52 protein-coding genes (2 of these 52 cut by a window edge) are annotated in these 56,271 nt (G+C 69.0%); 24 read left to right on the top strand and 28 right to left on the bottom strand.

Annotated features, from left to right (window positions below; genetic code table 11):
* The 16 genes from T336_RS0112120 to T336_RS0112045 form a co-directional block, all read right to left on the bottom strand.
* Positions 1-140, bottom strand: partial view of an acyclic terpene utilization AtuA family protein gene (locus T336_RS0112120; protein ID WP_026432736.1) — the beginning only. Its footprint begins 1,747 nt before the window's first position; only the first 140 of its 1,887 coding nucleotides appear in the window; its start codon is at positions 138-140; its stop codon lies off the left edge, out of view.
* A gap of 3 nt (positions 141-143) precedes the next feature.
* A complete protein-coding gene (locus T336_RS0112115; RefSeq protein WP_026432735.1) occupies positions 144-965 on the bottom strand; it encodes an SDR family oxidoreductase in 822 nt (273 codons plus the stop codon).
* An 88-nt stretch (positions 966-1,053) separates the two neighbouring features.
* Entirely contained in the window at positions 1,054-1,845 is a 792-nt protein-coding gene (locus tag T336_RS0112110) for an enoyl-CoA hydratase/isomerase family protein (protein WP_026432734.1), read from the bottom strand.
* Complete coding sequence (locus T336_RS25100) at positions 1,842-3,833, bottom strand: acetyl-CoA carboxylase biotin carboxylase subunit (RefSeq protein ID WP_035225850.1); 1,992 nt, start codon at positions 3,831-3,833, stop codon at positions 1,842-1,844. The genes T336_RS0112110 and T336_RS25100 overlap by 4 nt, the downstream gene beginning before the upstream one ends.
* A gap of 47 nt (positions 3,834-3,880) precedes the next feature.
* Positions 3,881-5,500 (bottom strand): acyl-CoA carboxylase subunit beta, encoded by a 1,620-nt coding sequence (locus T336_RS0112100; protein WP_026432733.1) that lies wholly within the window; start codon positions 5,498-5,500, stop codon positions 3,881-3,883.
* A 119-nt stretch (positions 5,501-5,619) separates the two neighbouring features.
* A complete protein-coding gene (locus T336_RS0112095) occupies positions 5,620-6,525 on the bottom strand; it encodes a phosphatidylglycerol lysyltransferase domain-containing protein (RefSeq protein WP_026432732.1) in 906 nt (301 codons plus the stop codon).
* Positions 6,509-7,399 (bottom strand): TIGR03084 family metal-binding protein, encoded by an 891-nt coding sequence (locus T336_RS0112090; RefSeq protein ID WP_244883925.1) that lies wholly within the window; start codon positions 7,397-7,399, stop codon positions 6,509-6,511. Before T336_RS0112090 ends, T336_RS0112095 begins: the two co-directional genes overlap by 17 nt.
* 61 nt (positions 7,400-7,460) lie before the next feature.
* Complete coding sequence (locus T336_RS25095; RefSeq protein ID WP_051647138.1) at positions 7,461-8,291, bottom strand: helix-turn-helix transcriptional regulator; 831 nt, start codon at positions 8,289-8,291, stop codon at positions 7,461-7,463.
* Positions 8,292-8,499: 208 nt separating this feature from the next.
* Positions 8,500-9,453, bottom strand: coding sequence for a lysylphosphatidylglycerol synthase transmembrane domain-containing protein (locus tag T336_RS0112080; protein WP_026432730.1), 954 nt, complete (start codon positions 9,451-9,453; stop codon positions 8,500-8,502).
* Between the two features lie 12 nt (positions 9,454-9,465).
* Positions 9,466-9,897 carry a GtrA family protein gene (locus tag T336_RS0112075; RefSeq protein ID WP_026432729.1) on the bottom strand — a complete coding sequence of 144 codons (432 nt, stop codon included), beginning with the start codon at positions 9,895-9,897 and terminating at the stop codon, positions 9,466-9,468.
* Positions 9,894-11,255, bottom strand: a complete 1,362-nt coding sequence (locus T336_RS0112070) for an NAD(P)/FAD-dependent oxidoreductase (RefSeq protein WP_026432728.1) — start codon at positions 11,253-11,255, stop codon at positions 9,894-9,896. Before T336_RS0112070 ends, T336_RS0112075 begins: the two co-directional genes overlap by 4 nt.
* The gene (locus T336_RS0112065; RefSeq protein ID WP_026432727.1) at positions 11,255-12,199 is read right to left on the bottom strand and encodes an NAD-dependent epimerase/dehydratase family protein; all 945 of its coding nucleotides are present in this window, start codon (positions 12,197-12,199) and stop codon (positions 11,255-11,257) included. The genes T336_RS0112070 and T336_RS0112065 overlap by 1 nt, the downstream gene beginning before the upstream one ends.
* A gap of 52 nt (positions 12,200-12,251) precedes the next feature.
* Positions 12,252-14,018, bottom strand: coding sequence for a hypothetical protein (locus T336_RS0112060; RefSeq protein WP_026432726.1), 1,767 nt, complete (start codon positions 14,016-14,018; stop codon positions 12,252-12,254).
* Positions 14,019-14,029: 11 nt separating this feature from the next.
* Positions 14,030-14,794 carry an SDR family NAD(P)-dependent oxidoreductase gene (locus T336_RS0112055; protein WP_026432725.1) on the bottom strand — a complete coding sequence of 255 codons (765 nt, stop codon included), beginning with the start codon at positions 14,792-14,794 and terminating at the stop codon, positions 14,030-14,032.
* 72 nt (positions 14,795-14,866) lie between these two features.
* Complete coding sequence (locus T336_RS0112050) at positions 14,867-16,174, bottom strand: FAD-binding oxidoreductase (protein WP_026432724.1); 1,308 nt, start codon at positions 16,172-16,174, stop codon at positions 14,867-14,869.
* Positions 16,168-17,601 carry a UbiA family prenyltransferase gene (locus T336_RS0112045; protein ID WP_051647137.1) on the bottom strand — a complete coding sequence of 478 codons (1,434 nt, stop codon included), beginning with the start codon at positions 17,599-17,601 and terminating at the stop codon, positions 16,168-16,170. Before T336_RS0112045 ends, T336_RS0112050 begins: the two co-directional genes overlap by 7 nt.
* A gap of 224 nt (positions 17,602-17,825) precedes the next feature.
* On the opposite strand from T336_RS0112045, the gene T336_RS0112040 reads away from it, so the two are divergent.
* The 5 genes from T336_RS0112040 (at position 17,826) to T336_RS0112020 (ending at position 22,303) form a co-directional block, all read left to right on the top strand.
* A complete protein-coding gene (locus T336_RS0112040) occupies positions 17,826-18,593 on the top strand; it encodes a class I SAM-dependent methyltransferase (protein ID WP_026432722.1) in 768 nt (255 codons plus the stop codon).
* A gap of 78 nt (positions 18,594-18,671) precedes the next feature.
* Entirely contained in the window at positions 18,672-19,712 is a 1,041-nt protein-coding gene (locus T336_RS0112035; RefSeq protein ID WP_026432721.1) for a peptidoglycan-binding protein, read from the top strand.
* A gap of 76 nt (positions 19,713-19,788) precedes the next feature.
* The gene (locus T336_RS0112030) at positions 19,789-20,331 is read left to right on the top strand and encodes a hypothetical protein (protein WP_026432720.1); all 543 of its coding nucleotides are present in this window, start codon (positions 19,789-19,791) and stop codon (positions 20,329-20,331) included.
* A 64-nt stretch (positions 20,332-20,395) separates the two neighbouring features.
* Positions 20,396-20,665, top strand: a complete 270-nt coding sequence (locus tag T336_RS0112025) for a hypothetical protein (protein ID WP_026432719.1) — start codon at positions 20,396-20,398, stop codon at positions 20,663-20,665.
* 81 nt (positions 20,666-20,746) lie between these two features.
* Entirely contained in the window at positions 20,747-22,303 is a 1,557-nt protein-coding gene (locus T336_RS0112020) for a methyl-accepting chemotaxis protein (RefSeq protein WP_026432718.1), read from the top strand.
* A 26-nt stretch (positions 22,304-22,329) separates the two neighbouring features.
* On the opposite strand, the gene T336_RS0112015 is transcribed toward T336_RS0112020, so the two are convergent.
* The 6 genes from T336_RS0112015 to metK all read right to left on the bottom strand — a co-directional run bounded on the left by T336_RS0112015 (position 22,330) and on the right by metK (position 29,257).
* On the bottom strand, positions 22,330-23,376 hold the full coding sequence (locus T336_RS0112015; RefSeq protein ID WP_026432717.1) for a bifunctional nicotinamide-nucleotide adenylyltransferase/Nudix hydroxylase: 1,047 nt from the start codon (positions 23,374-23,376) through the stop codon (positions 22,330-22,332).
* A gap of 89 nt (positions 23,377-23,465) precedes the next feature.
* The gene (locus T336_RS0112010; protein ID WP_026432716.1) at positions 23,466-25,166 is read right to left on the bottom strand and encodes an NAD+ synthase; all 1,701 of its coding nucleotides are present in this window, start codon (positions 25,164-25,166) and stop codon (positions 23,466-23,468) included.
* A 48-nt stretch (positions 25,167-25,214) separates the two neighbouring features.
* Positions 25,215-26,411 (bottom strand): nicotinate phosphoribosyltransferase, encoded by a 1,197-nt coding sequence (gene pncB, locus T336_RS0112005; RefSeq protein ID WP_026432715.1) that lies wholly within the window; start codon positions 26,409-26,411, stop codon positions 25,215-25,217.
* A gap of 56 nt (positions 26,412-26,467) precedes the next feature.
* The gene (locus T336_RS0112000) at positions 26,468-27,334 is read right to left on the bottom strand and encodes a cysteine hydrolase family protein (protein ID WP_026432714.1); all 867 of its coding nucleotides are present in this window, start codon (positions 27,332-27,334) and stop codon (positions 26,468-26,470) included.
* A 258-nt stretch (positions 27,335-27,592) separates the two neighbouring features.
* Positions 27,593-27,778, bottom strand: a complete 186-nt coding sequence (locus T336_RS0111995; RefSeq protein WP_011794134.1) for a DUF1328 domain-containing protein — start codon at positions 27,776-27,778, stop codon at positions 27,593-27,595.
* A gap of 297 nt (positions 27,779-28,075) precedes the next feature.
* The gene (gene metK / locus T336_RS0111990) at positions 28,076-29,257 is read right to left on the bottom strand and encodes a methionine adenosyltransferase (RefSeq protein ID WP_026432713.1); all 1,182 of its coding nucleotides are present in this window, start codon (positions 29,255-29,257) and stop codon (positions 28,076-28,078) included.
* A 155-nt stretch (positions 29,258-29,412) separates the two neighbouring features.
* On the opposite strand from metK, the gene T336_RS0111985 reads away from it, so the two are divergent.
* Positions 29,413-30,276 (top strand): lysophospholipid acyltransferase family protein, encoded by an 864-nt coding sequence (locus T336_RS0111985; protein ID WP_026432712.1) that lies wholly within the window; start codon positions 29,413-29,415, stop codon positions 30,274-30,276.
* Entirely contained in the window at positions 30,273-31,145 is an 873-nt protein-coding gene (locus T336_RS0111980; protein ID WP_026432711.1) for a lysophospholipid acyltransferase family protein, read from the top strand. The genes T336_RS0111985 and T336_RS0111980 overlap by 4 nt, the downstream gene beginning before the upstream one ends.
* Positions 31,146-31,187: 42 nt before the next feature.
* Here T336_RS0111980 and T336_RS0111975 read toward each other — a convergent pair whose 3' ends face one another.
* Both T336_RS0111975 and yihA read right to left on the bottom strand, forming a co-directional pair.
* Positions 31,188-32,108: an alpha/beta fold hydrolase gene (locus T336_RS0111975; protein WP_026432710.1), complete on the bottom strand. Its 921-nt coding sequence runs from the start codon at positions 32,106-32,108 to the stop codon at positions 31,188-31,190.
* Positions 32,109-32,157: 49 nt separating this feature from the next.
* Entirely contained in the window at positions 32,158-32,919 is a 762-nt protein-coding gene (yihA, locus tag T336_RS0111970) for a ribosome biogenesis GTP-binding protein YihA/YsxC (protein WP_019702598.1), read from the bottom strand.
* Between the two features lie 91 nt (positions 32,920-33,010).
* On the opposite strand from yihA, the gene T336_RS0111965 reads away from it, so the two are divergent.
* The 5 genes from T336_RS0111965 to msrQ all read left to right on the top strand — a co-directional run bounded on the left by T336_RS0111965 (position 33,011) and on the right by msrQ (position 39,147).
* The gene (locus T336_RS0111965; RefSeq protein WP_019702599.1) at positions 33,011-33,649 is read left to right on the top strand and encodes a c-type cytochrome; all 639 of its coding nucleotides are present in this window, start codon (positions 33,011-33,013) and stop codon (positions 33,647-33,649) included.
* Between the two features lie 224 nt (positions 33,650-33,873).
* On the top strand, positions 33,874-36,066 hold the full coding sequence (locus T336_RS0111960) for a cytochrome c biogenesis protein ResB (RefSeq protein WP_026432709.1): 2,193 nt from the start codon (positions 33,874-33,876) through the stop codon (positions 36,064-36,066).
* The gene (gene ccsB, locus T336_RS0111955) at positions 36,063-37,397 is read left to right on the top strand and encodes a c-type cytochrome biogenesis protein CcsB (RefSeq protein WP_026432708.1); all 1,335 of its coding nucleotides are present in this window, start codon (positions 36,063-36,065) and stop codon (positions 37,395-37,397) included. The genes T336_RS0111960 and ccsB overlap by 4 nt, the downstream gene beginning before the upstream one ends.
* Before the next feature lie 77 nt (positions 37,398-37,474).
* Positions 37,475-38,470, top strand: coding sequence for a protein-methionine-sulfoxide reductase catalytic subunit MsrP (gene msrP / locus T336_RS0111950; RefSeq protein WP_019702602.1), 996 nt, complete (start codon positions 37,475-37,477; stop codon positions 38,468-38,470).
* A 53-nt stretch (positions 38,471-38,523) separates the two neighbouring features.
* Entirely contained in the window at positions 38,524-39,147 is a 624-nt protein-coding gene (gene msrQ / locus T336_RS0111945) for a protein-methionine-sulfoxide reductase heme-binding subunit MsrQ (protein ID WP_026432707.1), read from the top strand.
* 36 nt (positions 39,148-39,183) lie between these two features.
* Here the strand turns inward: msrQ and T336_RS0111940 are convergent, their stop codons facing one another.
* The 3 genes from T336_RS0111940 to lptM all read right to left on the bottom strand — a co-directional run bounded on the left by T336_RS0111940 (position 39,184) and on the right by lptM (position 41,655).
* Positions 39,184-40,020, bottom strand: a complete 837-nt coding sequence (locus T336_RS0111940; protein WP_026432706.1) for an oxygen-binding di-iron domain-containing protein — start codon at positions 40,018-40,020, stop codon at positions 39,184-39,186.
* Positions 40,021-40,096: 76 nt separating this feature from the next.
* The gene (gene lysA, locus T336_RS0111935) at positions 40,097-41,380 is read right to left on the bottom strand and encodes a diaminopimelate decarboxylase (protein ID WP_026432705.1); all 1,284 of its coding nucleotides are present in this window, start codon (positions 41,378-41,380) and stop codon (positions 40,097-40,099) included.
* On the bottom strand, positions 41,377-41,655 hold the full coding sequence (gene lptM / locus T336_RS26060) for an LPS translocon maturation chaperone LptM (protein ID WP_235492095.1): 279 nt from the start codon (positions 41,653-41,655) through the stop codon (positions 41,377-41,379). Before lptM ends, lysA begins: the two co-directional genes overlap by 4 nt.
* A 48-nt stretch (positions 41,656-41,703) precedes the next feature.
* Between lptM and cyaY the strand changes: the two genes are divergently transcribed.
* Entirely contained in the window at positions 41,704-42,036 is a 333-nt protein-coding gene (gene cyaY, locus T336_RS0111925; RefSeq protein WP_013593430.1) for an iron donor protein CyaY, read from the top strand.
* Between the two features lie 99 nt (positions 42,037-42,135).
* Here the strand turns inward: cyaY and T336_RS0111920 are convergent, their stop codons facing one another.
* The gene (locus tag T336_RS0111920; RefSeq protein ID WP_013593431.1) at positions 42,136-44,529 is read right to left on the bottom strand and encodes a penicillin-binding protein 1A; all 2,394 of its coding nucleotides are present in this window, start codon (positions 44,527-44,529) and stop codon (positions 42,136-42,138) included.
* Between the two features lie 274 nt (positions 44,530-44,803).
* On the opposite strand from T336_RS0111920, the gene T336_RS0111915 reads away from it, so the two are divergent.
* The 11 genes from T336_RS0111915 to T336_RS0111865 all read left to right on the top strand — a co-directional run.
* Positions 44,804-45,883, top strand: a complete 1,080-nt coding sequence (locus tag T336_RS0111915; protein ID WP_019702607.1) for a pilus assembly protein PilM — start codon at positions 44,804-44,806, stop codon at positions 45,881-45,883.
* Entirely contained in the window at positions 45,880-46,494 is a 615-nt protein-coding gene (locus T336_RS0111910) for a PilN domain-containing protein (RefSeq protein ID WP_013593433.1), read from the top strand. Before T336_RS0111915 ends, T336_RS0111910 begins: the two co-directional genes overlap by 4 nt.
* Complete coding sequence (locus T336_RS0111905) at positions 46,491-47,177, top strand: type IV pilus inner membrane component PilO (protein WP_035225841.1); 687 nt, start codon at positions 46,491-46,493, stop codon at positions 47,175-47,177. The genes T336_RS0111910 and T336_RS0111905 overlap by 4 nt, the downstream gene beginning before the upstream one ends.
* A complete protein-coding gene (locus T336_RS0111900; RefSeq protein ID WP_019702609.1) occupies positions 47,174-47,719 on the top strand; it encodes a pilus assembly protein PilP in 546 nt (181 codons plus the stop codon). The genes T336_RS0111905 and T336_RS0111900 overlap by 4 nt, the downstream gene beginning before the upstream one ends.
* A complete protein-coding gene (locus T336_RS0111895; protein ID WP_019702610.1) occupies positions 47,716-49,863 on the top strand; it encodes a type IV pilus secretin PilQ in 2,148 nt (715 codons plus the stop codon). The genes T336_RS0111900 and T336_RS0111895 overlap by 4 nt, the downstream gene beginning before the upstream one ends.
* A gap of 33 nt (positions 49,864-49,896) precedes the next feature.
* Positions 49,897-51,732, top strand: coding sequence for an Ig-like domain-containing protein (locus tag T336_RS0111890; RefSeq protein ID WP_019702611.1), 1,836 nt, complete (start codon positions 49,897-49,899; stop codon positions 51,730-51,732).
* Positions 51,714-52,265 carry a shikimate kinase gene (locus T336_RS0111885; protein WP_019702612.1) on the top strand — a complete coding sequence of 184 codons (552 nt, stop codon included), beginning with the start codon at positions 51,714-51,716 and terminating at the stop codon, positions 52,263-52,265. The genes T336_RS0111890 and T336_RS0111885 overlap by 19 nt, the downstream gene beginning before the upstream one ends.
* Positions 52,266-52,377: 112 nt before the next feature.
* Positions 52,378-53,508: a 3-dehydroquinate synthase gene (aroB, locus tag T336_RS0111880; protein ID WP_209435960.1), complete on the top strand. Its 1,131-nt coding sequence runs from the start codon at positions 52,378-52,380 to the stop codon at positions 53,506-53,508.
* 22 nt (positions 53,509-53,530) lie between these two features.
* A complete protein-coding gene (locus T336_RS0111875) occupies positions 53,531-54,790 on the top strand; it encodes a deoxyguanosinetriphosphate triphosphohydrolase (protein WP_035225837.1) in 1,260 nt (419 codons plus the stop codon).
* Between the two features lie 91 nt (positions 54,791-54,881).
* On the top strand, positions 54,882-55,517 hold the full coding sequence (locus tag T336_RS0111870) for a DUF1415 domain-containing protein (protein ID WP_026432700.1): 636 nt from the start codon (positions 54,882-54,884) through the stop codon (positions 55,515-55,517).
* On the top strand, positions 55,514-56,271 hold the 5' portion of the coding sequence (locus tag T336_RS0111865; RefSeq protein ID WP_026432699.1) for a class I SAM-dependent methyltransferase. 205 nt of this gene lie beyond the right edge of the window; 758 of the gene's 963 nt are visible here — the first part of the coding sequence; its start codon is at positions 55,514-55,516; its stop codon lies beyond the right edge, outside the window. The genes T336_RS0111870 and T336_RS0111865 overlap by 4 nt, the downstream gene beginning before the upstream one ends.

Below are 56,271 nucleotides of genomic sequence, written 5' to 3'. Positions count from 1 at the left end.
GTTTCGGCCAGGAAGTCGAACACCAGGTAGTCGATCAGGCCCGAGGCCACCAATTGCGGCGCCCCGGTGCGGCTGTCGCCCCAGAAGCCCGAGGCCCCCCCGATCCGCACCACCTTGTTGGCCGGCTTGTGCTCCGCCATGGCTCAGGCCTCCACGAAGTAGTCGAGTTCCGGCTCGGTGCCCGGGTGGGCGAGGTAGCCGCTGAAATCGGTGTGGCCCATGCCGCGCAGCACCTCTTCGTCGAGGAAGCTGCGGCCGCTCACCTGCCGGCTGTCCTGCGTGAGGATCCAGTGGGCGGCGTCGGCCATGATCTCGGGCCGGCGCGCGCGCCCGGCCTGGCCCGGCGCGGCGATGTGCAGCGCGGCGGTGGCGATGAGGGTGCGCGGCCAGAGCGTGTTGGCCGCGACGCCCGCGGCGCGGAATTCCTCCGCCACGCCCAGCGCGAGCAGGCTCATGCCGTATTTGGAGAGCGTGTACGCGGGATGGATGCCGAGCCAGTGCGGGCGCAGGTTGATGGGCGGCGACAGGCTGAGGATGTGCGGGTTGCGCGCCTTCAGCAGATGGGGCAGGCAGGCCTGGGTACAGGCGAAGCTGCCGCGCACGTTCACGTCCATCATCAGGTCGTAGCGCTTGAGCGGCGTGCCGAGTACGCCCTGCGGATGGATCGCGCTGGCGTTGTTGACGAGGATGTCGATGCCGCCGAAGCGATCGACCGCCTGTTCCACGGCGGCTTGCACCTGCCCGTCGTCGCGGACATCCACTGCCAGGGGCAGCACCTGCCCGCCTGCAGCTTCGATCTCCGCGGCTGCGCTGTGGATGGTGCCCGGCAGCCGGGGATCGGGCTCGGTGGTCTTGGCCGCGATCACCACGCGGGCGCCGTCGCGCGCGGCGCGCAGGGCGATGGCCTTGCCGATGCCCCGGCTGGCGCCGGTGATGAAGAGGGTTTTGTCTCGGAGTGTGTTCATGGCGATGGTGCGTCTGCGGGGATGGTGGTCTCTGCCGCGCGTGCCGTCTTGCGCCGAATGGCTGCACGGCGCGGCGGATGCACGCCGGTCAGCGCCCGGTCCACCGGGGCTTGCGTTTCGCGTTGAAGGCGGCCATGCCCTCGCGCGCGTCTTCGGTCATCGGCATGAGCGCGATCTGGCCCTCCGCATAGGCGATCGCCTGGTCGAAGGGCATGGCGGCCATCGCGCGCATCGCGTACTTGCCGCGCCGGATCGCCGTGGGGGATTTGTCGGCCAGTCGATCGACCAGCCATCGGGTCTTGGCATCCAGGTCGGCCGCGGCCACCACGTGGTTGACCAGGCCGGCCTGACGGGCCTCTTCGGCGGTGAAGGGCTCGCCGGTGAGCGCCCATTCGCGCACCGTGCGGGGGGCCACCAGCTCCTGCAGCAGGCTGAGCACCTGCACCGGGAACAGGCCGATCTTCACCTCGGGCAGGCCGAACACCGCATGGTCCGCGGCCACGGCCATGTCGGCCATGCACAGCAGGCCCATGCCGCCGGCCATGCAGGCGCCGTTCACGCGGGCGACGATCGGCAGCGTGGCGCCGCGGGCTTCGCGCAGCAGGTCCGCATAGTCGCCGTTGGGGCGCGAGAGATCGAATGCGAAGCCCTGGCCGGGCTGCAGGTCGCCCCCTGCGCAGAAGGCCCTCTCGCCCGCCGCCGTGAGTACGATCGCACGCACCGCGGGCAGGGTGTGCGCCTGCCGCAGCCCTTCGCGCAGGCCGGCGATCACGCCCGCATTCAGGGCATTGCGCTTGTCCTCGCGGTGGATGGTGATCCAGAACACTGCGTCCCGCTGCTCGAACAGGACGTCGCCGCCGGTGCCTGCCACTGCGTTCATGCTGCGGCCCCTTCTTCCTGCACCTCGGGCTGGATCTCGATCACGACCCGGCGCGATTCGATCTGCTCGCCCAGGCCCACCAGCACGGCGGTGACCGTGCCCCGGACGGGCGCGTGGTGCACGTGCTCCATCTTCATGGCCTCCAGCGTCAGCAGGGGCTGGCCTGGCGATACCGCGTCGCCCACGGCCGCCAGCAGGGCCACGACGCGGCCGTTCATCGAGGCGCGCACGCGGCCGTCGCCACCGGCCTGGCCGCGCTGTGCGTGTGCAACGCGCGTGCGGTCCTCCAGCACGTGGGTGCGCCCGGCATGGTGGAACCACAGGCTGGCGCCGTCGCGGTCGAAGGCCACGCTGTCCATGACGCCGCCCAGGATGAAACGCGCGCTGTGCCCATCGAGCGCGACCTGTTCCAGTTCCTGCACGGTGCCCTGGACGTCCAGCGCGAACACATGCGGCCCCCGTTGCGACACGCTGACGGCGTGTCCGGCGCCATCGAGCGTGAAGCGCAGGCCCAGCGGCAGGCCGTGCGCCAGTTTCCCGCCCGCAGCGCCCTGCCCACCGAGCCTGTCCGTGGCATGCAGCAGCCAGGCGCCGATCAGCGCCGCGCGCGCCGTGGCCTGGGCGTCCTCGGGAATCAGCGTGGCTTCGTGCTGCGCGATGAAGGCGGTCGTGGCGCCACCCTCGGCGAACACCGGATGGGCCAGGCAGCGCGCGAGAAAGGCCTGGTTGGTGCGCACGCCCAGCGCCACCGTGTCCTGCACGCCCTGCAGCAGGCGCCTGCGGGCCTCCTCGCGGGTGCGGCCGTGCGCGATCAGCTTGGCCACCATGGAGTCGTAATAGGGCGGCACCTCGGCCCCCGAACGCAGGCCGTGCTCCACGCGCAGGCCTTCGGGTACCTGCCAGCGCCGCAGCAGGCCGCTTTGCGGCATGAAGCCCGCGGGAACATCCTCGGCACACAGGCGCACTTCGATGGCGTGGCCCGAAAAGCCGATCGCCTCCTGCGCCAGCGGCAGCGGCTCCCCGGCGGCCACGCGCAGTTGCCATTCCACCAGGTCCAGACCGGTGATGGCCTCGGTGACCGGGTGCTCGACCTGCAGCCGCGTGTTCATCTCCATGAAGTAGTAATGGCCCTCGCGGTCGAGCAGGAACTCCAGCGTGCCGGCGCCCTCGTAGCCGATCGCCCGTGCGGCCTGCACCGCGGTGGCGCCCATGCGCGCGCGCAACCCGGGCGTTACCGCAGGCGAGGGCGCTTCCTCGATCACCTTCTGGTGGCGGCGCTGCACCGAGCAGTCGCGCTCGCCCAGGTGCACGGCCTGTCCGTGGCGGTCGGCGAAGACCTGGATCTCGACATGGCGGGGCTCGACGATCGCGCGCTCGAGGATCACGGTGTCATCCCCGAACGCGTTCCTGGCTTCCGACCGGGCGCTGCGCAGCAGATCGGGGAATTCCTCCGCCGACCGCACCAGGCGCATGCCACGGCCGCCCCCGCCGGCCGTGGCCTTGATCATCACGGGGTAGCCGATGCGGGTGGCTTCGTCGGCGAGGCGCCCGCTGTCCTGGTCGCTGCCCTGGTAGCCCGGAATGCAGGGAACGCCGGCATCCATCATGAGCCGCTTGGCGCCGGCCTTGTCGCCCATGGCGCGGATCGCCTCGGGGGAGGGGCCGACGAAGACCAGGCCCGCGGCGCGGCAGGCTTCGGCGAAATCCGCGTTCTCGGCGAGGAAGCCGTAGCCCGGGTGCACGGCGTCGGCGCCGCTGGCGCGGGCGGCCTCGATGAGGGCGGGGATGCGCAGGTAGGACTGCGCGGGCAGCGGCCCGCCGATGCACACGGCCTGATCGGCGGCGCGCACATGTTCGGACCGGGCGTCGGCGGTGGAATACACGGCCACCGTGCGGTAGCCCAGCGCCCGTGCGCTGCGCATCACGCGCAGGGCGATTTCACCGCGGTTGGCGACCAGGATTCTGGAAAAGGGTGTCATCGGTTGCATGGCGGACGAAAGAGGTAGTGGATGCATCGGTCGCTGCGCAGAACGCCTCAGGGGCGCGCCACGGAGAACTGCATGGGCCGGGGGCTGCGCGCTTCGGCCTCGCGGCAGACCGCCAGCACTTCGGCCAGCACGGCGCGGGTGTCCCGCGGATCGATGACCCCGTCGTCGAGCAGGTGCGCGCTCGTGGTGAACACGCTCATCTGGCTGTCGAAGCGGTCCACGATGCGCCGGGACATGTCGTCCAGCTTTGCTTCGTCGATCGCGCCTTTGCGGCGCATGCCGGCCTCCGCGACGATGCGCATGGTCCCGGCGGCCTGCTCGCCGCCCATCACGGCGGTCCGGGCGTTCGGCCAGCTGAAGCAGAACCGCGGATGGAAGCCGCGGCCGCACATGGCGTAGTTGCCTGCGCCATAGGAGGCGCCGCAGTAGAGGGTGATCTGCGGCACGGTGGCGCCCGCCACGGCCTGGATCATCTTGGAGCCGTGCTTGATGATGCCGGCTTCCTCGTACGCACGGCCCACCATGAAGCCCGTCGTGTTGTGCAGGTAGAGGATGGGCGTGCGCGACTGGCAGCAGGCCTGGATGAAGTGCGTGGCCTTCGCGGCGCCGGCCGGGTCGATCGGGCCGTTGTTGGTGATGACTCCCACGGGCCGGCCTTCGATCCGGAAGTGGCCGCAGACCGTGGCGCTGCCGTAGTTCTCGCTGAACTCCAGGAACTCGGAGCCATCGGCGATGCGGGCGATGACCTGCTTCATGTCCACCGGCCGCTTGGCGTCGGCAGGCATGATGCCCAGCAGTTCCTCGGCGTCGTAGCGCGGCGGCTGGAAGCTGCGCGCGGCTTCGGGGGCCGTGCCGTGGTGCCAGTCGATCTGGCCCAGGATCTCGCGCGCGATGCGCAGGGCGTCCCGGTCGTCTTCGGCGAGGTAGTCGCCCAGCCCGGAGACCGACGTGTGCATGAGCGCGCCGCCGAGTTCTTCCTCGGTGGCCACCTCGCCGGTGGCGGCCTTCAGCAGCGGCGGGCCGGCGAGGAAGGCGCGGGAGCGGTCGCGCACCAGGATGATGTAGTCGGCCAGGCCGGTCTGGTAGGCGCCGCCCGCGGTGGAGGATCCGTGCGTCACCGTCAGCACCGGCAGGCCGGCGGCGGACAGGCGCGCCAGGTTGCGGAACAGGTTGCCGCCCCGCACGAACTCCTCCACGCGGTACTGCATGAGGTTGGCGCCCGCGCTTTCGACCAGCTGCACATAGGGCAGCTTGTTGTCGAGGGCGATCTCCTGGATACGCAACTGCTTGTCCAGCCCCATGGGCTGCAGCGCGCCGGCATCGATACCGGAGTCGGAGGCGACCACCATGCAGCGTATCCTGTTGATGAAGCCGATGCCGCCGATCACCCCACCGCCGGGCACGCTCGTGTCGAGGTCGGGCGTGTCCAGGCCCAGGCCCGCGAGCGTGGCGAGTTCCAGGAACGGCGCACCCGGGTCCAGCAGTAGCGAAAGGCGTTCGCGCGGCAACAGCTGCCGGCGCTTGTCGAAGCGTTCGCGCGAGGCGGCCGACCGGGCCTGCGTGCGCTGCTCGAAGGCGCGCAGGCGCCCGATGAGCCCGAGCATGTGCTCGCGGTTGGCGGCATGGTCCGCGCTGGTGGGGGAAAGGGTGGATTCGATCTGTGGCATGGCGACCTGTGCTCGGGTGTCGCAACTGCATGCGACGGTGCCTGCAGCGTAGGCATGGCGGCTTTCGGGGTCTTGCGCCGAGTGGCTGTGCCGCTGCGGCATCGCACCCTGCCGGAGGATCAGGCCAGAGTGTCGGGCAGCAGCCGCCACTTGGGCAGCAGCAGGGCCGGCCGGTAGCTCAGCTTGGTCTGGCGGAAATTGGCCAGGCCCAGGTCCTGTTCGAAGTTGAGCCAGTCCACGCGCGCGTCCGGGCGCTCGGCGAAGTGGCGGAACATGTGCTGCGTGATGCCCTTGAAGCGCACCAGGCCCTTGGCGAAGCGCACCACCCAGACGCCGGGCTGCAGCGGTTCCGCGAGCAGGAAGCCCGCGGGCTCGCCATCGGCCCAGTGCATGAAGCCTTCGAGCCGCAGTTCCGGCCCGCCGGCCAGGGCCTCGCGGCAGGGTGCGTCGTCGGCGTCGCCCGCGGCCTTGCCCTTGTCGTGCAGCCATCCCTGCAGCACGGCCAGCGCGTGCGGCTGCAGCGCTGGCCGGTAGGGTTCCGCATGCAGCGTGTGCGCGGCGTGCAGCTGTGCCACCAGGTTGGCTTTGTTGTGCAGGGCGGGGCCGCGGTAGCCACGGAACTGCCCGGCCGGATAGAGGTAGTCGGCGTCGGCGCGCTCGGCCGACAGTTTCCATCCAGACCGGCCGAGCACCTCGGCCTCGTGCCTGCACAGGGGAAACAGCCCGCCATGGCGCAGCGCCAGGTCGTGCAGCACGCCGCGCGGTGCCTTGCGTACATCGAACAGCGGCACGGCCAGACGCTGCCCATCGTAGGCGCGGCCGGCGACGCAGGGCCAGGCGCCGCCGTGCCACCGCCATTGGTGCGCATGCCGGAAGAGCCACAGGTTGCCGAACGACAGATCGGCCGGCGCATGCTCGCCCAGGCCTGCGATGCGGCGTTCGAGCAGGGGAGCGATGCGCGGCGCCAGGTCCAGCGTGAGCGCGAGGCCTTCGGCGCCGCCGGGTGTGTCAGCGTCGGGAGACACGCTCGCCGGGGGAGGGGCCGTCTGCGGGCTCGCCCGCGAAACACTGGGCCAGCCGGGTCCACTGCTCTGCCGGGTCGCCGGCCCATTGCAGCCGGGTATCCGCGCGGTGGCGCCGCTGGGTCACGAGCAGCACGAAATCGTGGGCGGTACCGCGCACCCAGTGTTCGCTGGAAGGTTCGCCCCAGGTCCAGCGTTCTCCGCCGGGCGCGGTGAGGTCCACGAACGGGACGGGATGCGGCACGGCCAGGCCGCGATTGGCGAAGCTCCAGCCGAACGTGGATACGCCGAGGTGGGCGATGTGGCGCAGGCCCGGCCCGGCGGGATGCTCGCCGCCCACCAGGTCGCGGATGTCCTGGCCGTGGGCCCAGGTCTCCATCAGCCGGGCGGTGGCGAAGGAGCGGGCGCTCATGGCGGGCCCGTACCAGGGCAGCCGCGCCCTGGCGTCCATGGCGGCCAGCGCGGCCACCAGCGCTCCGTGGCGCTGCCGCCAGCGGGCGAGGAGGGCCGCGCCATCGAGCGCTCCATGGCGCTCCCGGGCGATGGCGCTGATGGCTTCCCCGCGGCCCAGCCGCTCCGTGAGCGCTGCCTTGTCGGCTTCGAAGGCGGCGCCATCCTCCAACGCCAGCAGCGCGGCCTCGTCGAAGAACAGCAGATGCGCCACTTCGTCCCAGGGCGTCCAGCCGTGGAAATCGGTTGCGGTGTGCCATTGCTGCGGCGACAGGGTCTGGCAGAGGCCGGCCAGTGCGTGGTACTCGGCCAGCAGGTCGGCGCACAGCCCGCCCATGGGGGCGGCCTGGGCCGCTCGGCCTGCGGGAGCGCTGCCCTGGACCGCAGGTGGGGACGCCGCGGGTTGGCCATGGATTTCATCGTTCATGCGCACATGCTCGCCGGTGCGTGGGCGCCGGTCTTGCGCGGACTGGCTGGCCGCGGCGCGCTCAGCCGGCGGCGAGCGACGGATGCATGACCGGCTGGGCGATCACGCGCAGCTTGCGCGAGCCGGCGAAGATGTCCCTGGGCTTGAGCCCGTAGGTCCTGCGGATCGAGTGGCTGAAGTGCGTGGAATCCGGATAGCCGATGTTCAGCGCCACGTACACCAGGTTGCTGTCGCTGTTCACGTGCTGCAGCAGGGCCCGGGCGCGCTTCCACGTGCGCACGGACCGGAACGGGCCCCCCGCCTGTTCCTTGAACAGGTGCAGGAAGCGCGAGAAGGACAGGCCTGCCTGCGCTGCGCACTGTTCGGCCGCATCCATGGTGGACGGATCGCTGCGCAGCCCGTCGAACACGCCGGCGATGCGCATGTCCAGCATGCGCCCGGGCAGGGTTTGGCCGAAGAAGACGGCGTCGAAGTCGGCCGGCTGCAGGGGCTGTGTGCCGACGCCCGCAGCCAGCCGTTGGTGCGTGGCGCGCACGTGGGCGGCGAACCCGGGGACATGCACGGCGCCGCAGGCCCGCAGCCAGGGTGGCAGGCGGGAGGCATCCACGGTTTCTGGCTCGATCAGCAGGTCGATCACATGGCGGCCTTCGCTGGCGATCTCGTGCGGGACATAGGGCTGCACGACGACGACCTCGGCGGCCTGCCATTCCCCACCCTGGAAGCGCACGCGCAGGCGACCCTCGATGGCGACGTACACGGTGATGGCGCCCTTGTCGTGCATGACCGGAGCGCCCAGCAGTCCCGCGTAGAAGATGCGTTCGTGCGTGAGCCACATGATGCGATCGCCGCTGCTGCAGGGGCGGGGCACGGACGGGTCGTTCACGGTGGTCATCGGTGTCTCCTGGGCGAAGGCGGACGTTGCGCCACTCTGCCGTATGTTCCTTGTGCCGTCCAGGGTGGGGGCGGCCGGTGCCCCGGCCCCCAGGCGACGCGCAGGGCCAGCATAGAGGGGCCTGCCGCCGGATTCTTGCGTCAGCTGGCTATCGGCCGAGCCGTCCGGTACGGGTTTCCCCGGGGTACCGGTGCCATCCTGCGGCTGCTCAGGGGCGCTGCGCCCGCGGGCTGCCGCCCGGCGCGTGCCGCTCCAGCCAGCCGATGGCGGCGAAGCCGCAGGCCACGGCTATCCACAGCGTGGCGAAGCGGATGCCCACGGCCGCGAGCGTGGCGGTGCCCAGCGGCACGGCGTGCAGCGCCAGCAGGGCGACGATGGTGGCCTCGGTGGTGCCGATGCCGCCCGGCAGCATCGATGCCGCGCCGGCCAGCATGGCCGTGGGGTAGGTGGACAGCGCCGCGCGCAGTGGCACCGTAATGTCCAGGCCCTGCAGCAGCCAGGCGAACGATGCCGCGGTGAGCGTCCAGGCGGCCAGGCCCAGTCCGAACGAGACAGCCATGTCGCGGGGAGTGAGCCAGAGGCGGCAGCCTGCCAGGCCGAGCGCGAGCATGCGGCCGGTGCGCGCCGTGCGGCGCCATCCCATGGCCCGCATGCGTGCGGCCAGGCGCAGCAGCCAGCGGGGCCGGGCCGCCACCGCGGCGACCGCGCCGATCAGCCCGGCCACGAAGGCCAGCACGATGCCGAACAGGCGGCCGGAGGGCACGGCCAGCGCGGCCAGCAACGCCACCGTGAGCAGGTCGAGCGCCCGCTCATAGACGAAAGCCGAGAGGGTGCGGGACGCCGGCACGCCCCAGCGCGTGAAGTAGCGGGCGCGCACCAGTTCGCCCACCTTGCCCGGCGTGGCGGTGAAGGCGAAGCCTGCCAGGTAGCCCGCGAACCCCGCCATGGCCGGCACGCCATGCCCCGCGCGGCGCAGGAGCCAGTGCCAGCGCGCATAGCGCAGCCCGTAGGAGGCGAACGCCATCGCCGCCAGGCCGGGCATCCACGCCGCCACGCGCGGCAGCTGCGCGAAGACCTGGTTGCGGGCGTCGGCCCAGGCCAGGGCCGCCACGTAGGCGGCCGTGCAGGCCAGGGCAGCGGTGACGGCGGCACGCGGGTTCATGGCGCCGGTGGGTCAGTCCGGAGTGCCGGGCCGGGCCGGCGTTTCGGCGAAGGACCAGCGCTTGTGGCCCAGGTAGCTCGTGAACACCGGCACCACCACGCCCACGGCGTGCGCGATCTCGGGCGCGAAGGCCGTGATGCCGAGCGCAGGCAGCACCCACTTCAGCAGGGCCATGCTCACGGCCCAGGTCTGCGCCACGGCCAGCAGGTTCACCAGCACGAAGAACATCGCCGACTTGTGCGTGGACTGCGTGCTCGCCTTGAAGACGAAGGCGCGCGCCAGCACGAAGGCCGTGCACATGCCCACGCAGTACGCTGCGATCACGGCGGCGGAGAATGGCATCCAGTGGCTGAACGCGATGCGCGAGCCGAAATTGGCGAGCGCCGCCACCCCGCCCGTCACCAGGAAGGCCAGGAACTGCCTGGAGCGGAAGGCTTCGATCACGGGCGGGAGCCTGCGGCAGCCTGGGCTGCGTCGCGCGCCATGCGGCGGCCGAAACCGATGCTCTCGGAAATGCCGCGGTCCTCGGGGTAGTAGTAGGACGTATCGGCCACCCACAGGCCCTGCACTGGCAATTGCACGGGCGGCAGGCTTTCCAGGTAGTTGGGCGGGCAGATCGGTTGCGCGTAGCGGTAGCGGCTCGCGCGCATCGCCAGAAAGTCATCGTCCTGCAGTGCGGGGTTGATGGTGCGCAGATAGCGGCGCACCTTGTCCAGGAAGGCCTGGTCGGGCTCGGCGTACTTGGGGTGCTCGCCGGGCATGTAGAACGGCACATAGACGATGGATTCCGGCAGCGGGCGCAGGTTGCTGTATTCCACCAGGCCCGGAATGTCCATGTTCGGGTCGTTCACGTTGAGCCAGAAGTTTTCGGTGAGGGGCTTGCGCAGCTTGGCGATCACGCAGACCACGGCGATGTTCTTCAGCGCCGCGAAGCGCGAGAGCACGTCCTGCGGCAGGTCCGGCATGAGGCGCGGCACGAAGGGAAGGGGCACGGTGCTCACCACCTTGTCGAAGGCCTCGAAGCCCTGCGCAGTCTCCACGCCCTGCACGCGGCCCGCTTCCATGCGCACCCGGGTCACGGGCGTGGACAGGCGGATCTCGCCGCCGTGCGCGCGGATGTCGGCGGCCATGCCGTCCAGCAGCGTGGCGGAGCCGCCCTCCAGGTGGCCCAGCTTTTCCTGCATGAGGCTGTAGCGCGAACGGCCGATGCGGCGGATGCGGCTCCAGATCCAGGCGGCCGAGAGGTTGCCCGTGTGCTCGTAAAACTTGTACTCGAAGAGGCGGCGCCAGAGCACTTCGTAGGCCTCCGCGCCCACCCAGCGGCGGATCCAGCCTGTGGCCTCGACGCCGTCGAGCGGCTTCCAGTCGTCGCGCTTGGTGGAGAGGAACGCATGCAGGCCGTAGCGGAATTTAGCCACCAGCCCCAGGCCCTGGAAGCGCAGCAGCGCCACCGGGTTGCCCCAGGCCTGCAGGCGCTTCTGGAACCAGTAGCCCATGCGCGTGGCGCGCCAGCGCATTTTGTCGGCCAGGCCCAGCTCGTCCAGCACCTGGAGGAAGTCGTGGTCGGAGGTGCAGTGGAAGTGGTAGTAGCGCTCGATCGGCAGGCCGTCGAAATCGAACATCGCGGTCATGCCGCCCACGCGGTCGTCGGCCTCGAACACCACGGGCCGGTGGCCGTCGCGCGCGAGCTGGTAGGCCACGGCCAGGCCCATGGGGCCGGCGCCGAGCACGGCGATGCGCTGGCCGCGGGCCATGGCGGAGCCGGCCGCGGACGTGGGGGAAGGGGAAGCGGCGGCGTTCATCAGAACTCCAGCACCACGCGGCTGTACTCCGGGTGGTGGAAGGTTTCGTGGATGGCCTCGGCGAAGGGCGTGGCGCGCACGCCGAAGATGCCCGGCCAGTCGATCACCTCGAACTCGTCGTGCGCCACGAGGGCCTTGAGCTGGTCGGCGGTGAAGGGCGGGTCGCGGTCGAAGAGCGCCCAGACTTTCAGCAGCAGGTAGAAGAGGCCGTAGGGGATCTTCACGATGGCCGCCTTCGCGCCCGTGGCGGCCTTGATGGTGCGGATGATGTCGATGTAGTCGACCTTCTCCAGCCCCGTGATGTTGAACACGCCGCCCACGCGCCGCTCCTCGATGCAGCGCACGATGATGCGGCAGAAGTCGGCCGCGTAGAGCGGCTGCCGCATGTAGCGGCCATTGCCCGGGATCGGGAACACCGGCACCTTGCGCATGAAGCGCGAAAGCCAGCCCAGGTGCTTGCGGTCGAACCAGCCGAACATCAGCGTGGGCCGCAGCACCACGCAGGGAATGCCGCTGGCCAGCACCATCTCTTCCTGCGCGCGCTTGGTGTCGGTGTAGTGGTCCTTGGCGACCGACTCCACCACCGAGGAGCTGATGTGCACCGTGTGGGGAATGCGGTGCTGCTGGATGAGCGCCAGGATGCGTTGCGTCGAGGTGAGGTTGTTGCGCACGAAGGGCTCGGCCTGCGGCGCTCCGATCTGCGCCTGCAGCATCACCACCGCGTCGGCGCCTTCGAAGTGCCGTTCCCAGTCGCCGGGCTCGGCGAGGTCCGCCAGCTCGGCGACGATGTCCGGGTGCATGCGGCGCAGGATCTCCAGGTTGGCGGCGTGCTTGTCGAGCACGACGAGGTTGGCATAGCCATGGAGCTTGAGGTGCGCGACGAGGTTCTGGCCGACGAGGCCGGCGCCGCCGGGCAGGACGATCTTGGTGGTGTGCTGCTGCATGGAAGAGGGGAGATGCATCGGGATCGGAAAAGCGTGGAAAGGCGGCGCCGTGTCAGGAGGCCGGCACGGGGGGCGTCAGCACCAGGGCGGCCGAGCAGGGCGTACCGGGCGCCTGCAGCGTGACGGCGGGGGGCAGTTGCCCCGATGCCGGCACCTGAAGGTAGGCCGTGAACATGAGGTAGCGCCCGAACGGGCCCGGCGCGTGCGCGGGCGGCGTGCGCTTGCGCCAGCGGTCGGGCACGCCGTAGCCGACCACCGTGCCGTCGGCGCCGACGAGGCGCACGGCCTCGAAGGGCTTGCGCTCGGGCTCGGGCAGCAGCCCGCCCTGCACGCGCACGAAGCGGGGCTCGCCGGGCAGGGTCTCCACCTGGTCCACGAAGGCATGGCAGCGCGGGGGCAGGGCCTCGGCATGCTCGCCCACCGCGTGGGTGGCCTCCACCATGACGGGGCGGCCGAAAATGCCTGCGCGGATGGCCGTGGCCCCGCGGGCGAGCCGTGCACCGTACTCTTCGTGCCAGATCAGCATGCCGATGCGCCGCTTGTCGTGCACGCCCATCTGCAGTGCCAGCGCCCCGGTCATGCGCATGTGCTGCTCTTCCTTGCGTTCCGCGTCGCGCGTCTGCACCACGAGCATCTGCGCCAGGCATGCGACGAGCAGCACCTGCATGGCCACGCGTGCCGCGCCGCGCAGCGCGACCAGGCGCGGTGCGTACAGGATCGCCAGGGCCGCCCATGCCATCACGGTCGGCGTTGTGTAGCGGCTCGACAGCGCGCTTTCGAGGCCGAACTGCACGCGCCCGCCGCTGGTCGCGAAGGCGAGGCCGCCGATGTAGATGACGAAGGTCAGCAGGGCCAGGTCCAGCCGGTGTGCGCGGGGATCGCGCAGCACGCGCGGCAGCGGCGCCAGGGTCAGCAGCACGAAAAGCACCCCGAAGGCCTGGCTCAGCGGAGTCCACGACAGCGAATGCTGCTTCAGCACGAAATGCTGGAAGGGTGCGCCGAGGTAGACCAGGGTGTAGGAGAGCATGTCCAGCGGACGGTCCCGCAGCTTGGAGAACACGCCGCCGTGGTCGGAAGGGGAGGTATAGCCCACCGCATAGGCGCCCGCGCAGATGGCGGTGAGCACTGCCAGGATGAGCGTGCGCCGGCGGCCGAGCCGTGCGACGGCAGCGTAGAGCACCATCATGGGCAGGGCCATGACGCCGTTGGCCATGGTTCCCACGCTGAGCACCCCGATCAGGCTGGCGGCAGGAAACCAGCCGCGCGCCGTTGGCGCGCAAGCGGCGCGGTAGAGGCAGTAGAAGCCCACCAGCGGCAGCACCTGCGCCATGAAGAACTGGCCCTGGTTGGCCCAGGCCAGGTTTTCCTTCTGCACCCAGGAAAACAGCCCTATGGCCAGCAGCGTCACGCCGAAGAACCACGACCTGCCGGACAGGGCGGGCAGGCGGTCCCGCAGGAAGGCCGCGAACACCGCCAGGCCGCAGCCGACGAGCACGTAGTTCATGATGATCAGGAAGACCTGCTGGCCGCCGAACCAGGTGTATTCCATCCAGAACAGTGCCTTGGGAAGCACCAGCCGGTGCTCGTTGGCCTGGCGCCACCAGGCCTCCCAGCCGACACCATGGCGCACATCGATATAGAACTCCAGCGCTGCGCCCCACGTGTCCCAGATCGGGACCGGCGTGAAGGTGCGCCAGGCGGATACCGCCGTGGCAATCGCGTAGATGGTGGCGAACGCCATCAGCAGTGCGAACGGTAAGCGCTGCCGCCAGGTCTGCCGGGAGGGGACGGGGGAGAGATGGGTCTCGTCGTGGGTCATCTGTGGCAATGTCAGATCTTCATGCGGTGGAACACGGCGCGGGGCAGGTGGCGGATCACGAGCATGATGAGCGCCCACTTCGCCGGGGCATAGACCACCGGCGCACCGCGCGCCATGCCGCGCACGATGGCGCCGGCCACTTCCTCGGGTGTGGCCAGGCGTGCGCCCTGGGCCTTGAGGTGTGCGGTCATCGGGGTGTCGGTGGGGCCGGGCTTGACCAGGGTCACGCGCACCCCCGTTCCCGCGAGGCGGTGCTGCAGGCCCTGGGCGTAGCGCTCCACCAGGCCCTTCGCCGCGCCATAGACGTAGTTGGACTGGCGGCCGCGGTCGCCGGCCACCGAGCCGATGATGCCGATGCGCCCGCGCCCGCGGGATTGCTGCGCTCCGGCGAAAGCCTCGGCCCAGAGCGCGGGGGAAATACCGTTCACTTCCAGCGCCTGCCGGGCCGCCGCGAGGTCGGCCTCGCAGGCCGGCTGGTCGGGCAGGTTGCCGTGCGCGATGAGCACGAGGTCGGGCACCCCGTCCGCGCAGATGCCGCGCACCGTGCCGGCGATCGCCTCGGGCTGCAGCATGTCGGTGGCGATGGTCTCGATGCGCGTGCCGGGCTGGCGCACCTGCAGGTCCGCCGCCACGGAGGGCAGGCGGGCGCCGTCGCGCCCGATGAGCACCAGCCGGTCCACCCCGCCGGCGGCCAGCCAGAGCCGGGCGCACTGGTGCGCGATGGCCGAGGTGGCGCCCACGATGGCGATGGTGCGGGGAGAGGATGTATCGGACATGGCGGGCTGTGGGTTGGTACCGTTGGCAGAGCGGGCGGAAAAAGGAGGAAAGGGCGTGGAATGCCCCGGCGGTCAGTCGCCGAGCAGCCGCAGCGACATGGCGGAGCGGATGCGGGGATCGCGGTAAGGCAGGAATTCAGCCAGCCGGGGATAGCCGGCCTCGAACAGCGTGCGCGGCATGCGTGCGTCCTTGGCCGCATAGAGCCGGCCGCCCGCCGAGGCCACCACGGCATCGAGGCGGTCGAAGAGCCGCAGCGTCGGATCGCCCAGGTTGGGGAAATCGAGGGCCAGGGTGACGCCCGGCATGGGAAAGCTCAGCATGCCCAGGGGCATGCGCTGCCCGAAGGTCTTGAGCACTCCCAGGAACGAGCCCTGTCCCGATGCGGCGATCTCGCGCAGCAGTGCGGCCACGGCATCCTCGCCGCCCTCGCGGGGCACCGCGCACTGGTACTGGTAGAAGCCCCGGCGGCCGTAGATGCGATTCCACTCCAGCAGGTTGTCCAGCGGGTAGAAAAAGGGTTCGTAGTGCTGCAGCGCCCGGCCCGCCCGCCGCTTGTGCAGGTGGTAGTAGGCGGTGTTGAAGGGTCGCAGGCTCCAGCGGTTGACCAGCGAGACGGGTGGGACGAACGGCACGGTGCGCCTGCCGCCACGGGGCTCGGCGGGCGGCTGCGCCACCGGGCCGGGCACGTGGTTGCCGCGCATGAAGATGCCCCGCGCATCGGCGCCGGCGAGGCAGTCGATCCACGAGACCGTGTATTCCCATGCCGCTTCCGAGGCGTCCGCGAGGGCGAAGAACTCCCGCAGGCTGCCGTAGGGCAGCGTTTCGGTATCGAGCCACGGCCCGGCCACCCTGCGCAACCGCAGCGTGGCCTGCGTGACCACGCCCGTCAGGCCCAGCCCGCCGACCGTGGCGCAGAACCAGTCGGGCCGCAGGTCGGGCCCGCAGCGCACCAGCAGGCCGTCGGTGCGCAGCAGGTGCAGCGACAGCACGTGGTCGCCGAAGCTGCCATGGACGTGGTGGTTCTTGCCGTGGATATCGTTGGCGATGGCGCCGCCCACGGTGGCGAACTGCGTGCCGGGCGTGACGGGCAGCATCCAGCCGCGCGGGATGAAGGTGCGCTGGATGTCGCGCAGCAGCACGCCGGCTTCGCAGGTCAGCTCGCCCGTGGCCTCGTCCCAGGCGATGAAGCGGTCCTGCCCGCGCGTCGCCCAGAGCGTGCCGCCCGGGTTCAGGCACACGTCGCCGTAGCTGCGGCCCATGCCATGGGCCAGGCCGTGCTGGCCGGCCGAAAGCGGCAGCCGCGCAGGGGGATGCTCCGCCAGCGGGCGCAGCGCATGCTCGGCCGCCCGCAGCCGGCCCCAGGAGTGCACCGCTACCACGGCCACCCCAGTCCCGCGGCGGCGGCGGCCAGTGCCGCCACGAACACCGCGCCGGCCACCAGGCTGGCGCGGTCCTTGAACGCGAAGACGAGCGGATCGTCGTGCATCTGGCCGCGGGCGGCCTGCAGCCACATCCAGCTCACCCAGAAGGCCAGCACCGGCACCGCGATCCAGATCAGGCCGGGCGCACGGTACATGGTGAGCACCGTGTCGCTGTTGAGGTAGAGCGCCAGCACCACCACGGCCGTGTAGCCGGACGCCACGCCCAGGCTCTGCACGGTGGGTGCATCGGACGTGAGGTAGCCGCGCCCGTGCGCCTGGGTCTTGCCGGCGGCCTGCTGCACCAGCAGCTCCGCATAGCGCTTCACGAAGGCGAGCGACAGGAAGAGGAACCCCGAGGAGGCGATCAGCCAGAACGAGAGCGGCTGCGCGACGGCCGCCGCCCCTGCCACGACGCGCAGGGTGTAGAGCACGGCGAGCGCCACGCAGTCCACCAGCGCCCAGCGCTTGAGCACCAGCGAGTACGCCCAGGTGGTCACGAAATACACCAGCAGCCAGCCGAGGAAGGCCGGCCCCGTGGCCCACGCCAGCCACAGGCTCGCGCCGGCGAGCACGGGGACGAGCGCCACGCCCTGCCATGCCGGCAGCGTGCCCGCGGCGAACGGACGCAGCCGCTTGCGGGGATGCTGGCGGTCGCTTTCGAGGTCGAGCAGGTCGTTGGCCAGATAGACCGAGGAGGCGCACAGTCCGAACGCCAGGAAGGCCACGAAGAGCTGCACCCAGGCCGCACCGTCGCCCACGCGGTGGGCCGCCATCAGGGGAACGAACAGCAGCAGGTTCTTCATCCACTGGTGCAGGCGCAGCGCCTTGCGCCATGCGGACGCGCCGGCCGCGGCCGGGGGGAAGCTGCGCTGCACGTTGCCCTGGGCTTCTGCCCGGCGCGCCACGGAGGCCGGCGCGTTGACCACGATGGCCGCGCGGGCGGCCTGCCATACGGGAAGGTCGGCGCGCGAATTGCCCGCGTAGTCGAAGCCGCGCTCGCCGAAGGCCCGCACCAGGGCCGCGGCCTTCGCCGGGCCCGCGAGATTGGTGGCGCCGTCGCTGGCCATGACCGCATCGAAGCAGTCCAGGTGGGCGGCGATCGCGTCGGCCAGCGCCTGGTCGGATGCCGTGCACAGCACGATGCGCCGCCCCGCGGCATGCTGCTCGCGCAGCCAGGCAACCAGCGGCTGGTTGTAGGGCAGGTGGGCTACCGCGACATCGACCTGGCCGGCGATGCGGCGCTTGAGCGCCGCCTTGCCCGCGGCCAGCCACAGCGGCAGCACCGCCGCCTTCCAGGGGGCGTCGCGCACCAGCTGGAGCGAGGTCTCGTGCAGCATGTCGGTGAGCAGCAGCGTGCCGTCGAGATCCACCACGAGGGGTGGCATGTCGGCGGATGGCGATGGATCGAAAGGCGAACGCACTGGTGAGGGGCCCGGTCGGATGGAGGTTCTTCGGGAGAGCCGGGCGAAGGCCCCGGATCGCGGCTGATACGAAAAAATGGAACGGAGGATTGTAGGAGGGGCTGCCCGGACAGCCGGTGGCCGGTCCCGCGCCTCTCTACACTGCAGGGCTGCGGGCTGTCCGCAGGCTTTCGCTGTCAGAACACGTCATGCGCTTCCCGCTGCTGCCCTGGCCCCTTCCCGCCCTCCTGGCCTGGGCCGCCGCATGGCTGGCCTTCCTGCTGCTGCGCGGGGCGGCCGGCGCACCGTGGTGGGCGGCCTGGCTGGCAGGCTGCGCCATCGGGGCGGCGGCCAGCTTCCAGGGCCGCACCCGCTGGCGGCAGTGCCTGATCGCGCTGGGGTTCCCGCTCTCCTTCCTGGCTGCGGGGGCCAGCTCCCTGCCTGCCTGGGCCTGGCTCGCGCCGCTGGCGTTGCTGCTGCTGGTCTATCCGCTGCATGCCTGGCGCGACGCGCCGCTCTTTCCCACGCCGGCGCGCGCCCTCGACGGGCTGACCCGGGCCGTGCCGCTCCCCGGCAACGCGGCCGTGCTGGATGCCGGCTGCGGGCTGGGCCACGGCTTGCGCGCCCTGCGCAGGTCCTATCCCGATGCCCGCCTGGAGGGGCTGGAATGGAGCTGGCCGCTGCGCTGGCTGTGCGCGCTGCGCTGCCCGTGGGCCCGGGTGCGGCGCGGAGACATCTGGCGCGCCGGGTGGGGGGGCTACCGCATGGTCTACCTGTTCCAGCGCCCCGAAAGCATGGCCCGGGCCGCTGCCAAGGCCCGCGCCGAGATGGCGGCGGACGCATGGCTGGTCAGCCTGGCTTTCGAGGTGCCCGGGGCCGTGCCGGAGGCCGTGCTGCGGCCCGAGGCCGGGCACCCGGTATGGATCTACCGGGTGGGCCGCCTCCCCCCTGTCCGCCCGCAGGCCGCGGCGCTATGATCCGGCGCGGCCGCCCCGGGGCGGCGCCAAAAACCCCCTTCCATTCCCCTGTAGCCATTCCATAAAGGAATTCCTCCCATGTCTCAGAAGACCATCACCCTGCTGGCTGCGGCGCTGTCCGCCGCCCTGCTGGCGGGCTGCGAAACCACGAACATGCGCATGGGCAGCGCGGAATCCAAGACGGTGGCCACGGGCGCTGCCGCCGGCGAGTCGTCGGCGAACGCGAACACCCAGCTCGAGCGCTGCGCCTCGCCGCTGGGCACGGTGTCGCTGGTGGAGAACCAGGACGCGGGCTGGTACACCATCCTGCGCAACGAATACCGCCTGCCGCCGACGTCGAACCTGCTGCGCCTGATGATCCAGCAATCGAACTGCTTCGTGGTGGTCGAGCGCAGCGTGACCGGCATGGGCGCCATGAACCGTGAGCGCGCGCTGATGCAGTCGGGCGAGATGCGCGGCGGCAGCAGTTTCGGCCAGGGGCAGATGGTGGCTTCGGACTATGGCCTGTCGCCGGAGATCGTCTTCTCCAACAATGACGCGGGTGGCATCGGCGGTGCGCTGGGTGCGCTCATCGGCGGCGGGCGCGGCCAGGCGCTGGGCCAGCTGGGCGGATCGCTGAAGACGCGCGAGGCCAGCGCGATGCTGACGCTGGTGGACAACCGCTCGGGCGTGCAGGTGTCGGTGTCGGAAGGCAGTGCCTCCAAGAGCGACTTCGCGGGCTTCGGCAGCATCTTCGGCAGCACGGCGGGCGGCAACCTGGGCGGCTACCAGAACACCTCGCAGGGCAAGGTGCTGACGGCCGCGTTCATGGACGCATACAACCAGATGGTCATGGCGCTGCGCAACTACAAGGCGCAGAAGGTCCAGGGCCAGGGCCTGGGCGGCGGCGGCCGGCTGGGCGTGGACGGCGGCGCGGCGCCGTCGCAGACGAAGGCGGGCGCATCGATGTCGGTGCGCGAGGCGCAGGCACGGCTCAATGCGCTGGGCTACGACGTGGGCGCGCCGGACGGCGGCATGGGCGCGAAGACGGCGAACGGGCTGCGGGCCTTCCAGAAGGACAAGGGCCTGCCGGTGACGGGCCGCCTGGACTCGGCCACCACCGACGCGCTCTCGCGCTGAATCGGCGAGGGGCATCACGGCTCCTCGGTCTCCCCGGGCGTGGCGCTACACTCCGCGCCCGGGGAGCTTTCGAACAATGCGACACACCATCACGCGCGTCTCCCGCACGTTGCGCGGGGCACTGGCACTGGCCGGTACGCTCGCCGCCATCCCTGGCCTTGCAGCGCCGCAGTCAGGAGATCCTGCGTTCACGCGGCCCGATCCCGTCCGCCTGCCCGACCGGCCCATGTTGCAGGCTTTTCTCGAGGAGCTGGGGCAGACGCGCCGCGCGAACACCTTCTGCTTCGTGCAGCAACGCCTGTCCCCTCCGGAAACGGCCGAAGACGGCACCAGTGTGCTGTCGATGCTCTGGCATGAAGGCGAGCGCATTTACCTCGTCAATATCGTCCGGCCGGGCCAGCGCTATCAGCCGGTGGAAGACTCCGTGGGGGAAGGCCGTGCGCTGGCGTCCTCCGGCGGCAGCGTGGATCTCAAGACCGACGTTGTCCCGACCGACGCCGACGTCGGATCCAGCACGACCCTGGTGAGCCGTGCCTGGGTCGAGCACCTGAAAGCCCAGTGCCGCCGCGTGGGCACGACGATCCGCGTGCCTGCCTTCACGCCGCGGCGCACGCCGTAAGCCTGCGCACTCCAGTCTGCCTGCCGTCCGGCAGCGCTCCCTTCTTCCAGAGGCGCTGGAAATCATGCGCATGATGCGCCGCGTGATCGCCAACCGGCTGCAGTCCGGGAAAACGCAGGAGTTCATGGCGGCGGGTGCGCGCGACATCCGCGGCATCGTCACCGCGAGCGATGGCGGCAGCGTGCAGTTCGCGGGCTTCGACAGCTATCCGAACATCGCCGGCGCCAGGCAGAAGAGGGCGCAACACCTTCTTCACGCACCAACGGTACCGCGCCAGCGGCCGCTGAGGTGGGTGAACTTCAGCAGCCCGACCGTCGGGCCCAGCCCACAGTGACGCCGTTGTTGCAGTTTCGGCGAAGGATCGGCCGTGAAATTGACGTATTGTTACGCGTCAAAACCAATACACGAGGGTGCCATGAAATTGCGGACACGGATCCTGCTGCTGTGCGGGGCCACTCTGCTGGGGATGCTGCTTCTTTCCGCGGTGACGCTGGCCACGCAGTACCAGACCATGCTGCGAGAGCGAACCAGCCAGCTCTCCACCCTGGTAACGCTCGCGCACGCGGCGGCGCAGAAGGCCTACGACGAGGAAAAGGCGGGACGCATGTCGCGCGAGGACGCCATGAAGGCGGCCAAGCAGGCGATCGGCAGCTTCCACAAGGGCGACCTGTATTTCTTCGTCCGCGGTTACACCGATGACGTGAATCTCGTCCACCCGAATCCCAAGCGCATCGGGATCGTCGATCCCAATGTCGGCAAGGCGGCGGGCGAGCGCTACCGCGCGGCGCTGCAGGGCAGGACCATCGGCACCGTGGTGGCCAGGGGCACGCGCCCGGGCGCCAGGCAGGAGGTGGAAAAGCTCTATGCCATCATCAAGTTCGAGCCCTGGGACTGGACCATCGGCTTCGGTGACTACATCGACGACATCGACCACGCGTTCTGGCGCCAGGCGGCCATCCTGCTCGGCATCTGCGGAGTGCTGATGGCTGTCATCGTGGCTCTCGCCTGGGACATGCTGCGCACGCTGGTGCGCCAGCTGGGCGGTGAGCCCCAGTACGCTGCCGAAGTGGTGCAGCAGATCGCCGAGGGCAACCTGGCCGTGGATGTGCAGACCCGTCCTGGCGACCAGACCAGCATCCTGCATGCCATCCGCACCATGCGGGACAACCTGTCCGCCCTGGTGCTGCAGGTGCGGGAGAGCACGGGCTCCATCACCACGGCCTCCGCGGAGATCGCCTCGGGCAACAGCGACCTGTCGTCGCGCACCGAGTCGCAGGCGAGTGCCCTGGAGCAGACCGCAGCCTCGATGGAGGAGCTGACTTCCACCGTGCAGCAGAACGCACAGAACGCCCGGGTCGCGAGCGATCTGGCCGTGGCGGCTTCGGGCGTGGCCGTCCGTGGCGGTGCCATGGTGGGGCAGGTCGTGGAAACGATGGGGTCCATCGACGCGTCCTCGCGCAAGATCGTGGACATCATCAGCGTCATCGACGGCATCGCGTTCCAGACCAACATCCTGGCGCTGAACGCCGCCGTGGAGGCGGCCCGCGCGGGTGAGCAGGGCCGCGGCTTCGCCGTGGTGGCGAGCGAGGTGCGCAGCCTCGCCGGCCGGTCGGCGGCGGCCGCCAAGGAGATCAAGGGCCTGATCGACGACTCAGTGGCCAAGGTTGGCGAAGGAACGCGCCTGGTGCAGCAGGCGGGCGCCACCATGCAGGAAATCGTCGATGGCGTGCAGCGTGTCACCGCGATGGTGGCCGAGATCAGCGCCGCCAGCGCGGAGCAGAGCGCCGGGATCGCTCAGGTGAACCAGGCCGTTTCGCAAATGGACCAGGGCACGCAGCAGAACGCGGCGCTGGTGGAGCAGGCCCTGGCCGCGGCCCAGTCGCTGAGCCAGCAGGCCCAGGCGCTCTCCCACACGGTGGACAAGTTCCGCGTGGACGCATCGGCGCGGGGCCTGCCGGCGCTGGCGCACTGAGGCTGCGGGCCCTGCTGCGTGGCCGTTCAGTCGGCCGTGGGCTCGCGCGTCAGCCCCAGGAAATGGTCCAGCATGTGGAAGTGGTCCTCGAAGAAGGCCTCTTCCAGCGCAGCCAGCGCCGTGATGGGAAACCACTCCACCTGCGCCGCGTCGTCGTCCGCGCGCACGTCGGGAAAGGGCTCGCCTTCCAGGTCGAAGTAGTGCGCGTGCGTGATGGTGCGTCCGCGCTGGCTGCGGTCCGGGTGGTCGAACACGGCTACCTCCCGCAATGCGGCGCGCATGCGCGCCTCGGGCAGCGTGCAGTGGGTCTCCTCGGCCAGTTCGCGCAGGCAGGACTGCCAGACGGTCTCGCGCTGCTCGATGAAGCCGCCCGGCGCGGCCAGCTGCCCCTTGCCCGGCGCATGTGCACGGCGGATGAGCAGCACGTGGTCCTGGCAGCGCAGTACGGCATCGACGGTCACGAACACCGGCGGATAGGGCGCCTTCGCCCAGGCTTCGCGGTAGCCGCGGAGCATGCGCCATTCCTCCTGAAGGGCCGCGTAATGCGGGGCCTGGGCGAAGGCGCGCAGGAAGTCGATGGTGCTGTCCGGTACCTGCTCGGCGAGCGGGCCCAGCGCGGCGAGCAGCGTGTCCGGCGTGGCGCCGAAGTACGCATCGCGGATGGCGGTGGCGTCGATGCTGCCCTGCCGCTCCACGGCGATGAGCTGCCAGCCCGGAAAGCGCCGCAGGTAGCTGCTGGTGGCGTCCTTGAAGTGGCCTACCAGCCCGATGCGCGCATCGGGCCGCACATGCCGCGCCACCGCCTGCAGCACGGCGGCCACCCAGGCGAGTTCGTTGTAGTGGTCACGCACGGGCAGCACGGTGAGGCGCGCGCGGTCGGCCACGGGCAAAGCATTGCGCAGCATGGCTTCGCGCTCCTGCCAGGTGAACGGGTTCTTGGGCGAGCGCGCCTGCCAGGCCGAGCCCATGATGACGATGGCATGGTGGGCGCTGTCGAGCGCGCAGCGCAGCAGGGCCAGGTGGCCGTTGTGGACGGGCTCGAAGCGTCCGATGAGGATGGCGTTGTCGTACATGGATGCGGATGCGATGAGGGAGCCCGCGGGCGGAAGGTGCCCGGCGGGGCTGCGGGGCCACTGCGGCAAATGTAGCCGCGCCGGCGCGGTCAGGCGTACTTCGCCGCGATCGGCATCTGCCGGCCGTTGCCGAACGCCTTGGCACGCACGCGCAGGATGGGCGGCGCCTGCCGGCGCTTGTACTCGTTGCGCGCGATCATCCGGCGCACCCGGTGTACCAGCGCGCGGCCGGCCTCGTCATGCTGCAGGCGGGCGGCGAAGTCGCGCGCGTCGGCATACTCTGCATGCGAGAGGCCTTCGCCTTCGATCAGGAGCTTGAGCACCTGGTCCAGCACCGGATAGGGCGGCAGGCTGTCCACGTCCCGCTGGCCGGGAGCCAGTTCGGCCGACGGCTCCTTGTCGATGATGGCCTGGGGAATCAGTTCGCGGCCGGCGTGCGCGTTGACGTGGCGGGACAGCTCGAACACTTCGGTCTTGTAGAGGTCGCCCAGCAGTCCCAGGCCGCCGTTCGTGTCGCCATAGAGCGTGCAGTAGCCCACCGAAATCTCCGACTTGTTGCCCGTGGTGAGCAGCAGATGCCCGAAGGCGTTCGAGTATTCCATCAGGATGGTGCCGCGGATGCGCGCCTGCAGGTTCTCCAGCGGCAGCCCTTCGAGCGGCTGGCCGAAGCTGGCCTCGAACTGCGCGGCATAGCCCGCCACGAGGTCCGCGATGGGATGGGTGTGCAGCCGGATGCCGAGGTTGCGGCAGAGGGCCACCGAATCGTCCACCGACCCGCTGGATGAAAAGCGCGAGGGCATGGTCACCGCCACCACGTTCTCCGGGCCCATCGCTTCGGCGGCGAGCGCCAGGGTCAGGGCGCTGTCGATGCCGCCCGAACTGCCGACCACCACCTGCCCGAAGCCGCAGCGCCGCGCGTAGTCGCGCAGGCCGAGCACGATCTGCTGGCGGTAGAAATCCATCGTGGGCAGGCCCTCCCGCGGAACGTGCGGCAGGGCGCCCCCATCCACGGAGCGGAAGCGCCCGTCCTCCAGGCACAGGGTGCGCACGTCCTCGGCGAACCGCGGCGCCTCGAAGACCACGCCCGCCTCCGGCTCCGCCGCGAACGATGCCCCGTCATAGACGATCTGGTCCTGGCCGCCGACCTGGTTCACATAGACCACGGGCAGGCCGTGGCGCCGCGCGGCGTCGCCGAAGACCTGGTGCCGGACCTCGCGCTTGCCGATATGGCTGGGGCTGGCATTGATGCTCACCACCAGGTCCGGCGCGGCATCGGCCAGGCGCTGGAAGGGGTTGGTGGCGTAGTCGGCCACGGTGTCGTTCCAGCCGTCCTCGCAGACCAGGAAGCCGATCTGCGCGTGGCCGATGCGCAGCACCCGCGCGACGTCGGGGCCGGGCTCGAAGTGGCGGCGTTCGTCGAAGATGTTGTAGGTGGGCAGCAGCTGCTTGGCGTAGGTGAGGCGGACCTCGCCGTCCCGCAGCACCAGCAGGCTGTTGTGCAGGCGCTTGCCGGGGCCCTGCGCACGCGTGGGGGTGCCCACCACCCAGTGGAGCCCCGGCGTGGCGCGAGAGGCGTCCTGCAGCGCGGCGATCCCGGCATCCACGCGTTCCATGAAGCCGGCCTCTTCCAGCATGTCGCCGGGGTAGTACCCGCACAGCGCCAGTTCGGTGAACACCACCAGGTCGGCGCTGGCCTGCGCCGCCTGCCGGGCCGCGTCGGTCATCCGCTGCACGTTGCCTTCGATGTCGCCCACGGTGAGGTTGAGCTGGGCAAGGGTGATACGGAGCATGTCGTTTCCTTGGACGTTGTTGGGGGAAAAGCGAAAGGGCGGAAGTGGTCAGGGCTCGCGCGGCAGGCTGAACACCTGCCGCAGGTAGGCGAGGTAGGTTTCATCGTCGCACAGCGTCTTGCCCGGGCTGTCGGACAGTTTCGCGACCGGCTGGCCATTGGCACGCACGATCTTCATGACGATGTTGAGCGGGCGCGGCCCCAGGTCATTGCTGAGCTGCGTGCCGATGCCGAAGCCCAGTTGCACGCGGTCGCCGAAGTGGCGATGGAGCGCCAGGGCGCGCTCCACGTCGAGCCCGTCGGAAAACACCAGCCGCTTGCCGTGAGGGTCGATGCGCAGCCGCGCATAGTGCGCCAGGGCCTTCTCGCCCCAGGCGACCGGATCGCCCGAGTCGTGCCGCAGGCCGTCGAAAAGCTTGGCGAAGTACAGGTCGAAATCCGCGAGGAAGGCGTCCATGCCGACCGTGTCGGTGAGCGCGATGCCGAGGTCGCCGCGGTATTCCTGCACCCAGTCCTCCAGCGCCGCCTTCTGGAAATCGCGCAGCCGCACGCCCAGGGCCTGGTAGCTCTGCAGGTACTCATGGGCCATGGTGCCGATAGGCACCAGCTGCAGGTCGCGGGCCAGCAGCACGTTCGACGTGCCCTTGAACCATTGCGGGGCCTGCATGGCGAACGTCTGCACCACCTCGCGCTGCCAGGTGGCGCTGTAGCGCCGGCGCAGGCCGAAGTCGAACATCTCGAACGGATGGGCACGCGGCGCCTCTGCAGCCAGCGCCTGCACCCGCGCGATTTTCGCGGCCAGCCGGCGGCGGCCTTCCTGCAGCACATCCGTGCCACCGCCGAGCCGGCGGAAATACAGCTCGTTCACGATGGCCAGCACGAAAATCTCGAAGCCCATCACATGGACCTGCGGCCCGCGCGCCACGATCGACAGCTGCTCCCCTTCCGCCCGCGCCTCGATGAAGGCGCGCTGGAACTGGAAGATGCGCAGGAAATCCACGAAGTCGCTCTTGATGTAGCGCAGCCCGCCGAGGTAGGCCAGTTCGTCCGGGGAAAAGCGCAGGGCGCACAGGGCGTCGAGTTCCGCGTTGACCTGCGGCAGCAGCTCCGCGAGCGGAAATGCCGGTGCGTTGCGGCAGACGAAGCGGTATTCGGCCTGCGTCTGCGGGTGGCGGTGCAGCAGCGCCTGCCACATGGTGAACTTGTAGAGGTCGGTGTCCAGCAGGCTCTGGATGATCGGTGCCATGCGTGCGTGCTCCCTGGAAGGCGGTGGGTGATGGAAAGAAGGCCGGGCAGCCCGCGTCAGGCCGCGATGTCGTCCGCAGCCGCGAGCCGCACGCCCTGCGCGCGCATCGCTTCCAGGAAGGCGCCATGCTGGCTTTCGAAGCCGCGCACCGGGCTCATGCAGTCGGTCAGCAGCACGACGCGCTCCGGCGTCCAGCCCGGCTGCAGGCGCGGCAGGTGCCGCACGATGTGCTCGGTGGTGGCGCGCACGCAGTGGCTGCTGGCCTCGCCGGCGATCACCAGGCACTCCGCTGCACCCAGGCGCTCCAGCAGCGGGACGTTGAGCGCGGTCGCCGGGTCCTGCGGGTCGGGCACCTCGGCCTCGATCGCGCTGTAGTGTTCGGTCCAGGGGTTCATGCCCTTGAACACGGCCTGCACGGCCTCTCCGCGCACGGCCTGCCACTGTGCGCAGGCCGCCAGAACCTCGGCATGCACGCCGTGGCCCCAGCTTCCGATCTCGCAGTGCACAGGCCACACCATGAGGGTGTAGCGGCCCTGGGCCTCCAGCGCGTCCAGGTATGCCAGCACGCGGGGCAACGCTCCGGCATCGCGCGGAAGGAAGGTGCCGTCGCGCACCTGTGCGGCGGTGATCGGCGTGAAGGGCTGCACCTCCCCGCCTGCGGGCGCCGTCCAGAAGAGCGGATGGGCCACGTCGTAGCGCTGGTGCGAATCCAGCGTGACGGTCACCGCGTCCAGGCGGCTGGCCACACGCCGCACGAATGCCGCCAGCCTCTGCATGTCGGCGTGCGCGCCGGCCACGGGCAGCGAAGGCGCCAGGCGCGTACCGCTGGCAGGATCGGCGGGACACCAGTCCGCGGGCAGGTCGCAGAAATCGTTCTGGGGATCGATGGCCAGCAGGTGCAGCGGGGTGGAGAAGCGGGTCATGGCTGTGTCCTGGGAAGAAGGTGCGATGAGGTCATTCTAGTTTGTTAGTTTATTTACGCAACTAACTGACGCGGATTGGTAATCAGGTGCAACGGGCGCCCGCCTTCTGAGCCTTTGTCCCGGCGGGACGCTGTGCCATAAACACGCATGCCCGGTCCGCGTTGTCCCCCGAATGTGGCGAGGGACAACGCGGACCGGGCATGCCGGGCTGGCTGGACCTGGGGCCGCCGTGTTGCGGCCGCAGGAGCGCCAGGGCGGTTACTTCATCACACTGCGCGCCGCGCCCACGCCGAGCACGGCCAGCACGATGAAGATGACCGCGACCACGAGGAACAGAAAGAACAGGATCTTGGCGATGCCTGCCGCGCCCGCGGCCACGCCGCTGAAGCCGAGCGCGCCGGCGATGAGGGAGATGATGGCGAAAATGATGGCGTACTTCAGCATGGTGTCGCTCCGTTGACGATGAAGCCGCCGCCGGGCCGGTGAGGGCGCTTTCGGCGTCGGGTGCATCGATCATCGCCAGCGGCCGTGCGTGGCGCCGTCGGCATGCCGTGATTGCGGGTGTAGGAGCGCGCGCAACGAAAAAGCCGCCGGACCTGGCGGGGCGGCGGCTTTGCGGAGTGCGGTGAATGGCGGGGAGGCCTTGTGGCTTCGGCACGGCCCTGCGTGCCTTCACATCGCTTCGCGATATGAGCCTGCGCCGCAAAGCCCAAGGCTTGGCCTGAGGCCAAGCGCCGGGCTTTACAGCCCGGCCGCTGCTCGCAGCGCTTGGGCTTTGTCCGTCTTTTCCCAGGTGAACTCGGGTTCCTCGCGGCCGAAGTGGCCGTAGGCGGCGGTCTTTTCGTAGATCGGGCGCAGCAGGTCGAGCATCTGGATGATGCCCTTGGGGCGCAGGTCGAAATGCTCCTGCACCAGTGCGGCGATCTTGTCGTCGGGGATCACGCCCGTGCCTTCGGTGTACACCGTGACGTTGATCGGGCGGGCCACGCCGATGGCGTAGCTCACCTGGATCTGGCACTGGCGCGCCAGGCCCGCGGCCACGATGTTCTTGGCCACGTAGCGCGCGGCGTAGGCGGCCGAGCGGTCGACCTTCGTCGGATCCTTGCCGCTGAAAGCGCCGCCACCGTGCGGGCAGGCGCCGCCGTAGGTGTCCACGATGATCTTGCGGCCCGTGAGGCCGCAATCGCCTTGCGGGCCGCCGATGACGAAACGGCCCGTGGGGTTGATCAGGTATTTCGTGTCCTGCAGCCACTCCTTGGGGAGCACGGGCTTGATGATCTCCTCGATCACCGCCTCGATGAAGCTGGCCTTCATTTTGGTGGCGGTCTCGGACTGGTCGGGATGGTGCTGGGTGGAGAGCACCACCGTGTCGATGCTGTGGGGCTTGCCGTCCACGTAGCGCATCGTCACCTGGCTCTTGGCGTCCGGGCGCAGGAAGGGCAGGCGGCCATCCTTGCGCAGCTGGGCCTGGCGCTCGACGAGGCGGTGCGCGTAGTAGATGGGCGCGGGCATCAGCTCGGGCGTCTCGTCGCAGGCGTAGCCGAACATCAGGCCCTGGTCGCCGGCACCGGTGTTCAGGTGGTCGTCGCTGGCGTGGTCCACGCCCTGGGCGATGTCGTTGCTCTGCTTGTCGTAGGCCACGAGCACCGCGCAGCCCTTGTAATCGATGCCGTAGTCGGTGTTGTCGTAGCCGATGCGCTTGATGGTGTCGCGTGCCACCTGGATGTAGTCCACGTGGGCATTGGTGGTGATCTCGCCGGCCAGGACGACGAGGCCGGTGTTGGTCAGCGTCTCGGCGGCCACGCGGCTGCGGGGGTCTTCGCGGAAGATCGCGTCGAGGATGGCGTCGGAGATCTGGTCCGCCACCTTGTCGGGGTGGCCTTCGGACACCGATTCCGACGTGAAGAGAAAGTCGTTCGCCATTTGAATAAACTCCTGTGCTTTTTTGGCATTTTGGGGCGTTGCCCTCAGCCTTGTGGAGCCGTGGCGAACGCTTTAGCAGAGTTGTTTAACGTCGCCCTGCAAGTTGCTCATTTAACTCAGCGACCCCCCCATTCTACCGACACGGATCTGTCACGATGCCCACTGCGTTCCGCTTCTTCGCCCGATGGCCACTGGCCGCGCTCCACGCGCTGGGCGCCGTGCTGGGCTGGATCGCGTTCCTCGCGTCGCCCACCTACCGTCGCCGCTTCCTCGCCAACGCTTCCCTGGCCGGCTACCCGTTCGCGCGCGTGCGCGGTGCGGTGGCCCATGCGGGCCGCATGGCGGCCGAGTTGCCACGCCTGTGGCTGCATCCCGGGGCGCCGCCCTTCCGCATGGAGGGGGAGGCGTACGTCGAGCAGGCCTGGGCAGCCGGCCGGGGCATCGTCTTCCTGACGCCGCACATCGGCTGCTTCGAGCTGTCCGTGCAGATCGCCGCGCAGCGCTGGGCCCCTGAGCACGGCCCCTTCACGGTGCTCTACCGTCCGGCCCGGCAGGCCTGGCTCGCCGAACTCATGCGCACGGCGCGCGACCGGCCCGGCATCCGGGCGGTGCCCACGGCGCTCTCGGGCGTGCGGCAGATGATCAAGGCGCTGCGCCGCGGCGAGGCCGTGGGCCTGCTGCCCGACCAGGTGCCGCCCGAGGGGCAGGGCCTGTGGTCGCCGTTCTTCGGACAGCCGGCCTATACGATGACCCTGGCTGCCCGCCTCGTGCAGCAGACCGGCGCCGCGGTGATCCTGGCACGCTGCGAGCGCCTGCCGGGCGGGCGGGGTTACGTGCTGCACTTCGAACCCCTGGCCGAGCCGCTGTCCTCTTCCCTCGAAACTGCCGTCCTGCAGATCAACCAATCCATGGAACGCACCATCCGACATTCTCCCGACCAATACCTCTGGGGCTACGGGCGCTACAAGCATCCGCGGGCCGAAGCTTCGACGCAGGCCGCGCCGGGAGCGGACGCATGACGGCGGGGCGCTTCAATCTCGCCTGCATGCGCGTGCTCGCGCGCCTGCCCCTGCCCGTGCTGCGGGCCCTGGGCTGGGTGCTGGGGCAGGTGATCTATGTACTGGCCAGGCCGCGGCGCAAGGTGGCCCTGCGCAACCTGGAACTGTGTTTTCCTCAGGCCAGCGCCGGGCAGCGGAGGGCGTGGGCACGCGAGACCTTCGTGCGCTTCTGCCAGGCCTGGCTGGACCGCAGCTGGCTCTGGATGGCGCCGCAGTCGGTGGTGGAAAAGCGCCTGGAGATCCACGGCGCGCTCGATGAGCTGGAAGGCGACATGCCCACGATCATCCTGGCGCCGCATTTCCTGGGCATGGACGCCGCGGGAACCGCGCTCACGCTGCAGACCGACAGGGCCTTCACCTCCATCTTCACGCCGCATCCCGATCCGGACATCGATGCCTGGCTTTTCGCGGGCCGCCAGCGCTTCGGCAATGTGCGCATGCTCAACCGGGGCGACGGCGTCAAGCCCATCCTGAGCGGGCTGCGCAAGGGGGGGCTGCTGTACCTGCTGCCGGACATGGATTTCGGGCCCAACGATTCGGTGTTCGTGCCCTTCTACGGCATGTCGGCCGCCACCATCACTTCGCTCTCCCGCTTCGCGCGGCTGGGCCGGGCCAAGGTGGTGCCGCTCATCGGCCGCATCACGCCGCGCGGCTACAGCGCGGAAATGATGCCGGCCTGGCAGAACTATCCCACCGACGACATCGAGGCCGACACCGCCCGCATGAACCGCGAGCTGCAGCAGTGGATCGACACCATGCCGGGCCAGTACTATTGGGTGCACCGGCGCTTCAAGTCGCGTCCGGCCGGCGAGCCGTCGGTCTATCGCTGAAGCCGGGTGGCCGCCGCCATGGCCTGGCAGCGGCCGCCGCTGCTAGCGCGTCTCCTTCAGGAAATCCCCGATTTCGCTCGCCACGCGGTCCGGCTGTTCATGTACCAGCCAGTGCGACGCGCCCGGCACCGTGCGCAGCCGCAGTGCCGGTACCCAGTGGTCGAGGCCATCGAGCAGGCCCGGACGCAGCGCCGGGTCTTCCAGGCCCCAGAGCACCAGGGTGGGCCGGGTGATGCCGAGCATGCCGTCCGGCAGTTCGACGGCGGCGGCATGCGGCTCGCCTTCGCGAGGCGGACGCATCGGGCTGGCCCGGTAGTAGTTGCAGGGGCCCGCGAGGCCTTCGTCCCAGGTGGCGCGGTAGCGGCCCCGCAGTTCGGGCGTGAGCCATCCGGGTGCGCTCCCGTCGGGGCGGTCGAAGAAACCGAAGAGCCGGCGGTAGCCGTCCTCCGCCAGCAGGGCCTCGGCATCGGGCCGGCAGAGGAAGTGCATGTATTCGCTGGCCTTCTGCTGCTCCGGGCTGTGCTGCAGTTCCCGCAGGAAGGTGCCGGGGTGGGGCGAGTTCACGATCACCAGGCGCTCCAGCAGGTCGGGCCGCTGGTTCGCCAGGTTCCAGGCCACCGCCCCGCCCCAGTCGTGCGCGACCAGTGCGGCGAGCCGGCCGCCGGCTGCGGCGGGGCCGCATTCCGCTTCTATGAGCGCCACCAGGTCCTGCACGAGGTGTTTGGCCCGGTAGGCCTCCACGGCCTGCGGGCTGCTGGAAGGCGCGAACCCGCGCAGGAAGGGCGCCACGCAGCGGTAGCCGCCGTTCTCGGGGCGCGAGAAATGCTCCAGCATCCCGTCCCAGATGAAGGCGCCTTCGGGGAAGCCGTGCAGGAAGACCAGGACCGGGCATCCGGGCGCACCGCGCGTGCGGCAGTGCAGGGTGATGCCGTGGGGCAGCGGATGGAGCGTGGTATCGGTCATGTGCGCGGCGGTCCGTGGGGCCACCCGCGCGGATCGTCCACGCGGGTCGTCAGGGGGTTGCGGAATCCTCGGGGCCGGGCGCGGGAGCGTCAGGTGGCTGCGGGCCCTCCTGCGGCCCGGCCGCTGCGGCCGGCGTCGTGCCCAGGGGGTGCGACCATTGCCACAGCAGCTGCGCGACCTCGTCCACGCCCTGCTTCTTGAGGGCGGAGAACATCTTCACCTCCCCGCCGCCCGCCTGCAGTCGCGTGATGGACAGCACCTTGGCCTGCTCGGCGCGCGTGAGCTTGTCGGCCTTGGTGAGCAGCACCAGGAACTTCAGGCCGGCCTCGACGCGCGGCCGCACTGCCTCCAGCAGCGCCTCGTCCAGCTCGGTCAGGCCCAGGCGTGGATCGCACAGCAGCACGATGCCCGTGAGGCCCTTGCGGCTGACGAGGTAGTTCACCATCACCTGCTGCCAGCGCTGCTTGTCCGAGCGCGACACGGCGGCGTAACCGTACCCGGGCAGGTCGGCCAGCACCGCGTCGGTCACGTTCTGCCGGCCGAGGGCGAACAGGTTGATGTGCTGCGTGCGTCCGGGCTTCTTCGACGCGAACGCGAGCTGCTTTTGCTGCGTCAGCGTGTTGATGCAGGTGGATTTGCCCGCGTTGGAGCGCCCTACGAAGGCGATTTCGGGGACGTCGATGGGCGGCAGGTGGTGCAGCTGCGCGGCGGTGGTGAGGAAGCGGGCCGTGTGCATCCATCCCACGGCGACCTTGGCGTCGGGTGCGGGCGGAAGCGAGCCAGCAACTGGCGCATGTGATGTAGTCGTCATAAATGGGGGTTAGCAGGGAGACGCCCGCGAAGGGCCGCATTGTAAGATTGACGGGCTTTGCGGCCCCCTTCTACAACACAGAACCCCCGATATGAAGAAACTGCTTGCTCCCATGCTGATGGCTGCCGCGCTGGCGGTTGCCGCCTTCCCGGCCTCGGCCCAGGCACCCGCGGCGGGGCAGAAGGCGGGCAAGCCGGACCTGGCCAAGGGCGAGGCCAGCTTCGCCGCGGTGTGCGCGGCCTGCCATGCGGCCGACGGCAACTCCACCATCGTGGCCAATCCCAAGCTGGCCCAGCAGCACCCCGAATACCTCGTCAAGCAGCTGCAGGAGTTCAAGTCCGGCAAGCGGAGCGACCCGGTGATGCAGGGCATCGCCGCCACGTTGTCTGAAGACGACATGCGCAACATCGCCTGGTGGGCGGCCAGCAAGCAGGCCAAGCCCGGCTTCGCCAAGGACAAGGACCTCGTCGCCCTGGGCGAACGCATCTACCGCGGCGGCATCGCCGACCGCAACATCGCCGCTTGCGCGGGCTGCCACAGCCCCAACGGCGCCGGCATCCCGGCACAGTACCCGCGCCTGTCGGGCCAGCATGCCGACTACACGGCCAAGCAGCTGGCCGCGTTCCGCGACGGCAAGCGCGCCAACAGCGTGCAGATGACGCAGGTCGCCGCCAAGCTCAACGACCGCGAGATCCGCGCCGTGGCGGACTACATCGCCGGCTTGCGCTGACCCCCCCTTCCTCCCCGCGCACCTTGCGGGAATCCCGGGAGTCCCGGCGCTTGATTTGCGTCAAAATCCACTCGGTTGGCCCCCCGGCCTTCCGGAACCTGCCGCCGATAATCACACCCAAGACGGGCGGGCCCATCTGAACGGATGGCCCGCCTTTTCTGTTTTCAGGCCCCGCCGCTTCCATCCGTCCCCCTCGCTGCACGCTTTTTCGCCTGTCCGTCTCCATGTCCGACATCGTCCACGGCCATCCGCATACGTCCCGCACCGCACCCGCGCGGGCCCTGGTCGAGTTGCTGTCGTCCATGCGTTTCGCGATCTCGCTGCTCACGGTGATCTGCATCGCCTCGGTGATCGGCACGGTGCTCAAGCAGCACGAACCCGCGGCGAACTACGTGAACCAGTTCGGGCCCTTCTGGGCCGAACTCTTCATGGCGCTGCGGCTGAATGCCGTGTACAGCGCGTGGTGGTTCCTGCTGATCCTCGCCTTTCTGGTGACCAGCACTTCGCTGTGCATTGCCCGCAACGCGCCGCGCTACCTCGCCGACCTGCGCAGCTACAAGGAAAACGTCCGGGAGCAGAGCCTGAAGGCCTTCCACCACCGCGCGCACGCGGTGCTCGGCACCGAGGTGCCTGAGGCCGCGGCACGGCGCATCGGGGGGCTGCTGGCCGGCGGCGGCTGGAAGGTCCGCCTGCAGCAGCGCGACACCTCCGCCGGGCCGGGAACGGGGTGGATGGTGGCCGCCAAGGCCGGGGCCGCCAACAAGATCGGCTACATCGCCGCACACAGCGCCATCGTGCTCATCTGCCTGGGGGGCCTGCTGGACGGCGACCTGATCGTGCGCGCCCAGATGTGGCTGGGGGGCAAGACGCCATACACCGGCGGGGGGATGGTGTCCGAGGTGGGCGCGGAGCACCGGCTTTCCGAACGCAATCCCACCTTCCGGGGCAATCTGTTCGTGGCCGAGGGCACCCAGTCCGGCACCGCCATCCTGAACCAGTCCGACGGCGTGCTGCTGCAGGAGCTGCCGTTTTCCATCGAGCTGAAGAAATTCATCGTGGAGCACTACTCCACGGGCATGCCCAAGCTCTTCGCGAGCGAGATCGTCATCCATGACCGCGCCACGGGTGAATCCGTGCCCGCCCGCGTGGAGGTGAACCACCCCGCCAGCTACCGCGGCATCGAGATCTACCAGTCGAGCTTCGATGACGGCGGCTCCCTGCTCAAGCTGCGGGCCGTGCCCATGGCGCCGGGCGTGCGGCCGTTCGAGGTGGAAGGAACCGTGGGCGGCTCCACGCGCATCGAGCGTGCGGGCACCGGCGAGAAAGGCTCGGATGCCGCGCAGGCCCTCACGCTGGAATTCACGGGGCTGCGCACCATCAACGTCGAGAACTTCGGCGCCGGGGCCGGTGGCTCCGGCGCGGACGTGCGCAAGGTGGACCTGCGCCATTCCATCGAGTCGCGCCTCGGGGCGGGCAACAAGACGTCCACGCCCAAGGAATTGCGCAACGTGGGTCCGAGCGTCACCTACAAGCTGCGCGACGCCGCGGGCCAGGCGCGCGAATTCCATAACTACATGCTGCCGGTGGACACGGGCGACGGCCAGCCCGTGTTCCTGCTGGGTGTGCGCGAGACCCCGGCCGATCCCTTCCGGTTCCTGCGCGTGCCGGTCGATGACCAGGGCCGCATGGACGGCTTCCTGCGCATGCGCATGGCTCTGGCGGATCCCGCGCTCCGCGAACAGGCTGTGCGGCGCTACGTGGCCCATGCGGTGGACGGCTCCCGGCCCGAACTGGCCGATCAGCTCGCGCAGTCCACGCTGCGCGCGCTGTCGATCTTCGCCGGCGCGGCGGAGCCCGGCAAGGCCGCCACGGGCAGCCCGCAGCGCGGAGGGCTGCAGGCCATCTCGGAGTTCATGGAGGCGAACGTGCCGCCCGCCGAGCGCGAGCGGGCCGGCGAGGTGCTGATCCGCATCCTGAACGGCGCGCTGTTCGAGCTCGCCCAGCTGACGCGCGAGCGCGCGGGCCTCGCGCCCCTGCCGCAGGACGAGGCCACCCGCGCCTTCATGACGCAGGCCGTGCTGTCGCTCAGCGACGCCCAGGCCTATCCGGCGCCGATGGCGTTCGAACTGGCGGATTTCAAGCAGGTGCAGGCCAGCGTGTTCCAGGTGGCGCGCGCCCCGGGCAAGAACGTGGTGTACCTGGGCTGCGCGCTGCTGATCCTGGGCGTGTTCGCGATGCTCTACGTGCGCGAGCGGCGCGTGTGGGTGTGGCTGGCGCCGGCCGGAAACGGAGAGGGGGCCGACGCCACCATGGCCCTGTCCACCAACCGCAAGACCATGGACGGCGACCGCGAGTTCGCCCGGCTCACCGAGAAACTCATCGGGGCCCGGCCCCACCACGGAGGCATCACCGCATGAACACGGCGACCACCACCATCACCCTGAGCGAAGGCTATTTCGCGCGCCGCAACTGGTTCGACTGGATGTTCGCGGCCATCGTGGCGGCGGGCGGCCTCTATGCCCTGCAGCGCTACGGCGCCTTCATGGACGTGTACGAGAAGGGGATCCTGCTCGGCGCCATCCCCTGCACGGTCTGGCTGGGGTGGTTCTGGCGGCCGCTGCGCACGCTGATGCTGGCCGTGGCGGCCTTCGCCTTGCTGGCCATCGGCCTCTACCAGCAGGACGGCGCGGGCAGCCTCGCGCGCGCGGACACGGTGTTCGGCCTCAAGTACTTCCTCTCCAGCCAGTCCGCCATCCTCTGGATGAGCATGCTGTTCTTCATCAGCACGGTCTTCTACTGGCTGGGCATGTTCGCCCGCGGAGAGCGCGGCACGCTCTCCCTGCTGGGTTCGCGCATCGCCTGGGTGGCGATCGCCATGGCGCTGATCGGCACGCTGGTGCGGTGGTACGAGAGCTACCTCATCGGGCCGGACATCGGCCACATCCCCGTGAGCAACCTCTACGAGGTCTTCGTGCTGTTCTGCTGGATGACGGCCGCGTTCTACCTCTATTACGAGGAGCAGTACGCGACGCGCGCGCTCGGCGGCTTCGTCATGCTGGTGGTGAGTGCCGCCGTGGGTTTCCTGCTCTGGTACACCGTCGTGCGGGAGGCCCACGAGATCCAGCCCCTGGTGCCCGCCTTGAAGAGCTGGTGGATGAAGCTGCACGTGCCCGCCAACTTCATCGGCTACGGCACCTTCGCGCTCGCCGCCATGGTGGCCTTCGCCTACCTCATCAAGCAGCAGGCCGGCGAGACGCGCTGGTGGAAGCTCGCGCCGCTGTGGATGCTCGGCGTGGTGCTGTGCTTCGAGCCCATCGTGTTCCGCCAGGGCGCTGCCGAGAACGGCGGCAGCTACTGGATGGTGTACTTCGGCATCTCCGCACTCATCGTCGCCGGCATCCTCCTGGGCCGCCGGCGCATCGCCGAGCGCCTGCCGTCCTTCGAGGTGCTCGACGACGTGATGTACAAGGCCATCGCGGTGGGCTTCGCCTTCTTCACCATTGCCACCGTGCTGGGCGCCCTCTGGGCGGCCGAGGCCTGGGGCGGCTACTGGAGCTGGGACCCGAAGGAGACCTGGGCGCTCATCGTCTGGCTCAACTACGCTGCCTGGCTGCACATGCGGCTGATGAAGGGTCTGCGCGGCACGGTGTCGGCATGGTGGGCGCTGGTGGGCCTCGGGGTCACCACTTTCGCGTTCCTGGGCGTCAACATGTGGCTTTCCGGGCTGCACAGCTATGGAACGTTGTAACGCGGGATGAATCCTTCGGAGGGTTCGGCGCGTATAACCGGGGTCTTTCCCCCAGGCGCCCCCACCGAGGACCATCCATGCTCATCCGCAACCACGACGACGGCTTTCTCCACCCCGCCGGCAGCGAGATCACCTCCCGCGCGGTCTATGAGGGCCGCCGCGACCTCATGAAGCTGATGGCCGCGGGCGCGGCCGGTGCGGCCCTGGCCACGTGGGCCGGCCGGGAGGCCCTGGCCCAGACGGCCCGCCCGGGCAAGCTGGCGGCCCTGCCGTCGGTGCCCAGCAAGGTGGCAGGCGCCACCACCATCGAGAAGCTGACCGACTACAAGGACGCCAGCACCTACAACAACTTCTATGAATTCGGCGTGGACAAGAGCGATCCCGCGCGCAACGCCCATACGCTGAAGACCTCGCCCTGGACGGTGGAAGTCGAGGGCCTCGTCAACAAGCCCGGCAAGTTCGCCCTCGAGGACCTGCTCAAGCTCAGCCCCCAGGAAGAGCGCATCTACCGGTTGCGCTGCGTCGAGGGCTGGTCGATGGTCATTCCCTGGGTGGGCTACTCGCTGGCCGAGCTCATCAAGCGCGTCGAACCCCAGGGCAGCGCCAAGTACGTGGAGTTCGTGACCCTGGCCGACAAGAAGACCATGCCCTACGTGGACCGGCCCGTGCTCGACTGGCCTTACACGGAGGGCCTGCGCATGGACGAGGCCATGCATCCGCTCACGCTGCTGGCCTTCGGCATGTACGGCGAAGTGCTGCCCAACCAGAACGGCGCACCCGTGCGCCTCGTGGTGCCCTGGAAGTACGGCTTCAAGAGCGCCAAGAGCCTTGTCAAGATCCGTTTCGTCGAGAAGGAGCCCGGCACGGCCTGGAACAAGGCGGCGAAGCAGGAGTACGGCTTCTATTCCAACGTGAACCCCAATGTGGACCATCCGCGCTGGAGCCAGGCGACGGAGCGCCGCATCGGCGAGGACGGCCTGTTCGCCAAGAAGCGCAAGACGCTGATGTTCAACGGCTATGAAGCGCAGGTCGGCCAGCTGTACGCAGGCATGGATCTCAAGAAGTTCTACTGACGCCCCCGCTGCGGCAGCTGCTGCCTCCGGCTTGCTGCTTCCTGCCACATACCATGAAGAAACTGTTGCTGCACCCCGCCGCCAAGCCGGTGGTCTTCGCGATCTGCCTGCTGCCTTTCGCCTGGCTGGTGTATGGCGTGTTCGCCGATCGCCTGGGAGCCAATCCTGCCGAGGCGCTCATCCGTGCGTCGGGCGACTGGGCCTTGCGCGGACTGTGGATCGCGCTGGCGGTGACGCCGCTGCGCCTGCTCACCGGCACGCCGGCACTGGCGCGGTTCCGCCGCATGCTCGGGCTGTTCGCCTTTTTCTACGCGCTCCTGCACCTGCTGTGCTACGCCTGGCTGGACATGGGGTTCGACATTCCGGAAATTGCGCGCGACATCGCCAAGCGCCCCTTCATCCTCGTGGGCATGCTCGCCTTCGCCCTGCTGCTGGTGCTCGCGGCCACTTCGTTCAACCGGGCCATCCGCTGGCTGGGCGGCAAGCGCTGGCAGGCCCTGCACCGCGCCGTGTACGTGGCCTCGGCCCTGGCGCTGCTGCATTTCTTCTGGATGCGTGCGGGCAAGAACTTCTTCGGCGAAGTCGCCATCTACGCGGCGATCCTCGCCCTACTGCTCGGATGGCGCATCGGGAAGGCACTGCGCGGTGCGCGTGCTGCCAGGGCAGTGGCTTCGTGACCCAGAGGGCCGGTCGGGGAAGGCCGTTGCCGGCCCTCAGGCCCGCACCGCCTGCAGCGCCGGCCGCACCTGCCGGGTGGCCGGATCGATGAGCGCCGTGGGCAACTGGTAGGCGCGGTCGTCGAACAGGTCGATGCCGCACTGCAGGTTCTCGATCCAGTCGAAGAAGTCCGCGATCGCCTGGCGGCCCATGATGGGTGCGCCATGCTGCGGCACCAGCATGGCGATGTCGAGCTGGCGGGCCATGCGGGTCCACAGGCGCAGGATCTTGTTGGAGACCATGTAGCGGCGGTGGAAGCCTTCCATGCGCGGGATGTGCGGGCGCAGGTCGGTGACCGGCTCGCGCGCCTCGGCCCCAGAGGTCATCGATACGCCCAGGTCCCCCGTGAAGAGGATCCTGCTCACCGGGTCGTAGAAATGGAAGTTGCCCTCGGAATGCATGAAGTGCGCGGGCAGCAGCACCAGTTCATGCCGGCCCAGGGGCAGGTGGCCGCCGGCGTCGGGCACGCCGATCACGCGGTTCTCGGTCTTCCCCACCTTGGTGAAGTGCGGCGCGAACCGTTCCCAGATGCGCGAGATCACCAGCGTGGCCTTCGTGCTGGTCATCCACCGGTCGAGCGAGGCGATGATGTCCGGATCGGCGTGCGAGGCGATGAGGTAGGAGAGCTTGTGCGGGGCGAAGTGCTTGCTCATGCCCATGAACAGCTCGTTGAAGGCCAGGTTGCCGCCCGGATCGATGATCGCCCCGGTGTCCCCATCCACGATGAGGAACTGGTTGGCCTGCACCGCCTGCCCGTCCTCCTCGATGAGGTCGGAGAACATCAGGCACGCGTGGTGCTTGTCTCGATACAGTTCCAGAGGTTCCGATGCCATGGCGTCCCGTCCGTCGTGAAACGGCCAATGTACGGACACCGGCGCGGCGGGAGCTTGATGCGCATCAAGCGAACGTTCAGCCGGGCAGTTTCTCGTGGCGGAACGTATCTTCCAGCGGCTCGCGCGCGCGGATCAGGTGGGCCTGGCCGCCGTCCACCAGCACTTCGGCAGGCCGTGCGCGGGTGTTGTAGTTGCTGCCCATGGAGCTGCAATAGGCCCCTGCGGACAGAACGGCCAGACGGTCGCCGGCGCGCACGGCCAGCGTGCGGTCCCGGCCGATCCAGTCGCCGCTCTCGCACACGGGGCCGACCACGTCGTACACCGCGGCGGCCATGTCCCGGGCAGGCGCGGCCACCGGCACGATGCCGTGGAACGCCTGGTACATCGCGGGGCGGGGCAGGTCGTTCATCGCGGCATCGACGATGCAGAAGTTCTTCTGCTCGCCCGGCTTCACGTAGAGCACCTCGGTCAGGCAGACGCCTGCATTGCCGACCAGGGAACGCCCCGGTTCGATCATGAACTGCCGGTCGCCGTAGCCCCGCGCGTCGAGGCGCGCGAGCAGCTGCGTCCACAGCGCATCCGCCGCGGGCGGCGTGTCGCCGTTGTAGTCGATGCCCAGGCCGCCGCCGAAGTCGATGTGGTGGATGGGAATGCCGGCCGACTCGATCTGCGAGACCAGGTCGAGCATGCGGTCCACGGCATCGAGGTAGGGCGTGGCCTCGGTGATCTGCGAGCCGATGTGGCAGTCGATGCCCACCACCTGCAGTCCCGGCAGGGCCGCGGCGCGCTGGTAGGTGGCCACCGTGCGCTCGTGGGCCACGCCGAACTTGTTGCCCTTGAGGCCGGTGGAGATGTAGGGATGGGTCTTCGGATCCACGTTGGGATTCACGCGGATGCTCACGGGCGCGCGCCGGCCGCAGGCCACCGCGACCTCGCTCAGCACCTCGAGTTCGGGCTCGCTCTCGACGTTGAAGCAGCCGATGCCGGCTTCGAGGGCCTCGCGCATTTCCTGGCGCGTCTTGCCCACGCCCGAGAAGATCACCTTGCCTGCCTCGCCACCCGCCGCCAGCACGCGCCGGAGTTCGCCTGCCGAAACGATGTCGAAGCCGCAGCCTGCCCGGGCGAACAGCTGCAGCACGGCCAGGGAGGAGTTGGCCTTCATGGCGTAGCAGATCTGCACCTTGCGGCCCGCGAAGCCCCGCTGGTAGGCCTCCAGGGCCGAGAGCATGGACGCCTTGGAATAGACGTAGAGCGGAGTGCCGTGCTCCTGCGCCAGGTCGGCGGCACGAACGGATTCGATGAAGAGGTCGTCGCCCCGGTAGGCGATGTGGGGGTGCCCGGGCAGTGCGGTCAGCGTCATGGAGTGGTGGGGGCGGAGGCGGGAGAGGACGCCGGGGAGGGCGCGGGCGATGCGGCAGGCGATGGTGTGGGCGCCGCCGAAGCCGGCATCGCCGGCTCTGCGGGTACCAGGGACGGCGCCGGGATCGGCGAGGGTGTCGGTGCGTCGCGCATGGGGTCGAGCGTCTGCGGCAGCGTGGCACGCTGGCTGGCCGCGGGGTCGCCCGGCAGGTAGAGCGGGCCGCGCTGCCCGCAGCCCGTCAGCGCGGCAACCGTACAGGCAGCAAGGACGGACACGCTGACTAGAATTTGGGAAGCTCTCAACATCCGCAAATTGTAGAAGTAATGACCGACCTCGAATTCCTGGACCATGCCGAGAAACTGCTGCTGGCGGTGGAGCAGGGCTGCGACCGCATCAACGACACCACCGACGCCGACCTGGACGCCCAGCGCTCGGGCGGCATGGTGACCATCACCTTCCCCAACCGCAGCCAGATCGTCATCAACCTGCAGAAACCTTTGCACGAGATCTGGATGGCGGCGCAGTCGGGCGGCTACCACTACCGGCTGGAGGAGGGTGCATGGAAGGACACCAAAGGTGCCGGCGAGTTCTTCGAGGCCCTGAGCCGGGACGCGTCGCGGCAGGCGGGCATGCCGCTGTCGTTCTCAGCGGCCTGAGCGCCGGGCCGTTTTCCCAGGAGGCTTCCCAGTAAAAAAGGCACCGAGGCCGAAGCCGGGGTGCCTCCGTCGCCGCCTCGCGCTGCGCGCGCGAGGGGTTCAGTTCCTGAACAGGTCCAGGATGCGGTTGCGCTCTTCCGCCGGGGGCGGTGCCTGCGGCGGCGCGCCCGGCACCGCGGCGGCGGGATGGTCTTCCATGCCCACGCTCGCCACGCCGGCATTGCGGGCGAATTCCTCGTAGAACCATTCGCCGCCGACGTTCACCACGCCCGGCGGCACCGTCGGTTCGGCCACGGGCACTCCTTTCAGGGCACGTTCCATGAAGCTGATCCAGACCGGCAGGCTCAGGCCGCCACCGGTTTCGCGGCTGCCCAGGTTGCGCGGGGTGTCGTAGCCGATCCAGGTGACCGCCGCGATGGTGGGCTGGAAGCCTGCGAACCACGCATCCATGGCATCGTTGGTCGTGCCGGTCTTGCCGTAGATGTCCGGGCGCTTGAGGGTTGCCTGCGCGCGGGCGGCCGTGCCGGACCGCGTCACTTCCTGCAGCAGGCTGTCCATCACGAACGCGTTGCGGGCTTCGATGGCGCGCGGGTTGTCGGTGGTCGCCGGCGGCTCGAAGTTGGACAGGATGCGGCCCTTGTGGTCCGTCACGCGGGTGATGAGGTAGGGGTTCACGCGGTAGCCGCCATTGGCGAACACCGAGTACGCGGACACCATCTGCATCGGCGTCACGGATCCGGCACCCAGTGCCATCGTCAGGTAGGCGGGATGCTTGTCTGCGTCGAAGCCGAAGCGCGTGATCCAGTCCTGCGCGGTCTTCGGGCCGACGGCCTGGAGGATGCGGATGGACACGACGTTCTTGGACTTGGCCAGCGCGGTGCGCAGGGTCATGGGGCCGTCGTACTTGCCGTCGTAGTTCTTGGGCTCCCAGGGCTGGCCGCCGGTGGTGCCGGCGCTGAAGAACAGCGGGGCGTCGTTCACCACCGTCGCGGGCGTGAAGCCCTTCTCGAGCGCGGCCGAGTAGATGAAGGGCTTGAAGCTGGAGCCCGGCTGGCGCCACGCCTGGGTGACGTGGTTGAACTTGTTCTTGTCGAAGTCGAAGCCGCCCACGAGTGCCTTGATCGCGCCGTTGCGGGGATCGACGGCCACGAAGGCGCCCTCGACCTCGGGCAGCTGCGTGATGTCCCAGGTCTTTTTCGGGGTCTGGATGATGCGGATCACCGCGCCGCGGCGGATGCGGATGTTGGGCGGAGCCTTGTCGCTGAGCCCGGACTGCGCGGGCTTGAGCCCGTCGCCGGTGATCTCGATGGGCTCGCCGTTGGCGCGCGCCGCCACGATCTTCTTCGGGGACGCCTCCAGCACCACGGCCGACAGCACGTCGCCGTTGTCGGGATGGCTCGCGAGCGTGTCGTCGATGACATCCTCGGCCTCCTGGGCATCGGTGGGCAGGGCGACGAATTTCTCCGGCCCGCGGTAATGCTGGCGACGCTCGTAATCCATGATGCCCTTGCGCAGTGCCTGGTACGCGGATTCCTGGTCGCCTGCCGTGAGGGTGGTATAGACATTCAGGCCGCGCGTATAGGCTTCGGCGCCATATTGCGCGAAGATGAGCTGGCGCGCCATCTCGGCCACGTATTCGGCATGGATGCGGGTATTGTCCGGGCCGCCGGGGCGGATCTTCAGGTCTTCCTGCTTCGCGGCCGCGCCTTCCTCGGCCGTGATGAAGCCGTTCTCCACCATGCGGTCGATGATGTAGAGCTGGCGCACGCGGGCGCGCTTGGGATTGCTGATGGGGTTGTATGCGGAAGGCGCCTTGGGCAGGCCCGCCAGCATCGCCGCCTCGGCAATGCTGATGGATTTCAGCGGTTTTCCGAAATAGGCTTCGGATGCCGCGGCGAAACCATATGCCCTGTTGCCCAGATAAATCTGGTTCATGTAAATCTCGAGAATCTGATTTTTGGTCAGCAGGTGCTCGAGTTTGAATGTTAGTAATATTTCGTAAATTTTGCGTGTGATTGTTTTCTCCGACGAGAGATAAACATTGCGCGCCACCTGCATGGTGATGGTGGAAGCGCCCTGGCTCTTCACTCGACCCAGGTTGGCCAGGCCCGCGCGGACCATGCCCTTGTAGTCCACGCCGCCATGCTGGAAGAAGCGGGCATCCTCGATGGCCAGCACCGCATTGGTCATGACTTTCGGGATGTCCTGGATGGGCGTGAGGTTGCGGCGCTCTTCGCCGAACTCGCCGAGCAGCGCTCCTTCTGCGGAATAGACGCGCAGAGGCAGCTTGGGCCGGTAGTCGGCCAGATCGGAGATGTCCGGCAGGTTGGGGTAGGCGACCGCCAGCGCGACGGCGATCAGCAGGCCCAGGCCCAGAGCGCCTGCGGCCGCGATCCCGAAGAGCCAGGCCAGGCTCCTGAGCAGCCAGCGGAGCCACGTGGGACGGGCGGAAGCGCTCTCGCGAGCTGTCTTGTCGTTCGGGGGAGGCGGCATATCTGTCCAGTGCAAATCAACCGGGCATTATAAAAAATCGCGCGTTGCATCAACTTTTTTTCAGGGCGGGCCGCCGCTGCCGCGGCTGACGCGGCAGTGCTTGCGGCCACGTGCATTTAACGCACCGCAACAGGCCGAAAACCGTCTGCTTTTGACAACGTAACGGCGGCTTCGGCGGCGGGAAACGCTTTGCCGCCCCGCAACCTTACTGCTAGCATTCATGTGAAGTGTTAAGTTTTGTTGCGTCAATAAGGCGAGTTACAGGGGGCCAATCTTGATCTCTTTGGGATCTTTGTTCAGTCGCCAGGCTGCGCCGCTGCTGGGCATCGACATCAGCTCCTCCAGCGTCAAGCTGGTCGAGCTCGGGCGCGACAAGGCAGGGGGGCTGGTACTGGAACGTTGTGCGATCGAGCCCCTGGAGCGGGGCTGGATCAGCGACGGCAACATCGAAAAATTCGACGAAGTCGCCGAGGCCCTGCGCCGCCTGGTGAAGAAGAGCGGCACGCGCACGCGCAACGTGGCGCTCGCGCTGCCGCCTTCGGCCGTCATCACCAAGCGCATCACCCTGCCGGGCGGCATGACGGAGCAGGAACTCGAGGTCCAGGTCGAGTCCGAAGCCAACCAGTACATCCCGTTCTCCCTCGACGAGGTGAGCCTCGATTTCTGCGTCATCGGCCCCAACAAGAATGCGCCGGGCGACGTGGACGTGCTGATCGCAGCCTCGCGGCGCGAGAAGGTGCAGGACCGGCAGGGACTGGCCGAGGCCGCCGGGCTGAAGCCGGTCATCGTCGATATCGAATCCCACGCGTCCCGGCTCGCCGCGGGCCGGCTCATCGAGGCCCTGCCGCAGCAGGGCAAGGACGCGCTGGTGGCGCTGTTCGAGGTGGGCGCACTCACGACGAGCATGCAGGTCATACGCAATGAAGAGGTCCTCTACGACAGGGACCAGGCCTTCGGCGGCGCGCAGCTGACCCAGCTCATCGTGCGGCAATACGGTTTTTCCGCCGAGGAAGCGGAAGGCAAGAAACGCAGCGGCGACCTGCCGGAGGACTATGCCTCGGCCGTCCTTCGCCCGTTCGTGGAAAGCATGGCTCAGGAAATCGGCCGTGCATTGCAGTTCTTCTTCACGAGTACGCCCTACAACCGGGTGGATCACATCATGCTGGCTGGCGGCTCCGCGCCGCTGCCCGGCCTGACGGAAGCCGTCACGCAGCACTCGGGCTGCGCCTGCACGGCCATCAATCCCTTTGAGGGCATGGAGATCGGAAGTTCCGTCCGTCTCAAGAAGATGGTGCGCGAGGCGCCTTCCTACCTGACTTCGTGCGGGCTCGCCATGCGGAGGTTCCTCCAGTGATTCTCATCAACCTGCTGCCCCACCGCGAGGCAGCCCGGAAGCGCCGCAAGGAAGCCTTCCAGGTGGCGATGTTCGCGTCGTTCCTGGCGGGACTCGCGATTGCCGCCATCGTCTATTGGTGGTTCCAGATGATGATCGGCGAGCAGCAGGGGCGCAATGCCTTCCTGCAGTCCGAGATCCAGGTCCTCGAGGGCCAGATCAAGGAGATCGCCACCATCGAGGAAGAAATCGCCGCCCTGCGCGCGCGCCAGAAGGCGGTGGAGGATCTCCAGTCCGACCGCAACCTGCCCGTCCACCTGCTCTCGGAGCTGGTGCGGCAATTGCCTGACGGTGTCTACATCACCAGCCTGAAGCAGGCGGACCAGGTCATCACCATGCAGGGCATGGCGCAATCGAACGAGCGGGTCTCGGAAATGCTGCGCAACCTGGCGGACAACACGCCGTGGTTCTCCAAGCCCGAACTGGTGGAGATCGTGGCCGCGAACGTGGCGCTCAGTCCCCGGGACCAGCGCCGGGTGGCTTCGTTCAACGTGCGTTTCCGGCTCATGCGGACCAGCGAGGCGCAGAAGGCCATGGATGGCGCGAGCGCGCCGCGCGCGGCGGGGGGATGAGGATGGCGACAAGAAAAAAAGCATCGGTGGATTTCGGCGCGCTGCAGGACAGCCTGCAGCGGCAATTCAGGAACCTGGATCCGAAGGACCCCTCCCTCTGGCCGCCCCTGCCCCGGCTGCTGCTGTGCGTCTTCATCGCCGTGGCCGTGGCTGCGTTCCTGTGGTTCTTCAAGATCAATGAATACCAGGACGAGCTCGAAGCCGAGCGTGCGAAGGAGGTCAGCCTGCGGGAGGACTACCAGCGCAAGCTCGTCAAGGCGGTGAGCCTGGACGCCCTGAAGAAGCAGCGCGAGCAGGTGCAGCAGTACGTGATCCAGCTGGAGAAGCAGCTGCCCAGCAAGGCCGAGATGGCCGCGCTGCTCTCGGACATCAACCAGGCGGGCCTGGGGCGCAGCCTGCAGTTCGAACTGTTCCGTCCGGGGCAGGTGGTGGTGCGCGACTATTACGCGGAGCTGCCCATCGCCATCAGGGTCACGGGCAGGTACCACGACATCGGCGCCTTCGCGGCGGACATCGCCAACCTTTCCCGCATCGTCACGCTGAACAATATTTCGCTGTCGCCCGCGAACGCGAAGGACGCGCCGGCCGGCACGCTGACCATGGAGGCCACGGCGCGCACGTTCCGCTACCTGGACCCTGACGAGATCCAGGCCCAGCGCAAGGCTGCCGGAGGAAAGAAATGAAGCGGCATTTTCCGTATGCGCTGGCCGTGTTCGCGGTGGCGGCGTTGCAGGGCTGCGGCTCCTCCAACGAGGACGAACTGCGCGAGTGGATGGCGCAACTGCGCGCCACGACCCGCCCGCACGTCACGCCCCTGAGCGAGCCCAAGCGGTTCCAGCCCGAGAACTATGTCGTCGATGGAGCCGCCGATCCGTTCAACCAGGCCAAGCTGACCCAGGCATTGCGCCGGGACTCGGCGCAGGTTGCCTCCAACGCGACGCTGATCGCGCCCGAGATGGCCCGCCGCAAGGAGCCTCTGGAGGCCTACCCGCTGGACGCCATGGCCATGGTCGGCAGCCTGAACAAGAACGGTGTTCCCACGGCCCTCCTGAAGGTGGACAACCTGATCTACCAGGTGCGCGTGGGCAATTACCTGGGGCAGAACTACGGAAAGATCACCCGGATCACCGAGACGGCGATTCAGCTGCGTGAAATAGTCCAGGACGCCACGGGCGACTGGATAGAGCGTCCTGCGACGCTGGATCTCCAAGAGGGGAAGAAATGATTCGAACGAAATGGTTTGGTTTTCGCTGCCGGGCGGCCTTGCTGGCTGCCGCAGCCACGTTCTGCAGCACCTGGGCCCATGCGCAGGCTGCGATCGAGTCGGTCAAGGGCGTGATGCAGGGTGGCACGGAAATGGTCCGCATCGAGCTGTCGCAGCCGCTCGGCGCCGTGCCTTCGGGCTTCGCGATCCAGGCGCCCGCCCGCATCGCGCTGGACTTCCCCAACACCACCAACGGGACGGGCAAGTCGCTGGTCGAGGTGAACCAGGGCAACCTGAAGTCGGTGAACATCGTCCAGGCAGGCGACCGTTCGCGGGTGGTCCTCAATCTGAAGCAACCGACGTCCTACAAGGCGGAAGTGCAGGGTTCCGCCCTCATGGTGTCGCTGGAGCCCGTGTCCGGCGGGGCCGTGGCCAGTGCGGCCGCTCCTGCGGTGTTCGCCGAGAACCGCAACACCGACGTGCTCCCGCTGCGCGACGTGGACTTCCGCCGCGGCACCGATGGCGCCGGCCGGGTCATCGTCGGCCTGGCCAACAACCAGGTGGGCGTGGACCTGCGCAAGCAGGGCAACAACCTCGTGGTGGAATTCCTCAAGTCCTCGCTGCCCGAGGGGTTGCGCAGGCGCCTCGACGTCACGGACTTCGGCACGCCCGTGCGCACCGTGACCACCACCACCCAGGGCGAGCGCGTGCGCATGACGATCGAGCCCATCGGGGAATGGGAGCACAGCGCCTACCAGAGCGACAACCAGTTCGTGGTCGAGGTGCGGCAGAAGAAGGTCGATCTGAACAAGCTGAGCCAGGGCCCGGGGTTCAGCGGCGAGAAGCTGTCGCTCAACTTCCAGAACATCGAAGTGCGCTCGCTGCTGCAGGTGATCGCGGACTTCACCAATTTCAACATCGTCACGTCCGACACGGTGACCGGCGCCCTCACGCTCCGGCTCAAGGATGTTCCGTGGGACCAGGCGCTGCAGATCATCATGGATGCCAAGGGCCTGGGCATGCGCAAGTCCGGCACCGTGCTGTGGATCGCCCCGAAGGACGAGATCGACGCGCGTACGAAGAAGGACTATGAGGCGGCGCTGGCCATCCAGAAGCTCGAGCCGCTGCGCACGCAGGCCTTCCAGCTCAACTACGCCAAGGCGGCCGACATGGTGGTCCAGCTGGCCAACAACAGCACCGGCAGCACCGGCACCTCCACGCGCTTCCTGTCCGAACGCGGCAGCGCGATCGCCGAACCCCGCACCAACCAGCTCTTCGTCACCGATACGCCAGCCAAGCTGGAAGAGGTGCGCCAGCTGCTCAGCACGCTGGACGTGGCCGTGCGCCAGGTGATGATCGAGGCCCGCATCGTCGAGGCGCGGGACACCTTCGGCCGCTCCCTGGGCGTGCGCCTGGGCGGCGCCGACCTGCGGGCCAACCGCGGGGGAGACGGCGGCTACAGCGTGGGCGGCAACAACCGCCTCGCGATCGGCACCAGCTACAACAACGCGGTCGCATCGAGCGGCGGAGGCGGAACGGTGGCGACGGGTTCGGATGCTGCCGGATCCACCTTCGTGAACCTGCCGGCCGCGCTCTCGTCGGGTGCCAGCTTCGGCAACTTCGCGCTGACGCTCTTCAATTCCGCAGCGAACCGCTTCCTGACCCTGGAGCTGTCCGCCATGGAGGCCGACGGCCAGGGCAAGGTGGTGTCGAGCCCCCGCCTCATCACGGCAGACCAGACCAAAGCCCTCATCGAGCAGGGTACCGAGTACCCGTACTCGGTGACGGCCCCGAACGGTGCGACCACCATCGCCTTCAAGAAGGCGGTGCTGAAGCTGGAGGTCACTCCCCAGATCACGCCGGAAGGCAACATCATCCTCGACCTGGATGTGAACAAGGACAGCAAGGGAGAGACGACCACGCAGGGCGTCGCCATCGACACGAACCACGTCAAGACGCAGGTTCTGGTGGAGAACGGCGGGACCGTGGTGATCGGCGGGATCTTCCGGTTGGAGGAAACCAACCAGGAAAACAAGATCCCCCTGCTGGGAGACGTGCCGGTCGTCGGCAACCTCTTCAAAAACAGGACCCGTGAGTCCACCAAGCGCGAGATGCTGGTGTTCATCACGCCGAAGGTGATTTCGGACAAAGGTCCGGTCCGTTAAAAAGCAAACGAAGGTGAACGAATGAAAGCTTTGATGAGAGCCATCGCGGTGACGCTGGCTGCCACGCTTGCAGCGTGTGGAGGAGGTGGTGGGAGCGGTGGAAGCAGCGGCGGCGGCGGAAGCGGCGGCGGCACCACGACGCCGACCGTGGCATCCATCGAGGTACTGACCTCGGCGACGACGCTGGCATCCGCCGACACCACGGGCGTGACGGTCACGGCCGTGCTGAAGGACGCCTCCAACAACGCCATCGCGTCCAAGCCGGTGACCTTCAGCGCAAGCAGCGGCACGCTGGCCAGCGTGGCGGCTGCCACCGGCACGGACGGCCGCGCCACGGCCATCCTCACCGCCGGCACGGACCGTTCCAACCGCGACATCGTGGTGACGGTGGCATCGGGCTCCATCACGCAGAAGGCGACCATCCCGGTCTCGGGCACCACGCTGACGGCATCGGGCGCGACGTCCATGCTGACGGGTGCGACGACCAACTTCGCCGTGTCCTTGCGCGACAGCGGCGGGGCTGCCCTTGCCGGCGTCGCGGTGACCGCGTCGTCGTCGCTGGGCAATGCCGTCACCGCCAGCAGCGCCACCACGGATGCGAACGGCTCGGTGACTCTGACCTATGCGGCCACCCGCAGCGGCACGGACACGCTGACCATCCAGGGCGCAGGTGCGTCGCAGGCGCTCACCATCAGCGTCAGCAGCGTGAATTTCGCCTTCACGGCCCCTGCCGCCAACACGGAGGTGGAGATCAACAGCACGAGCACGGTCACGGTGCGCTACCTGTCGGGCAATGCCGGCGTGGCGGGCAAGACCGTTTCGTTCGGTACGACGCGCGGCACCGTGACGCCCACCCAGGCGGTCACCGATGCGACGGGCTCGGCCACGGTGCAGGTGACGTCTCCGTCGGTGGGCGTCGCCACGGTGAGCGCCCGCGTGGACGAAAACGCCATCACGACCCTGCCGCTGAACTTCGTGGCCTCCACTCCGGCGACGCTGGTGCTGCAGACCTCTTCGGCAGCCCTGGCACCCAACCCGGCCGGCAGCAGCGCCAGCCAGGTGCAGCTGCGCGCCACCGTGCGCGATGCCGCAGGCAATGCCGTCAAGGGCAAGACCGTGTTCTTCACCGTGGTGCAGGACCTGAGCGGCGGTGCCATCAAGACGGGCACGGCGGTGACCGATGCCAACGGCCTGGCGACCGATGTGTTCGTGGCCGGCGCCACCTCGACCGCTGCCAATGGCGTGCAGATCCGCGCCAACGTGGCCAACACCAGCATCAGTGCCGTGTCGTCCCTGACGGTGAGCAACCAGGCACTCTTCATCTCCATCGCGGCCAACAACCAGATCGAGAAGCTGACGACCACCTACCGCACTACGTACTCCGTGCAGGTCACGGACGCCACCGGTGCGCCGGTGGCCAACCAGAATGTGGCGCTGTCGTACTGGGCGCCGCTGTATGGCAAGGGCATTCTGCTCTTCGACAAGACCAACAGTGTCTGGACCTACAGGGACAATCCCCCGGCCTTCTGCCTCAATGAAGACGCCAACCGCAACGGCATCCTCGATCCGGGCGAAGACCGGGACGGCAACGGCCGCCTGAGCCCGGGGTTGCCTGCAGCCATCGCACCGGCCTCCGTGACCACGGATGCCACGGGCAGCGCTACGTTCACGTTGACCTACGGGCAGCAATATGCCAATTGGCTGCAGATCGAACTGGCCGCCAAGGCCATCGTAGCGGGCACGGAATCCAGCACGTTCTTCAGTTTCTTCGCTGGGGCGGCGGCTTCCGACATGACGAACGCGCAGGTGCCTCCCGCCTCGCAGGTCAGTCCTTTCGGCAGCATCAACAATTGCACGGATCCCAACTGAGCATCCACCTCATCGGCCTTCCAGGCTCGGGTAAATCCACCGTCGGGCGGCATCTCGCCCGGCGGCTGGGTCTGCCCTTCATCGATTCGGACCACGTGATCGAGCAGCGCATCGGCGGCTCGATCCGTGGTTTTTTCGATCGTGAAGGCGAAGCCGCCTTCCGCGACCTGGAGGAGGAAGTCATCCACGAACTGACCGGCCCGGAGGTTCGGCCGCAGGTGCTGGCCACGGGCGGCGGGGTCGTGGTACGGCCCGGCAACCGGGCGCGCCTGCGCGAGCGGGGCACGGTCGTTTACCTGAACGCTTCGCCGGAGGAAATCTTCCGGCACATCCGCCACGACCAGACGCGGCCCCTGCTGCAGGTGGAATCGCCGCTGGACCGGCTCCGCGAACTGCAGCGCGAGCGGGATCCGCTCTACCGGGAGGCGGCCCATTTCGTCATCTCGCCGGAGCGTGGCAAGAACGTGGCCGCCCTGGTCCAGCACATCGCCATGCAGCTGGAGCTGGCAGGCATCCATCCGACCTCCCCGTGAAGGCCTGACGGAAGCCGATAGACTCCACGGCATGACTGCCGACGCATTTTCCGTTCGAGATACCGACCGGCCCCTCCCGCCCCCCCGTACCGGCGCCACCGCGCCGGACCACATGGCCCCGTCCGTGGCGCCGGCCGCGATGCAGGCGCATGCCGGCCGCGTGGAGATCGCGCTGGGCGACCGGAGCTACGGCATCGAGATCGGGGCGGGCCTGCTGGGCGATGCCCGGACCTATGGCGCGCTGCCCAGGGCCGCCTGCGCGCTGGTCGTGACCAATGAGACTGTCGCTCCGCTCTATGCCGAGGCCCTGCGCGCAGCGCTGTCCGCGCACTATGCCGAGGTCGTCCTGGCCGTGCTGCCGGACGGCGAGGAGCACAAGGACTGGCCCACGCTGAACCGCATTTTCGATACGCTGCTGTCGCACGGCTGCGACCGCAAGACGGTGCTTTTCGCGCTGGGCGGCGGCGTGGTGGGCGACATGACCGGCTTCGCGGCCGCGAGCTACATGCGCGGCGTGCCTTTCGTGCAGGTGCCCACGACCCTGCTCGCGCAGGTGGATTCCTCGGTGGGCGGCAAGACGGCCATCAACCATCCCCTGGGGAAGAACATGATCGGGGCGTTCTACCAGCCGCAGCTCGTGGTGTGCGACCTCGCCACCCTGGCGACGCTGCCCGCGCGGGAGTTGAGCGCGGGCCTGGCCGAGGTCATCAAGTACGGCCCGATCGCGGACATGGAATTCCTGGCCTGGCTCGAGGACCACGTCGAGGCCCTGCGCGCGGGCGACCACGCGGCCCTGGCCCACGCCGTGCGCCGCAGCTGCGAAATCAAGGCCTGGGTGGTGGGGCAGGACGAGCGTGAGGCCGGCCTGCGTGCCATCCTGAACTTCGGCCATACCTTCGGGCACGCGATCGAGGCGGGCATGGGCTATGGCGTGTGGCTGCACGGAGAGGGCGTGGGGGCGGGCATGGTGATGGCCGCCGAGCTGTCGCGCCGGCTGGGCCTGGTGGACGATGCATTCACCGCGCGGCTGCGCCGCCTCGTCGAGCGTGCCGGCCTTCCCGTGCGCGGTGCCGTGCTCGATCCCGCCGACAATGCCGGCCGCTACCTGGAACTCATGCGCCTGGACAAGAAGTCGGAAGGGGGCGAGATCCGTTTCGTCGTCATCGACGGACCGGGCCGGGCTGCCGTGCGCCCCGCGCCTGACGCGCTGGTGCGCGAGGTCATCGACGCCTGCTGCGCGTGAGCTGGACATGCGGGAGCGCCCGATGGCGGACATGCATTCCCCCGGCGCAGCCGGGCGGACCGGTGCCACCGCGGTGGAGGACGCCGCGGGCCAGGTGACCGGCCCGCTCGCGTCCTATGCCAGCGACCCCGCCCGGACGCGTGGCCGCCGCCATCCGCAGGCTCCAGCGCCCACGCGCACTGAATACCAGCGCGACCGTGACCGCATCGTGCATTCGACCGCGTTCCGCCGGCTGGTGTACAAGACCCAGGTGTTCCTGAACCACGAGGGCGACCTGTTCCGCACCCGGCTCACGCATTCGCTCGAGGTCGCGCAACTGGGGCGCTCCATCGCGCGGTCATTGCGCATCAATGAGGACCTGGTCGAGGCGATTTCGCTGGCGCACGACCTGGGGCACACGCCTTTCGGGCACGCGGGCCAGGACGCGCTGAATGCGTGCATGGCCCCGTACGGCGGCTTCGAGCACAACCTGCAGAGCCTGCGCGTGGTGGATGCGCTGGAGGAGCGCTACCCGGACTACGACGGCCTGAACCTGACTTTCGAGACGCGCGAAGGCATCCTCAAGCATTGCTCGCGCGCCAACGCCGAGCGGCTGGAGGCCTCGGAGCCCGGCGGCGTGGGGGCGCGGTTCCTGCGCCGGGAGCAGCCCGGCCTGGAAGCGCAGCTCTGCAACCTGGCCGACGAGATCGCCTACAACGCCCACGATATCGACGATGGCGTGCGTTCCGGCCTGATCACGCTGGCCCAACTGCGCGATGTGCCGCTGTTCGACCGGTTCCGGGCCGATGCCGAACGGGAACATCCGCACCTGGGCGCGCCGAAGGCACAGCGCCGGCTGTTGCACGAGGCCATCCGCCGCATGCTGAGCGCCCAGGTGTACGACGTGATCGGCGCCACCGAGGCCGCGCTGGCGCAGGCTGCGCCACGCACGGCGGACGATGTGCGCGGGATGCCGCCGATGGTGGCTTTCAGTGCAGCGATGCGTGTGCAGTCCCTGGAACTCAAGCGCTTCCTGTTCCAGAACCTCTACCGCCATCCGCAGGTGATGGAAACCACCGGCCACGCCCAGCAGGTGGTGCGCGACCTGTTCGGTATCTACGCGCAGCGGCCTTCGGAAATGAAGCACCGGTTCGCCGACCGCGCCGTGGCGGCGCAGGAGGCGGCCTCCGATGCCGGCGGCATGCCCCATGCCCGCGTCGTCGCCGACTTCATCGCCGGCATGACGGACCGTTTCGCAGTGCGCGAGCACGAGCGGCTCACGGGCCACCGGCTGCTGTCTTGAGCGTGGCAGCGGCGGTGCCGGGGGTGCGGCGGGAAGGGCCGATAAAATCGTCCTCCTGCCGATACACGCGCCAGCCTTGCCGAAAGACCCCATGACCGAACCCTCCGCCGACGCGGTGCCGCCATCCGACGCCGCGAGCGCATCCACCATGCAGCAGACCGTGATCGACGACATGGTCCGCTGGCTGGAGCGTGCGGTCATCGGGCTGAACCTCTGCCCCTTCGCCAAGTCCGTGCACGTCAAGGGCCAGGTCCACTACGTGGTGAGCGAGGCCGAGGATGCCCGCGCGCTCATCGACGACCTGCAGCGCGAGCTGGAGGCCCTGGCCGAGGCTTCCCCCGAGCAACGCGACACCACGCTGCTGATGGCGCCGCGCTGCATGGAGGATTTTCTCGACTTCAATGATTTCCTCGGCCTGGCCGACGACCTCGTCGAGGCCATGGACCTGGGCGGCATCCTGCAGGTGGCGTCGTTCCATCCGCGCTTCCAGTTCGCGGGCACGGAAGTGGACGACGTGGGCAACGCCACCAACCGGGCGCCGTACCCCACGCTGCACCTGCTGCGCGAAGAGAGCATCGACCGGGCCGTGGAGGCTTTCCCCGAGGCAGAGGCGATCTTCGAACGCAACATCGAGATGCTCGAGGAACTGGGTGCCGACGGCTGGGCGGCGCTCGATGTCGGGCCGCGCTGTCCTGTGGCGCATGGCGGCACGCGGAGCGGGGCATGAAGAAGGCCACCCGGACGGCCGCGCAGGTGCCGAAGACCCCGGTGGCACGCGGCAATGCAGGTACGGGTGCGGACGCCCAGGTGCTGCAGGAGCTGCGCCCCGGCCAGTCCGTGGAGTTGCTCAAGGAACTGCACATCCTCACGCGCGAAGGCCGGCTCAACCAGGATTCGCGCCGCAAGCTCAAGCAGGTGTACCACCTGTTCCAGTTCATCGAACCCCTGCTGCGCGAGTTTGCGCAGGACGGGCAGGCGCCCACGCTGGCGGACCATGGCGCGGGCAAGTCGTACCTCGGCTTCATCCTCTACGACCTGTTCTTCCGGGAGCTGGGCCGCGGTCACATCTACGGCATCGAGACGCGCGCCGAACTGGTGGAGCGCTCGCAGTCGCTGGCGCAGCGCCTGGGTTTTGATCGCATGTCGTTCCTGGCCCTCAGCGTGGCCGACTCCATGCAGGCCGATGCACTTCCCGCGCGTTTCGACGTGGTGACGGCGCTGCATGCCTGCGATACCGCCACCGACGACGCGATCGCCTTCGGGCTGGCCAAGCAGGCGCGCGCCATGGTGCTGGTGCCGTGCTGCCAGGCGGAAGTGGCGGCCTGCCTGCGGCAGCACAAGGCGCTGGCCCTGGCGCGCACGCCGCTGGCCGAGTTGTGGCGGCATCCGCTGCACACCCGCGAACTGGGCAGCCAACTGACCAATGTGCTGCGCTGCCTGTACCTGGAAGCCAGCGGCTACCAGGTCACGGTGACGGAGCT

The sequence above is a fragment of the Paracidovorax oryzae ATCC 19882 genome (assembly GCF_000687165.1).
GTDB lineage: Bacteria > Pseudomonadota > Gammaproteobacteria > Burkholderiales > Burkholderiaceae_C > Paracidovorax > Paracidovorax oryzae.
Note: the sequence above shows the minus strand (reverse complement) of the source record. Positions and strands in the feature narration are given on the sequence as shown.

Excerpts from the sequence above, each read along its gene's own strand:
- T336_RS0112115 (WP_026432735.1), bottom strand. The coding sequence starts at position 965 with ATGAACACACTCCGAGACAAAACCCTCTTCATCACCGGCGCCAGCCGG.
- T336_RS0112110 (WP_026432734.1), bottom strand. The coding sequence starts at position 1,845 with ATGAACGCAGTGGCAGGCACCGGCGGCGACGTCCTGTTCGAGCAGCGG.
- T336_RS25100 (WP_035225850.1), bottom strand. The coding sequence starts at position 3,833 with ATGCAACCGATGACACCCTTTTCCAGAATCCTGGTCGCCAACCGCGGT.
- T336_RS0112100 (WP_026432733.1), bottom strand. The coding sequence starts at position 5,500 with ATGCCACAGATCGAATCCACCCTTTCCCCCACCAGCGCGGACCATGCC.
- T336_RS0112090 (WP_244883925.1), bottom strand. The coding sequence starts at position 7,399 with ATGAACGATGAAATCCATGGCCAACCCGCGGCGTCCCCACCTGCGGTC.
- T336_RS25095 (WP_051647138.1), bottom strand. The coding sequence starts at position 8,291 with ATGACCACCGTGAACGACCCGTCCGTGCCCCGCCCCTGCAGCAGCGGC.
- T336_RS0112080 (WP_026432730.1), bottom strand. The coding sequence starts at position 9,453 with ATGAACCCGCGTGCCGCCGTCACCGCTGCCCTGGCCTGCACGGCCGCC.
- T336_RS0112070 (WP_026432728.1), bottom strand. The coding sequence starts at position 11,255 with ATGAACGCCGCCGCTTCCCCTTCCCCCACGTCCGCGGCCGGCTCCGCC.
- T336_RS0112065 (WP_026432727.1), bottom strand. The coding sequence starts at position 12,199 with ATGCAGCAGCACACCACCAAGATCGTCCTGCCCGGCGGCGCCGGCCTC.
- T336_RS0112060 (WP_026432726.1), bottom strand. The coding sequence starts at position 14,018 with ATGACCCACGACGAGACCCATCTCTCCCCCGTCCCCTCCCGGCAGACC.
- T336_RS0112055 (WP_026432725.1), bottom strand. The coding sequence starts at position 14,794 with ATGTCCGATACATCCTCTCCCCGCACCATCGCCATCGTGGGCGCCACC.
- T336_RS0112045 (WP_051647137.1), bottom strand. The coding sequence starts at position 17,601 with ATGCCACCCCTCGTGGTGGATCTCGACGGCACGCTGCTGCTCACCGAC.
- T336_RS0112040 (WP_026432722.1), top strand. The coding sequence starts at position 17,826 with ATGCGCTTCCCGCTGCTGCCCTGGCCCCTTCCCGCCCTCCTGGCCTGG.
- T336_RS0112035 (WP_026432721.1), top strand. The coding sequence starts at position 18,672 with ATGTCTCAGAAGACCATCACCCTGCTGGCTGCGGCGCTGTCCGCCGCC.
- T336_RS0112030 (WP_026432720.1), top strand. The coding sequence starts at position 19,789 with ATGCGACACACCATCACGCGCGTCTCCCGCACGTTGCGCGGGGCACTG.
- T336_RS0112025 (WP_026432719.1), top strand. The coding sequence starts at position 20,396 with ATGCGCATGATGCGCCGCGTGATCGCCAACCGGCTGCAGTCCGGGAAA.
- T336_RS0112020 (WP_026432718.1), top strand. The coding sequence starts at position 20,747 with ATGAAATTGCGGACACGGATCCTGCTGCTGTGCGGGGCCACTCTGCTG.
- T336_RS0112015 (WP_026432717.1), bottom strand. The coding sequence starts at position 23,376 with ATGTACGACAACGCCATCCTCATCGGACGCTTCGAGCCCGTCCACAAC.
- T336_RS0112010 (WP_026432716.1), bottom strand. The coding sequence starts at position 25,166 with ATGCTCCGTATCACCCTTGCCCAGCTCAACCTCACCGTGGGCGACATC.
- pncB (WP_026432715.1), bottom strand. The coding sequence starts at position 26,411 with ATGGCACCGATCATCCAGAGCCTGCTGGACACCGACCTCTACAAGTTC.
- T336_RS0112000 (WP_026432714.1), bottom strand. The coding sequence starts at position 27,334 with ATGACCCGCTTCTCCACCCCGCTGCACCTGCTGGCCATCGATCCCCAG.
- T336_RS0111995 (WP_011794134.1), bottom strand. The coding sequence starts at position 27,778 with ATGCTGAAGTACGCCATCATTTTCGCCATCATCTCCCTCATCGCCGGC.
- metK (WP_026432713.1), bottom strand. The coding sequence starts at position 29,257 with ATGGCGAACGACTTTCTCTTCACGTCGGAATCGGTGTCCGAAGGCCAC.
- T336_RS0111985 (WP_026432712.1), top strand. The coding sequence starts at position 29,413 with ATGCCCACTGCGTTCCGCTTCTTCGCCCGATGGCCACTGGCCGCGCTC.
- T336_RS0111980 (WP_026432711.1), top strand. The coding sequence starts at position 30,273 with ATGACGGCGGGGCGCTTCAATCTCGCCTGCATGCGCGTGCTCGCGCGC.
- T336_RS0111975 (WP_026432710.1), bottom strand. The coding sequence starts at position 32,108 with ATGACCGATACCACGCTCCATCCGCTGCCCCACGGCATCACCCTGCAC.
- yihA (WP_019702598.1), bottom strand. The coding sequence starts at position 32,919 with ATGACGACTACATCACATGCGCCAGTTGCTGGCTCGCTTCCGCCCGCA.
- T336_RS0111965 (WP_019702599.1), top strand. The coding sequence starts at position 33,011 with ATGAAGAAACTGCTTGCTCCCATGCTGATGGCTGCCGCGCTGGCGGTT.
- T336_RS0111960 (WP_026432709.1), top strand. The coding sequence starts at position 33,874 with ATGTCCGACATCGTCCACGGCCATCCGCATACGTCCCGCACCGCACCC.
- ccsB (WP_026432708.1), top strand. The coding sequence starts at position 36,063 with ATGAACACGGCGACCACCACCATCACCCTGAGCGAAGGCTATTTCGCG.
- msrP (WP_019702602.1), top strand. The coding sequence starts at position 37,475 with ATGCTCATCCGCAACCACGACGACGGCTTTCTCCACCCCGCCGGCAGC.
- msrQ (WP_026432707.1), top strand. The coding sequence starts at position 38,524 with ATGAAGAAACTGTTGCTGCACCCCGCCGCCAAGCCGGTGGTCTTCGCG.
- T336_RS0111940 (WP_026432706.1), bottom strand. The coding sequence starts at position 40,020 with ATGGCATCGGAACCTCTGGAACTGTATCGAGACAAGCACCACGCGTGC.
- lysA (WP_026432705.1), bottom strand. The coding sequence starts at position 41,380 with ATGACGCTGACCGCACTGCCCGGGCACCCCCACATCGCCTACCGGGGC.
- cyaY (WP_013593430.1), top strand. The coding sequence starts at position 41,704 with ATGACCGACCTCGAATTCCTGGACCATGCCGAGAAACTGCTGCTGGCG.
- T336_RS0111920 (WP_013593431.1), bottom strand. The coding sequence starts at position 44,529 with ATGCCGCCTCCCCCGAACGACAAGACAGCTCGCGAGAGCGCTTCCGCC.
- T336_RS0111905 (WP_035225841.1), top strand. The coding sequence starts at position 46,491 with ATGAGGATGGCGACAAGAAAAAAAGCATCGGTGGATTTCGGCGCGCTG.
- T336_RS0111900 (WP_019702609.1), top strand. The coding sequence starts at position 47,174 with ATGAAGCGGCATTTTCCGTATGCGCTGGCCGTGTTCGCGGTGGCGGCG.
- T336_RS0111895 (WP_019702610.1), top strand. The coding sequence starts at position 47,716 with ATGATTCGAACGAAATGGTTTGGTTTTCGCTGCCGGGCGGCCTTGCTG.
- T336_RS0111890 (WP_019702611.1), top strand. The coding sequence starts at position 49,897 with ATGAGAGCCATCGCGGTGACGCTGGCTGCCACGCTTGCAGCGTGTGGA.
- aroB (WP_209435960.1), top strand. The coding sequence starts at position 52,378 with ATGGCCCCGTCCGTGGCGCCGGCCGCGATGCAGGCGCATGCCGGCCGC.
- T336_RS0111875 (WP_035225837.1), top strand. The coding sequence starts at position 53,531 with ATGGCGGACATGCATTCCCCCGGCGCAGCCGGGCGGACCGGTGCCACC.
- T336_RS0111870 (WP_026432700.1), top strand. The coding sequence starts at position 54,882 with ATGACCGAACCCTCCGCCGACGCGGTGCCGCCATCCGACGCCGCGAGC.